Raw genomic sequence first — 57,671 nt, forward strand, 5'->3', positions numbered from 1 at the left:
GATTCTTTCCGGCCAAAGATTCAGAAGTTCCTGGAAAGAGTAGAGCAGTATTTGCCTTTTTTAAAAGATTATAAATTCACTATTCAAACTTCCAATTCCTTCCCGCACAGTAGCGGGATTGCATCTTCGGCCAGCGGTATGAGCGCTCTTGCCCTCTGTTTCATGAGTCTGGAAAAACAGTTGGATCCCGAAATGACGGAGGAATATTTCACCCGAAAAAGCTCATTTTTGGCAAGGTTGGGATCGGGTAGTGCCTGTCGCAGTGTTGAAGGAGAGCTCGTAGTTTGGGGGTTTCAGAGGAACATCTATGGCAGTAGCGATTTATATGGTGTACAATATAGAGATGAGGTGCATGATAATTTCAGGAATTACCGGGACACAATTTTACTTGTAGATAAAGGGGAAAAACAGGTGAGCAGTACGGTTGGTCATGAATTGATGAACGGGCATCCTTATGCCGAAAGACGCTTCAGGCAGGCCCATGATAATCTCGACCGGCTCAAAAAGATCTTCCGCAGCGGGGATCTTTCAGAATTTATTAAGGTAGTGGAGAGTGAAGCCCTCACCCTGCACGCCATGATGATGACCAGCGAACCTTACTTCCTGCTCATGAAGCCGAATACGCTTGCGATCATTAATAAAGTTTTCAGGTTTAGAGAAGAGACCGGGCTGCATCTTTGTTTTACCCTGGATGCCGGTGCGAATGTGCATTTGCTGTTTCCGGAAAAGGAGGAAGAACTAACGCTGGAATTCATAGGAAGTGAGTTGCAGCAACATTGTCAAAACGGGCAGTATATCAACGACAGGGTAGGCAGTGGAGCTCAAAAACTGGCCTGAAAATTGACCTCTATCATATTCTGTAAGAGATTATTTCTCAGTTAAATGTATATCTTTGCAGAGCTAAGGAAGTAAAATGCCAACTGTACATCTTGAAAAAGGCTTCAGGTTCTTTTTTTATTCAAACGAACATTTGCCGAAGCATATTCATGTGGAGGGCAAGGGAGGCGAATTAAAAGTTACTTTGGAATCCTTAACTTTGATGTACAATTATAATATTAAGAAGCAGGATTTAAATGCGATATTGGAAATAGTGAAACAAAATCGCTTTTATTTTCTTCGGAAATGGGATGAATTTCACGGGAATGAAAACAGTTAAGACTGACATAAAAATTAAAGAGGTTCTCTTCAGGGACGAGAAAATTTTCTTTTCTTTAGAAGACGGTCGCGAAATTGGTGCTCCGCTGAAATGGTATCCAAAGCTTTACAATGCTACGGAAGAAGAATTACAGGATTATAAAATTTCCCCCGGTGGTTATGGGGTGCATTGGAACAAGGTGGATGAAGATCTTTCTGCCTACGGGATGTTAACTCTCAACCAGGAAATAAACTCGCAGTTACTATGAAAGGACCTTTATTTTATTCAAAGATCCTCCTTTTTGGAGAGTATGGGATCATCAAGGATTCCAAAGGTTTGTCTATTCCCTATAATTTTTACAACGGGGCGCTAAAGGTGGACGAAAATCCTTCGGAAGCTGCTCAAAAATCCAACAGAAGCCTTAAAAGATTTGCCGATTATCTTGAAAACCTTCAGCAGGAAAAGCCTGAACTTGTTCAGTTCAACCTGAAGGAGCTAAAGGAGGATATTGAAAAAGGCATGTATTTCGATTCCAGCATTCCGCAGGGCTACGGGGTTGGAAGTAGTGGTGCGCTGGTAGCTGCTATTTATGACGAATACGCCGTTGACAAGATCACTGTTCTTGAAAATCTGACCCGCGAAAAGCTTTTAAAATTAAAGAAGATCTTTGGGGAAATGGAATCCTTTTTCCATGGAAAATCCTCGGGTCTTGATCCTTTGAACTCATATTTGAGCATCCCAATCCTTATCAATTCCAAAGATAATATTGAACCTGCAGGCATTCCTTCACAGACAGTGAATGGAAAAGGTGCTGTTTTCCTTTTGGACAGCGGTTCTGTTGGGGAAACTGCTCCCATGGTGAATATCTTCATGGAAAATATGAAGCAGGAACCTTTCAGAAAAATGCTGAAAGATCAATTTGTTAAACATACCGATGCCTGTGTGGATGATTTCCTTAATGGCGATGTGAAATCCCTTTTTGGGAACATCAAAAAATTATCTCACGTGGTGCTGGACAACTTCAAGCCTATGATCCCTGCACAATTCCATAAGTTATGGAAGCATGGAATTGAAACTAACGACTACTACCTGAAGCTTTGTGGCTCGGGTGGTGGTGGATATATTCTAGGGTTCACAGAAGATATTGAAAAGGCAAGAAAAGCGTTGAAGGATTATCGTTTGGAAGTGGTCTACAACTTCTAAAACAGCTCGATGCTTTCCATCTCCAAAAAGCGGCTTCTTCTTAAGATTCTCAGCTTTATATCGGTCGTTAGAGGCTACAATATTCTGGTGCTCGTCATAGCGCAGTACCTCACCGCGATGTTCATACTCGCGCCCGACTTACCTCTTAGAAATGTGCTTTTTGACCCCAATTTGTTTTTCATGGTCCTGGCAACTGCTTCCATTGTGGCAGCAGGGTATATCATCAACAATTTTTACGACAGCGAGAAAGATCTTATAAACCGCCCGCAAAAAACGATGCTCGACCGGTTTGTGAGTCAGCGTACAAAACTTTCGGTTTATTTTCTGCTCAACCTGGCGGGGATCTTCTTTGCCAGTTACATCTCCTTTAGAGCAGTAGTCTTTTTCTCGATCTACACTTTTGCGATCTGGTTCTACTCCCACCGGCTAAAAAAGATCCTCTTTCTAAATAATTTAATAGCTTCGATCATCACTATTACGCCATTCTTCGCGATCTTTTTGTATTACAAGAACTTTGACCTGGTGATCCTGGTTCACGCCGCTTTTTTGTATCTCATCATCTTGATGCGGGAAATGGTGAAGGATCTTGAGAACATGAAAGGAGACCTGGTGCAGGGATACAGGACGATTCCGATTGTGTATGGAGAAAACCTGAGTAAGGTGCTGTTGACAGTTCTTACCTTTTTGACGCTCATACCAATGTATTTCCTTATTTTCAGATTTGAAATAGGGAAAATGGATTACTTCTTTTATGGAGCAGCAGCCTTACTTTTCCTCTTCCTGCTTATCCTTTACTTCAGCAAGGCTAAATGGCAGTATTTGTTGTTGCATAACCTCTTAAAGTTCATCATTGTAGTTGGGGTATTTAGTATTCTCTTGATCGATATTGAGGCACTGTTGAGCAGAGTGTTTTAGATTTAATATTGAATATTTGATATTTATTATTGAAGATATAGATGCCACAGATGCACAGATAATTTTCTAATTACCGGCCTCTATTATTTCCTAATCTCCACAGATCACCAGCCCCAGTTAACTGTTCTCTAATTAACTATTTTGGAACTTGGTGCTTGTTTATTGGTGCTTTATCTCGAATTACTTCTTAAGCCACTAATTTTTCTTCTAAAAAAAGATACTGCTGAAAATCCTCTTTTTGAGACTTCAGGATATTGTTAAACATTCCAGTATCTTTGTTCAAAATTTAATATCATGAGTAGAAATGACAGGCCCACTGGCAGCAGGGGAGATCGCTCTTCGGGTAAATCCAGCAGTGGAAGACAGGGAGGTGCGGGTAGAAGCAAATCCCATTCCCGCGGAAATGCCCCGGTAGGCCGAAATGAGAAGGATCCGAAAAATATGTCCCGCGGCAATGCCCCGGTGAAAAGAAATGAAGGAGGAGCAGGTCTAATGCGTCTCAACAAGTATGTTGCAAATTCAGGCGTTTGTTCCCGAAGGGATGCCGATATATATATTGCCGCAGGAAATGTCACCGTCAATGGCAAGGTAGTGACCGAAATGGGCTACAAGGTCAAAGTCACCGACGAGGTGAAATTCGACGGCCGCCGCATCAATCCCGAAAAACCTGAATACGTTCTTCTAAACAAGCCAAAAGGATTCTACGTTACCGGAAGTTTGGAGAAAAAGAACAGAACTGTTCAGGATCTTATTGCAAATGCATCAAAGTCAAAACTGGACCCCGTTGGAAAACTGGATACCCAGGCCACAGGATTGATCCTGTTCACCAATGATGGTGCGCTTGCCAAAAAACTGGGGAATTCTAAAAATGGAATAAGACAGATATATCACGTGGAGCTCGATCAAGATCTGGCCTATGACGATCTCCAAAAGATCAAAGAAGGAGTTACCCTGGAGGATGGAGTAGCTAATGTTACTGAGATAAGCTATGTGGAGAACAAACCGAAGCGGGAAATTGGGCTGGAGATTAAAAGCACAAAGCCTCACATAGTGCAGCGTATCTTTAAAAGCCAGGGCTACGAAATAGTAAAACTCGACCGGGTAGTATTTGGAGGACTCACGAAAAAAGACCTGGGAAGAGGCCACTGGAGAGTACTTACAAAACAGGAGATCATCAACCTCACCAATAGCTAAAAAATCCCTCAAATCTGGGATCGATTTTGAGTCGGAAAGTTGTAGAAGGAGATTTGTAAAAAAATCCTGCAGCTTTCCAGCTTTTTAATACATTTGCTTTTTATAAGCACAAAAATGAAAGAATTGCCGCGGACCTATTCCGTTTGGTTTTTGTACTCTTCCTCCTTTGGCTGCTACGGCCTTAACAAAGATTTATCACCTTATTTTTTCAGCATTGGCTTATAATTTCTACTTTTTAATTTTAATCCTTATTACGTAAAAATTGAATACGAAGTACAGCGATCTAATCGACCAGACTTACTATTTCCCCCAGGAAGAATTTACAGTAGAAGGTAGTGAACTTCATTTCCATGGAATTGATCTCATGGAACTGGTAAAAGAATATGGAGCTCCGCTCAAGTTCACTTATCTCCCCAAGATCTCAGAAAATATAAATAAAGCCAAGACCTGGTTTGCCGATGCTCTTAAAAAGCACGATTACCCCGGCACCTATAACTATTGTTACTGCACTAAGAGTTCCCATTTTGAGCATGTGCTTAACGAGGCTTTAAAGAACGACATTCATATTGAAACTTCTGCTTCGGTAGACATCAATATTGTCGAGAATCTTAAGAAAAACGGGAAAATCAACAATGACACCTATGTGATCTGTAATGGTTTTAAGAGGAACGGTTACATCAGCAATATTGCGAACCTCATTAACAACGGCCATTATAACTGTATTCCCATCATTGATAATTACGAAGAGATCGATCTGCTTTCAGAAGCAATTGATGGCAAATACAAGATCGGGATAAGAATAGCTTCGGAAGAGGAGCCAAAGTTCGAATTCTATACATCAAGGCTGGGAATTGGATATAAGAACATAGTACCTTTTTACAATAAACAGATCAAAGACAATGAGCAGGTGGAGCTTAAAATGCTGCACTTCTTTATAAATACCGGGATTCGTGATACTGCATATTACTGGAACGAATTGCTGAAATGTCTCAGGGTGTACATTAACCTGAAGCGCATATGTCCAAGTCTGGACAGTCTGAACATTGGGGGAGGATTTCCCGTAAAGAATTCTCTCGCCTTTGATTATGACTATAAGTACATGGTGGAAGAGATCGTTAACCAGATCAAGATAGCCTGTGATGAAGCTGAAGTTGAGGTGCCACACATCTTTACTGAATTTGGTTCTTTTACAGTAGGTGAAAGTGGTGGTGCCATTTATGAGATCCTCTACCAGAAACAGCAGAATGACCGGGAAAAATGGAATATGATCAATTCCTCATTCATCACCACCTTGCCAGATACCTGGGCCATAAGTAAGAAGTTTGTGATGCTCGCAGTCAATCGCTGGAACGATGAATATGAACGGGTGCTGTTAGGTGGCCTTACCTGTGACAGTGATGATTACTACAATTCTGAACAGAATACCAACGCCATTTATCTGCCCAAATACAAGAGGGATAAGCCACTTTACATCGGCTTTTTCAATACAGGTGCTTACCAGGATACTATTGGGGGCTATGGAGGGCTACAGCATTGTTTGATCCCTCAACCTCGTCAATTGCTCATTAACCGGGATAAGAATGGAGAGCTGGAAGTAACTTTGTTCAGGGAACAGCAGGAACCACAAGAATTCCTTAAGATCCTTGGATATGACAAGTAAATTATTTTTCTATTTTTAATTATATAAACCTGAAGCAATTAGAACACAACAATCGCTAATAAAATGAATAAAAAGAATTACGCCGGCATTCCGGACAAGTATGCACGTTTAGATGACGCAAAAGTAGTTTTGATCCCGGTCCCCTATGATGGGACAAGTACCTGGGGTAAGGGTGCCGATAAAGGCCCGGACGCTTTTCTGGAAGCTTCAGAGAATATGGAGCTGTTCGATATCGAAACCCGTACAGAAGTCTATAAAAAAGGAGTGTATCTTGCTCCGCCGGTGACAGAAAATTCTTCTCCCGAAAAAATGGTAGAAGCGGTTCACAAGACCGTTAAGAATTACATCAAACAGGAGAAATTCGTTACCATTTTTGGAGGCGAGCATTCCATTTCTATTGGTACAATCAGAGCTTTTAATGAAAGCTTTGAGGATCTTACTGTAGTGCAGATCGATGCCCATGCCGATCTTCGCCCCGAGTATGAAGGCACAACATGTAATCACGCGTGTGCAGTACATGAAGCAAGTAAGAAAACTAACCTAATCCAGGTAGGGATCCGTTCTATGGATGTTTCCGAGCTTGATCATATGGACGAAAACCAGGTGTATTGGGCGCATGACCTATATGAAGACTGGATGGATGATGCTATTGGGCAAATGACTCCAAATGTTTTCATTACTATTGATCTTGATGCCTTTGATCCTTCTATTCTTCCTTCTACAGGTACCCCAGAACCGGGAGGAATGTTCTGGTATGAAACTCTGGAATTTTTAAAGTTGATGTTCAAGAAGAAAAATGTAGTAGGATTTGACATTGTAGAGCTTAACCCAAATGAAAATGAAAGGTCATCAGACTTTTTAGCGGCGAAGCTTTACTATAAAATGCTGAGCTACAAATTCAAATATCTAAATAACACCGAAGACGAAGACGATGAGTAAAGGAGCAATTACAGAATTCCTCGAAAGACATTTTAAACATTTTAATGCTGCAGCCCTTGTGGATGCCGCAAAAGCATACCGGGAGCAGCTGGACAAGGGTAACAAGATGATGGTTACCATGGCCGGGGCTATGAGTACCGCAGAAATCGGCAAGATCTTCGCCGAGATGATCCGTCAGGATAAAGTGCAATTCATCTCCTGTACCGGTGCCAATCTGGAAGAGGATATCATGAATCTAGTTGCTCACACTCATTACGAACGCGTGCCTCACTACCGGGATCTAACACCTCAGGACGAGTGGGATCTGCTGGAGCGGGGACTTAACAGGGTAACTGATACCTGTATTCCTGAAGAAGAGGCTTTCAGAAGAATTCAGAAGCACATCGTGAAGATCTGGAAAGATGCTGAAGCTGCCGGGGAAAGATATTTTCCGCATGAATATATGTACAAGCTGTTGCTGAGTGGCGTAATGGAAGAATACTATGAAATTGACCTGAAGGATTCCTGGATGTATGCCGCAGCCGAAAAGAACCTTCCAATCGTGGTTCCCGGTTGGGAAGATAGTACCATGGGGAACATCTTTGCCTCCTATGTTATGAAAGGAGAGCTGAAGGCAAGTACCATGAAATCTGGAATTGAATACATGGGCTACCTTGCCGATTGGTACATGAAAAATACTGACAATGGAGTTGGTTTCTTCCAGATTGGAGGAGGTATAGCCGGAGATTTTCCTATTTGTGTGGTTCCCATGCTGTACCAGGATATGGAGATGCATGACATTCCTTTCTGGAGCTATTTCTGCCAGATCTCAGATTCTATGACCAGCTACGGATCTTATTCCGGGGCTGTTCCGAACGAGAAGATCACCTGGGGAAAACTGGATAAGGACACCCCTAAATTCGTTATAGAGAGTGATGCAACTATTGTGGCGCCACTAATTTTTGCCCACATTCTGGATATGTAAGGTTAGTTCTGAAAAGAAATTGAAAATCCCGGAGGCAAAACCTTCGGGATTTTTGCTTTTTTGGATACATAGTGCCTTCAGCTTTTCGACTTATTAATTATTCTTAAATTGTCACTTAAATCATGCAACCGGCTCGCGAAGTCACTATTTGTGCGGAAATGACATCCAGGTGACACGCATATGTCACCCAAAAAACAGCCTTTTTGAGGTAGTTTTGTTCCAAACATTATTCGATATGGACGATAAAAACAAACTTTCAGAGAATCTTGTATACCAGAGGAAGTTAAAAGGACTTACTCAAAAAGAACTGTCAGAAAGAACAAATGTTACCGTAAGGACAATTCAGAGAATCGAGAAAGGAGAAACAGATCCTCACCTTCAAACGGTAAAGCTATTAGCCACCGCTTTGGAAGTGGAAGTGGATGATCTTATTGTGCTTGATGACCCTAAAGAAGAGGATGTACAGAAGAAATGGCTGTTGCTCATGCATGCAACTCCTTTTATAGGCTTTGTAGTTCCGCTTGCAAATATTTTCATTCCGCTGTTCCTGTGGATACACAAGAGAGGTGATAACAGGATCTATGATGAGCACGGGAGAAAGGTGGTCAACTTCCATATTACAATGGCAGGTATTTTTGTAGTGGCTCTATTACTAATGATGATTATCGGCGGGGTTATTATAGGCGGTGGTCCAATTCTCACCATGATCATCCTCATCATCCCGTACGCTGTAGTAGTTATGCTGATCAACATCTTTACAGCGGTGAATAACCAAAAAAGCTATTATCCGCTGTCAATTCCTTTTATCAGAAAGAAAAAGAAGAATAAAACATCGGGTAAAGCGGCGGCTGCCATGGTTGTTTTCTTCTTTTGTTTCTCGGGATCGTGTTTTGCGCAGGAAATTGAACGCCTCGATGGATCGAAGATTTCTGCTGACTCTCTCACTCAGCATGTGAAATACCTAATGAAGGAGGCCAATGTTCCCGGCCTCGGAATAGCTGTTTATAATGAAGATCAACCGGTATATTCTGAAGTTTTTGGCTACGCCAACAACAATGATAAAAGAGAACTTAATAGGAGCAGTAACATGTATGGAGCTTCCCTGAGCAAAGCGGTCTTTACTGTAGTAGTCATGAAGCTGGTTGAGGAGGATGTTATTGATCTGGATACTCCTCTAGAATCCTATTTACCGAAGAAGATATACGAATATGAACCAAAAGCGGACTGGCATGATGATTACAGTGATCTTAAGAATGATTCTCTTTATCACAAGATCACGGCCCGAATGGCCCTGACTCATACTTCAGGTTTTCCCAACTGGAGGTTCTTTGAGCCAGATGAAAAACTACGGGTCAAGCAGGAGCCGGGGAGCGGCTATATGTATTCGGGAGAAGGCATGGTTTATCTTCAGGTGGTGCTGGAAAAGATCACGGGAAAGCCATTTGAGGAACTGGCACAGGAGATCGTCTTCAGGCCTTTAGGAATGGAGAGCTCCAGCTTTGTTTGGCAACCGCAATTTGAAGCAGATTACGCGCACGGACACAATGAAAAAGGACAGGCTTATAAGAAGGATAAGGATAATGAGCCACGGGCGCCCAGTACGCTCGAAACGACCTTCGAGGATTATAACAGGTTCTTATCGGCGGTTCTAAATCGGGAAATCCTAAAAGAGCAGTCCTGGAAGCAAATCTTTTCACCTCAGGTGAGAATCCGCTCATTGCGGCAGTTCGGCCCATTAGCCCTTGAGGAAGGGGATCTGAATGATGATATTGAAATGTCTTATGGACTGGGTTCAGGTGTATTCCAAACCCCGTACGGCCGGGGAGTCTCAAAAGGAGGAAACGGCAGTGGTTTCGAGCACTATTCTGTTCTGTTTCCTGAAGCGGGAAAAGGAATTCTCATTTTGACCAATAGTAAGAATGGGGAAAGCATTTTTAAGGAGTTGCTGGAGGTAGCTATTAAAGATGTTTACACGCCTTGGGAGTGGAAGAATTACATTCCCTATAATCAGGAAAAAGTAGCAGGAAGGGAATAAAATAGCTGAAGGCTTGAGCCACTGATGCACGGATATATCAGTTATGAGTTTAGAGTATTGATTTAAATTCGGTCCAGCTTATTGAAATTTGGTCCTGCCTACATTTTGTGCTGTCCTATGCCCACTGACAACTTTTTCTTAGTGCTCTTCTTTTGCCTTATTTTGCTTCGTGTGAAATCTTCAGATCCTCATTTGTGTCCTCTGCGGAAAACCTTTGCGGTCTTTGCGAGAAAATTTCGAAGTACATTACTCCGAACGCAATAACATACTCTACGGCAATGAGCCACAAATTCTCCTCATAATCTGGTTGAGAATAAGCAAAATAGCTCAGCACTACCATTAAACTCCAAACCTGTACAAATTTAAACCTCATAAACACCGAGAGTAGCAGTGGCGTTGCCAAATACCATGGATGCACAGTGGTTGCCAGGAACAGGTAGATCGCCGAAGCAAACATCATGCTGGTCATTAATCCTGGGAATCGGGAATTTTGCTTTAGAGCTGAGAGCATCAAAATTGAAAAGAAAACAAGAAGAGCCATGACCGGACCGGCATACGCAATGATGTTGTAGCCTTCTACCTGAAATCCTATCCACCTTACGAGATAGTAAAGACTGGCATTAAATTCGAATTTTTGAAACCACAGATTGATACTGCCGAAGAAGTTTTCCACAAATGCTCCTGAGAGAAATGGCAGGAAAAAGAGTATTAGAAAAGCTCCAGTAACGCAGTAGTAAGCTATGGCTTTTTTCCATCCCCATGTTCTAATGAGTAGCGGCAGGAACATCAACGGAATTAGCTTTACCGCAACAGAACAGGAAAACAAGAGGGCGCTAAAAAGCCATTTTTGACACTGCAGTAAATAGAGTCCTGCCAGGAGAAAGAATAGCATTACCCCTTCAAAATGCAGATTTCCGGTTAGTTCTATAATGATGAGCGGATTGAGTAGGTACAGGAAAATATTACTCTCCGGGAGCTTGAGATTCCTTAGTAATTTTCTTCCGAAGTAAAAGATCCCGATATCTGCAGCAATTATGAAAATCCGAAGCCAAACTATTGTGGCAAAAATGCTTTTGCCGCCCAGAAGTGCTGCAAGTGCAAAGAAGAGCTGGTTAAGTGGTGGGTAATTAGTGGGATTTCCTGCGCTTAGAGCACCCATCCCGTCAAATAACTCCTTTGCCCCTGCGACCGGAGGATCTCCCGAGGAGAAGTATTGCAGCGGAGTCTTTAAGTAAGGGTTTATGCCTTCTAACATCAATCTCCCGTCCCATATAAACCGGAAAAAATCCTGGGACAGGTTAGGGGTGGCGAACATAAAAAGTATACGAAATATGAGTGCGGCTGCAAGGAGTACTTTCAGGTTGGAGCGCTGCATTTGGAAGAACTTCCAGCTCAGGAAGAATAGCGCGACCCAGAGGGTCAACAGTTTGAAAAAATCGGTTCTTTCCAGGTCGTAAGCAAAGGATAGGTACAATGCGCAACAACTAAGGAAGAGAAGAAGGGGTATCTTATGAAGGCTCAGAGACTGTTTCATGCTTACTTTCTTCACAAGACCTCATAGTTTTTTTAAACCTTTGGGGTCTGCTTTTCTACCTGCTAAAATTTCAATATTTAAAGAAGCTAAAACAACATATGAAAACCCAAAAAACATCATAAGGTGAAACGGCAACAGACTATAGGTGCCGATCCTGAATGCAGAAAAAATGCCGAAGGCGAATAGCAGCATCAAGAGAAATTCCATGATCAGTTGAAAATTGATCTTAACTGGTGATCTAAAGGCTGCACTTGGCTTGCTGCTGAGGTTGAACTTTGGGGTTCTTATAAATTCACTTCTTTTCCCAAAATGTCCTTCCAGGATCGCAATGCTGTTATGCAGGGAAAGCCCCATGGCAATTGAAAAGAAAGTAATGAAGAGTCCGGTGAATTTAAAAATTGATAGTCGCTCTTTTTTGTGTTGTTCCTTATATGCAGTGTAGTACGTAACAAAAAAGATCACCGGACCTAAAAGAAAGATCAATGCTCCTGTAAAGAAACCGGAGTACACGGGATCATCCATTAAAAAAAGCACCGGAATACTAACTACTCCCATCAGGAGTACGACGAAAAAAAAGCTGCTGTTCAAAAGATGAAAAAAGCTGTGTACCCTGGTGCCAAAAGTGAGGTTTTTACCAAAGAGCACTTTTCTATAATTCTTCTGAAAATTCTCTGCTGCCCCTTTATTCCATCTGAACTGCTGGGAACGCGCAGCTGCGATGGTAACTGGAAGTTCTGCCGGAGTTTCAACTTCCTTAAGATATTTGAACTCCCAGCCCTTAAGCTGCGCCCGGTAACTCAGGTCGAGATCTTCAGTAAGTGTGTCTCCTTCCCAGTTACCGGCGTCTAGAATGCAAGATTTCCGCCAGACTCCCGCAGTGCCGTTGAAGTTGATAAAGTGTTTCCCGAAGTTTCTGCCGGTCTGCTCGAGGACAAAATGGTAGTCGAGCAAAAAAGCCTGCAGCTTCGTGAGCAGGGAAAAGTCTGCGTTTAAATGCCCCCAGCGGGTCTGCACCACGCCCAGTTTCTCATTTTTAAAGTAGGGGATCGTTTTCTTGAGCCAATCCCGCTTCGGAAGAAAATCGGAGTCAAAAATGGCAATAAATTCGCCTTTTGCAGTTTCCAGTCCGGCTTTAAGAGCTCCGGCTTTAAAACCTTCACGATGAGGACGGGTGATGTGTTGAATGGGAAAACCTTCAGCCTTCAGTTCCGCAATAATTTCAGAAGTCAGCGCTACAGAGTCATCAGTAGAGTCATCCAAAACCTGGACTTCAAGTTTGTTGTGAGGGTAATCGATTCTGGCGATATTCCGAAGCAGGCGCTCCACTACCGGCTTATCATTGTAAAGCGGCAGTTGAATAGTAACAAAAGGAATTTTAGAAGGCTCTGAAAAATGCCATTTTTGAGAGGTATCTTTTTTATTCCGGCTTTTACGGAAATTGAGTAGCAGGTGCAGGAGGGACAGACTGTACAGGAAAACAGCGAGCATCAAGAGAAAAAATATGATCACAACTGCTAATTCCATTATTTGAAACTGTATTTAAAGATCCAGGTTAAAATTTTTACGCCCGCCATGAAAGCCCCCTTTACGGTACCCGAAACTTTTGAAACTCCAATCCGGTTGCGGTAATGCACAGGCACTTCTTCATAGCTGTAGTTCTTTTTTAAGGCCTTAAGTTGCATTTCTACCGTCCAGCCGTAGGTCTTGTCTTCCATTTCAAGAGCCAGTAATTTCCCGTATTTAATTGCTCTAAAAGGGCCTAAATCTGTGAACCTGGCATTAAAGAACAATTTCATGAGACTTGTTGCCAGCCAGTTGCCAAAGATCTGCGGAAAAGTCATTGCTCCTTTCTCCCGCCAGCGTTTAACTCTTGCACCAATTACCATGTCCACATCCCGCTGCAGAATGGGCGCCACGACCTTTTCCAGTTCCTGCGGAAAGTCGCTATAGTCTCCATCTAAAAATACGATTATTTCAGGCTTTTCCGGAAGGTTGGCGATGTAATCCATACCCCTTAAGCAGGCATAGCCATATCCTTTTCTTGTTTCCCGCAGTACAGTAGCTCCGGCCTTTGCAGCATTTCCCTCTGTGGCATCTGTGGAATTGTTGCTCACTACGATCACCTCATCTACAAATTGAGGAATGTCCCGAATAACAAGACCAATAGAATCTGCCTCATTGTAAGCAGGAATAATGACTTTTATAAGGGATTCTTCAGAATAATTCTTCAAGAAAATCTACTTTTTGAATGGTGAGGAATGAGGATCGCGGGTAGCTGCCTTTTGTTCTCTTATGAGGTCAAGGAGATCAACATCGTTTCCAAGCAGCACAGCATCACTGTTGATCCTGCCGTCAAGGGAGCCGTTTTCCAGCTTTAATACTCCGCGGGGACAAACGGCACTGCAAATTCCGCAGCCAACACAGCTGGAACGAACAATATTTTCCCCTTTTTGAGCATAGGCGCGTACGTCAATTCCCATTTCGCAATAAGTGGAGCAATTGCCGCAGGAGATGCACTGCCCGCCATTGGTGGTGATCCTGAATTTCGAAAACAATCGCTGCTGCATACCCAGCACTGCCGCCATAGGGCACCCAAATCTGCACCAGACACGGTTTCCAAAAATAGGATAAAAGCCCACCCCTATAACTCCTGAAAACGCTGCCCCAATAAGGAAGCCATACCACTGTCTTAGCAGGTAGCCGTAGGTCATTCCGCTAAAGTAGAAGATTCCGATGATCACCAGAACGATACTCAGGGAAATCACAGCTCCTTTTTTAGCATCACGTGCCAGCCGGTGTCTCTTAAAGAACCAGATAAGGCCGAACAACAGTATCAAGAAAACTGCCGTGCCAAGAAGGAAGACGTTCTTGTCCAGCCAGAATTGATCCGGATTTTCATTGAGAAAAGAATAAACTACGGCAATGGTCATGACCACCACCAGCACGAGGACAGTATGAATAATAATTCTCTCAAATTTCCAGGCTGCCCTGCTTTTATCCGAAAGCTGACGATAGGGGTCACCCGCAGTTTCGGCAAGTCCGCCGCAACCACATACCCAGGAGCAGTACCATCTTTTTCCGTAGAAATAGGTGAGGATGGGAGTAATGACAAAGATGGAGGCGATCCCAAAAAAGAGCATCATTAGCCCCACGTTGCCTGCGGAAAAGAATTCAGACAGCTTATAGCCTGCAAAAAGGTCATAGTTGAGCGGCCATATATTCACCGGATTAAAGTAGGGCTGGTTGAGCCGCATTAGAAGTTCCGGAATGAGAAAGGCAAATCCCAGCTGAAAAAACATCACCGAAAAAGTGCGCAGTACCTCGTATTTGTTGTGTCTGTACTTGAGTAGAAATTTATATCCAAAAGCCAGGATCGCAAGGGTGTACAGAGTTCCATAAACAAACCACTGACTCGCAGGATGGCCGCTAATCAATTGACTCAGGGGATCGAATAAAGCTACGAGTCCGCTGTTGGGTCCATCGGGATTATAGCCCAGGTACTGCGGAAACCAGTAAAGGACAATATAGAACAGGGTAAGTAGAATTCCGGTACCCCAGGCGAGGCTTCCACGGGCGGTCATGGACCTGAACCAAACCCCGTCGTTCTTTACACCTGCAGATTTTCCCAGGTACTGGTCATTGGCGAAGATGATCACTCCCAATGCAATAAGCGTAAGTGCCGACCATAAAAAGGGAGAGGGTAACTCCTGATTTAATAGCGCCAGGATAAAAATAAAAATTCCTGTCCAGCCAATTCCTGTCGCGACCTTTTGAGTAGTGGAGAGTTTTACGGGTGGTTCTCCGGTAAGAGACATGTTATGTTGGGGTGTGGACATATTTCTAATGTAGACCTCACAGGTCTTAAAGACCTGTGAGGTCTTTATGGGTTAACAATCTTCAATTGTGGAATCTAATCCTAAACCTATTCTTCTTTTGCTCTGGTGGACAGCTACGAAATTTTCTAAAGATTGGAACAAAGTAAGGACAATTTCCTTTTCTAAAAAATCAGGTTTTTTGTTGATATAATTCGGGTAAGAAGAATAAGAATAATTTTTGAAATCATCGGTCATTTTATGGTTTTCCGGATTTAGATGAAGATAGATAATCAGGTTTTTCAAGTAATCTTCATCAGTTATAATTATTCTCTTGAAGCGATTTTCAAAAAGACTGCCTGTTCTGTTATGAGCTTTGTTTATTGCCTTAGCGTAGGCGTTAAACAGATTAGAAAAAGCATTAGATATATTTTTTTCAGTTTGTTTTTCCTTTGTTTTAACCACAAGATGAAAATGATTTTTCAACATGCAATAAGCCAAGACATTACAAACGGGAAGAAGATGCTTACTGATTAGAAGAAGGAAGTATTGATAATTCCTTTCCTCAATAAATATATTTTCCCCGTTATTTCCCCTGTTATAAATGTGAAAATATTGATCTGGAAGTAAGGGTTGATATTGCATGATCTACCTTTTTTGCAGACCTCAGAGGTTTTAAAAACCTCTGAGGTCTAACTGCTTGAGTCGTACCCCGACCGCTCGTTAAAACTACTAAAAATCTCTTTCTCGTGATGGGCGTAGAATTCAGGGTCAAAATTGGCATTTCGCAGGTGTTTCAAAACATATTCGAGATCCCTTTCTTCTGTAAGCCAACGGTCCAGAACTTCGTGTCTCATCCTGATGCCAAAGCTGTTTATTCCCAAAAATTTAAAGCTCCCGGGATCATAGGCCACTGTTACGGCCTTTGTGCCATCGGGATGCTCCCAATGCAATTGCTGCTCCTGCTCACCGGGATTGGCACTCACCACTCCATACGTTTGATATTCTATCTCAAAAAATTTCGCGCTGTTGAACCAGTGGCCGGGTTGGTATCTGAATGCATTTCCACAAATGGTCTGTGCCACGGTCTCTCCCATCATGCGGGCAGTGTACCAAATGGCCTCAATGTCCTTGCGCCCTTTCAAAGGTTCCCGGTGCTGGGCGCAATCGCCAATGGCATATACGTTAGGCACGTTAGTACGCAGATACTCATCCACTAAAATTCCGCGGTCGATCTCTATATCTGAATCTTCTAAAAAGCCAATATTCGGTTTTACCCCTACAGCTATTCCCAGAAGATCACATCCAATCTCTTCTCCTGTATTGGTAAGGATTGAGTTCACGCTGCCGTTTCTCCCATTGATCTTTTTCAGTTCAGTTTCGTGCTTTAGGACAATTCCGTGACTTTCAATATGGCGTGAAATGAATTGGGCATCCTCGAGAGGGAGAACATTCTGCCAAAATGCTTTTTCCCTGATGAGCATGGTCACCGGAATATTGCGGGTGTGCAGCATTTCGGCCAGCTCCACGCCTATGAGTCCGCCACCAACGATTACCGCAGCCTTAGAGTGAGCCGTATTCTCCTCCAGCAACTCCAGGTCTTGTTTTGAAACCAGTCCCTGAACTCCCTGCAGATCTTCCCCTTCCAATCCTAAAAACCTGGGGGCAGATCCTGTAGCAAGAATAAGCTGATCATAATTCAGCGTTTCCTCACCTTCCAAAAAAAGCATTTTTGAAGAGGTTTCTATTTTCTTCACATAAGCCTTCTTCAGCTCAATTCGGTTCTCCTTCCAAAACCAATCTTCATAAGGCTTCAGGTGTTCCCATTTCATGTGGCCCATATAAACATACATAAGGGCAGTGCGGGAAAAAAAGTAGTCACTTTCCGCAGAGATCACAGTGATCCTTTTGTCTGAAATGCGGCGGATGTGTCTTGCGGCTGTGATTCCTGCCACGCCGTTGCCAATGATCACCACATGTTCGGGAGAAGGCATTATTCGGCAGGCTTAAGTTCTATGCGTTTGATCAACTCCCGGAACAGAATGATCATTTGCGGTTCGGCTTTACCTGCGGTTTCTATGATCTCCTGAATGTTCACCGGCTGCAGGTTATCTGGATCACCTTCATCTGTAAGTACCGAGACTGCTGCTATAGGAATTTGTAAATGGTTGGCAACAATCACTTCGGGCACTGTACTCATGCCTACTGCATCTGCACCTATAGTGCGTAAAAAGCGATATTCGGCCCGGGTTTCCAGTTGTGGTCCCACCACTGCCGCATAAACTCCTTTGTGCAGCGGGAACCCATGTTCCTTTGCGATCTCCTGCATAATTCGGCCGCTCTGTTGATCATAGGGGGCACTCATATCTGTAAATCGCGTGCCCAACTGCTCAACACCTCTAAAGGCTAATGGTGAGCCTCCCTGCAAATTGATGTGGTCATCGATAAGCATGATCTCTCCTTTTTTGAATTCAGGATTAAGGGAGCCGGCAGCGTTGGAAATGAGCAGTTTCTTTATCCCCAGGCGTTTCATGACCCGCACCGGGAAAGTCACATCCCAAAGGGAGTAGCCTTCATAAATGTGGAAACGCCCCTGCATCACCACAACCTTTTTGTCGTCCAGTTTTCCAAAAATGAGTTTTCCCTTATGGAATTCCACAGTTGCCGTTGGAAAGCCCGGAATGTGATTATAACTTACTTCTGAAATAACTTCTATTTCATCTATTAATTGTCCAAGGCCGGTGCCCAGAATTATTCCAATTTCGGGGTCTTCAAAACCTCTTGCCTGTAGAAATTCTGTAGTATCTTGTAATGACTTCAGCATTAATTTACTTTTTTAAATATCCATTTGTTTAAAATCGAGCGCCAGGGAATTCAAGCAGTGCCTTTCTTCAGTGGGCACACCTTCATACGGAAAGATATGGCCCAGGTGGGAATCGCATTGGGCACAAAGTACTTCGACCCGTTCCATGCCGTAGCGTCGATCCATTTTTCTTTTGACCAGTTTGGGATCTATAGGCGCATAAAAGCTGGGCCAGCCGGTGCCTGAGTCAAATTTTGTATTGGAACTATACAGCGGCAATCCGCAGCCACCGCAGAAGTAAATTCCCTCCTTTTTGTTGTCGTAGTATTCATTCTGAAAAGCAGGTTCCGTCCCTGCCTCTCTCAAAATGTGGTATTCTTTGGGTCCCAGTTTCTGTTTCCATTGGGCTGTTGTCATGGAAACGCTGTTTACCTCAATGGTGTCAGCTTTAACGGGATCATAACTCCGGGTCTGTACCGGCACTTCTTCCGCCTCGGTCATCACCGTGTTGCCGTTCATCTGGTCCTTCTCTTCTTTACAGCCAAAAGTCACAGCTATAAAGGTCGTTGCCATCAATAAAATTATCTTCTTCATATTTCCCCGTCTTTTTCAATTAGTTCCATTAAATCCATATATGACCGCATATCTTCAAAAGTATCAATATCGTTGCGCACCGGCAATATTTTTAGCTTTTCCTGCTTCAGGTCCTGCCGCGTCTGTTGGAAAACACTGGCGCTACTCCAGGTTTTATTGCGAAACAGCTGCGGAGTAGGTTTGGTCATTCCCAGCAAATAATAGCCTCCATCCTGCGCCGGTCCCAGCACATAATTATGATCATCGAGTGCCAAAAATGCCATTTTCAGATCCTCTTCCTGCAGGTCGTACAAATCGCTTCCAATGATCACCACCTTCTGAAATCCCTCGCTGAATGCTTCTGAAAAAGCCTGCTGCATTCGCTCTCCAAGGTCACGGCCCTGCTGAAGTTTCTTGTTGAAATTTTCTTTACTCCATATATCTTTCTTCGGAATTTCTTCCGAATAAAAAACCCATTTCTTTACCGAGAGATCCTGTGTTACTTCCAAAGTATGCTGAAGTAGCATTTCGTAGACCTTCAACGCGGCCTCATCCCCGATACTTGCGGCCAACCTTCTTTTTACCTTTCCCAACTCCGGATTCCGGGTAAAGATGAGCAGCAATTCCCTGTCAAAAATGTTATTTTTCATCCTTTTTTTCAGGTTACGCTGCCCTGGCAACTGCTGCCCGCCCCGGCAGTACAGCCGTAGCAGTGTTGGGAGATACAGATCTCTCTGTCCTGAAGCAGTTGAGGTTGAAAATCTCTTAAATGCTGCACCTGCGAGTTTACTTTCATTCCCAGCATCTGGTTAAAGTCACAGTCATACAGCCAGCCGTCCCAGCCTACCGAGAGCGTATTTTTACACATCACATTTTCCACGGCAGCGGGATTATATGCATCCACCAGGGCGGTCATGTAATCTTCGTAATTTTCGGAAGCAATGAGGTATTCCAAGAAGCGGCTAATGGGCAGGTTCGTAATGCAAAAGAGTTCATTAAACTCAATATCGAAATCTGCTTTTAATGCCTTTTTAAAATCCTGCTCCAGCGCCTGCTGGTTTGTGGGTAAAAATGCTCCTGCAGGATTGTATACCAGGTCCAGTTTTAAACCTGTGCCTTCGCGGCCATAACCTGCAGCATTGAGCATCTTGAGCGCTTCAATGGACTTGTCAAATACTCCGCTGCCGCGCTGCCTGTCGGTCTTCTCCCTTTTGTAAAAGGGCAGGGAAGAGACCACATGAATGTTGTGTTTTTTGAAGAACTGTGGCAGGTCATGGTATTTCTTGTTGGCAACAATGATCGTAAGATTCGATCTCACAATAAAATCCCTGATCCCTGCTTTAGCTGCTTCTTCGACGAACCAGCGAAAATTCGGGTTCATTTCGGGAGCTCCTCCCGTGAGATCCAGGGTGTGTGCACCCGAATCTTTTATAACCTGCAGGCAAAATTCCATGGTCTCACGGGTCATGATCTCCTTACGATCAGGTCCCGCATCCACGTGGCAATGTGCACACACCTGGTTGCACATGTAGCCCAGGTTGAGCTGCAGGATCTCCAGCTTTTTAGGCTTTAGAGGATGCTCTGCAGTCTGCGCCACCTTTTCCCGAAACAGCGGTAGTTCTCCCTCTCCAAAGATTCCGTTGCTAAGGAACTTTAGCTGTTCCTGAGGGTCGGAGAGCGTATTTTTTCTGGCTTGTAGGGATTTTGTGGGCATGGATTATACTTAATGGGTTGTGTAGGCTGTGGAGCCTATCGGTCTATAGGTCTTTCTGAGCAGTTGCGTGCATCGGCTTTACGATGGTAGATCCAGCTTTGCAGCAGGATGAGCGACTTCTACGTCAGCTGTTCCGGCTTCCCTGGATCTGAGATCCCTCATTTTCAATTCGGGATAAGCGACTCCTACGTCAGGACTCCGTCCTTCCTTGGATCTGAGATCCCTCATTTTCAATTCGGGATAAGCGACTCCTACGTCAGCTGTTCTGGCTTCCCTGGATCTGAGATCCCTCATTTTCAATTCGGGATAAGCGACTCCTACGTCAGGACTCCGTCCTTCCTTGGATCTGCTTACATTGCCAACTTATTATACTTGTTCATCATCTGGACTCCGTGTACCAGGGTGGCGCCGCCTTTTATGGCTGCACCAACATGCACGGCTTCCATCATTTCTTCTTTTTCTATTCCCCGTTCCAGGCCATCTTTCGTATAGGCATCAATACAGTAAGGGCATTGTACCACATGGGAAACAGCCAGGGCAATAAGAGATTTTTCGCGGGCGGTCAAGGCACCTTCTTCAAACACCTTGTTGTAATATTCAAAGAATTTGGTTCCCAACTCCTCATCCCATTCCGAGATGTTTCCAAACTTCTTGAGATCGGCGGGGTCGTAATATGTTTTGGACATAAATTTATTTTTGGAGCCCTAAGATAAGAAGTGCCTCAGAAACAAAGGAGGATTAAAAAATAAAAGCTCTCAAAAATGACATTTTTAGAGGCTGTTACGCAAAGATGTCCGAAAAGAACAGCAAGCCAAACACTACAATGGCAATGATCACAATTATTGCGATCAAGCCAAGGTTGCCGCCGGTTTTTTCCTCGGTGGACTGGTTGACGTGATATTTTTTATCGGTCTTCTTGTTCTCTACAGGTGTAGATTTCTTGTTCTCGGTTCTGTCGTTCATTTCCATGATAAAGACTTTAGAATTATAATTTACAAAAATGCCCTTAGAAACTACCTTTTTGGATCTGCATTGGCTTCAGAATTATGAAAAGTTTAAAGAATCGTTTTCAGTAAAGCTGTTGCCAATTGATCTTCTCGAGAATTTGTTGTAGCTCCTGCTTCGGAATATCTCCGGGAATTGCAGGAAGCTTGTTTCCTTCTCCCGGGGTGAGCGGGTAACCAAAAATTCGCAATAAAGCCCCTGCTTTAATTGAAGCTTTTTCAATTTGATCTATTGAAAGTTGATCTACCCATTTCCTGCTTTTGCCTTTATTTAAGTGCCGCGGACTTTCCTCCTTCATGCTGGAGAAGCTTACTTGTTCTTCTATTTGCTTTTGTTCCTCTTCCGGCATTTCCAGGTCCAGGTATTGTAGAAGTGACCTATATTCCTTTGGAAAGGATTCCAGTAGATTTTCATAGAAGACAAAATGCAGATCCAGGTCGGCCGAATGTAACAGGTAATTTCCGTAGAACCAAACCCATTGGTCAAGAAGCCGCTCATATTCCCCTGTCAGAAATTCCTCTACCGAGCTATAGGCCAGGGGATAGTGTTCCTTCATATAAGGAGTAAAGGCAAATTTTGCTGCCGAAAGCGCCACGTCCCGCGGGTCGCGAACTATACATACCTTCTTGTCAAAAAGGGCAAAAACTTCGGCTGTTCTGGTGCACCAGGTGGAATGGGTCCAGGCCAGAGTAGCATTTTTAGAATACTCCCGAAGGTCGGGCACCGGTTCTTTCAGCAGGGAACTCACTCTGTAGAACACCCCTTCCTCCTCAATGTCCATCATATCGGTGCCGGCCTGGGCTTTAAAGCTTAGCTTTTGTTCTTTCAGGTTTTTGTATTCCGGTCGTTGCCTTATAAAATAGCTGATCTTTCGGCCCTTCTGCTGAAGTGTCTTTTTTAAGATCGTATTGAGCCAGAAGCTGCCCGATTTTGGAGCACTTATTTGAAGAATATTCATTTTTTGCTGTTTTCCGGAGAAATTAAGGATTTCTGTCAAAAGAGGAAGGGCCCCTAATGTTAGCAGCATCCTAAAGTTTGTTGCGGCTGCATAAAGTAAAGTTAAATACTTTGGTCAAAGTGCTGCTTTATCTAACTTTAATCAGCAGCAAATCAGGTAAATATGACTATTTCCCAAGCTGCACACGCTATTTAAAAAGAAAAACTTACCAGTATGTTAGCAATGAATTACCGCGGTCCTTTCAGGATCCGTGCAGACCGTGACCGTCCTTTCCCGGAAATTGAACATCCCGAAGATGCTATTGTAAAGGTTATAAGATCCTGTATTTGCGGATCGGACCTTCACCTGTACCATGGCCTGGTGCCCGATACCAGGGTTGGTTCCACCTTTGGCCATGAGTTCATAGGAGAAATTGTGGATGTAGGATCACAGGTGACCGAAGTAAAAGTAGGAGATAAGGTCATGGTGCCATTTAATATTGCCTGCGGAAAATGTGCTTTTTGCAAGCAGGAAATGTATGGCATGTGCCACGAGGCCAATCCACAATCCACGGCCGCAGGAGGTATTTTTGGATACTCCCATACTACGGGAGGCTACCACGGCGGGCAGGCCGAATATGTGAGGGTTCCCTACGCCAATGTTGGACCAACGGTAATCCCCGACTGGATGGATCCCGATGATGCCGTCTTGCTTACAGATGTAGTACCAACCGGCTACCAGGCTGCCGAAATGGGTGGAATACAGGAGGGAGACACGGTAGTTGTGTTTGGAGCCGGACCAATAGGAATAATGGCTGCAAAAAGCGCCTGGCTCTTTGGGGCGGGCAGAGTAATTGTGATCGACAAGCTGGATTACCGCCTGGAATTCGTCAAGAACTTTGCTCAATGTGAAGTCTACAACTTTACAGCTCTTGAAGATCCGGTTGTCTTTATCAAGAAGATCACCGATTCCCTTGGAGCCGATGTGTGTATAGACGCGGTTGGGGCCGAGGCAGCGGGAGACACCATGAACACCATGCTGGGAAGAAAATTACTTATGCAGGGTGGTTCAACTACTGCATTGCACTGGGCAATAAATTCGGTTAAAAAAGGCGGAATAGTTTCCATAGTGGGAGTCTACGGACCTATTGATGCCCTGGTGCCGATAGGAAACGTGGTGAATAAAGGTATTACGATCAGGGCAGGTCAATGTTCAGTAAAGAGATTGCTGCCCAAGATGATAGAGCATGTAAAGTCGGGTAACATCAAGCCGAAGGAAATGATCACACATAGGATCCCGCTGGAAGAGGTGGCTGAGGGATATCACATCTTCAGCAAGAAACTGGACAATTGTATAAAAACAGTTCTTATTCCGCCAACGGCTTAAATGAATTATAAAATTAAAGAAAGAAGATTATGATCGGAGATCAAACCAAACCCGAGGATTTCAGGAATGAAAGAGGAGGTGACCATAACCATATAAAAGGATGGGGAGTAGACCGTGACCCGGAGAACGATCCTACTTATCCAATGAAAAAACGCACAGATGAAGAGATCAAAGGCTACAGCTGGGAGCGCCCTGAACAGCAGCCGGTAAATGTTGAGGTACTTCGTTCGGTAGAGCGGCCGAATATTCCGGCGGTTTTTGGGAACACCCTGCCGCCAAAAGGTTTGAGCGGTGCCTTGCGCAGGTTCGCCTTCAAGTATAGTGAATCGAGCTATGGGCGATGGCTCCCACTGGTGATGGCAGATAGAGTAGGAGAAATAGAAGGAATCCTGGAGGACCTCAAAAAGGGACATGTTCCCAATCTCTTTGCCGAGCACGGACTAAATTCTGAGTGGAAATACAACCGGAAAAAGTTCGTGTTGAAATCGGCCGTCACTGCAGCTGCCCTGGCAGGAGTAGTACTTTTCCTTACCCGGGATAAGGATGAATAGAATTATTTGCTTACGGGAAGCAAAGGGAGTTGCACGAGCAGTCCATTCTCCCTTTGTTCAACTTTAATTTTTCTTTCTGTAAACACCCGGTAAGTTTCTGTAAGGTGATTTACAAGCAAGGAGACTTTTTCAGGATAAGGGGCAGGGCCGGAAATGTTTATAAAATCCGAACCAGTCGATATTTTGATCTTAGGAGGTACTTGGGTTCCACCTTTGGCGGAGTCGACAAAACATTCTGTCAGTTTGTATAATGAACCTGGGGGAAGCTGATAATTCCCGTAGGACTCTACAATGTCATATTCGAAAGAAATTTCTTTTCCCGGCCTCACCTGTAGCAGTTCGTCATAAGCCTTTACCAGGTCGAGTTCGGTTTGCAGTGGCACGAGCTGTTCCTTATGGTCCAGCAGCATTCTGTAGAGGGTGGATAAACGGCTCACCAGTTCTACTGATCTTTCTTCATCTTGGTACATTAGGTCATCAAGAGCATCAAGGCTTTTAAACAGGAATTTTGGATTTACCTGATTCTTAAGCGTTCGAAGCTGCCATTCCATATATTCTTCCTGAATTCTGGCATTATTGAGATGTTGTGCTACCAAATTCTTTTTTATTCTTTCCCGCTCAACAAAATAATAGATGAAAAGAGCGAGGATGGCGTGTAATATGATATTCTGCCGTACAGAATTCCAGTCAAAAGCCAGGTTGACCTTTTCGGTGCGGGCATTTATCATGATGATAATGATCCATAGTGGAAGTAACTTCATTACAATGGTCAATAAAGTAGTCCCCACGACTACCACCGTTCCTTCAATAAGATTTACATACAAGGATTTTAAGTTACCGAAGAGTGGGGAATGAAAGACACGGGAAATTTTAGGGTAGATCCAAAAGAGGGAGAGAAAGTAGAAAAAAGTAAAAAACAGCTCCAGACCTAACGTAAAGTCATAACTCCTCAAAAGCTCTCCGTATTTTACATATACAAACAAGGCTTCTGACGCAATAGTGATAAGAAAAGACACCAGGATCCTGTTCTTCCAGATTTCTCCTTTAGGGTTTTTTAGTTTTGTCTCTACTGCTTCCATTAGGAGTGTTTAACCATTTTTAAAGATCCAGCCATTGTTTAAAAGCCGAAGCTTTACTGCTGCTAATTATTTGTTCCGCCACCAAAGGTGGATCTAAGGTGAGGTGCAGTCTGCCCTTAAAATAAGGGCTTACTTCGCTCACTGCTTTTATATTTGTGATCAACTGCCGGTTTACCCTGAAAAATTTCTTTGCCTCCAGTTGATCATCTAATTGATCCAGGGTATAGTTGACAACATATCTCTTTCCCTCAAAGGTGTACAACAAGACCACACCTTCTTCGGCTAAAAAATAGGCGACTTCATTGCTGGGAATTGTTTTTATGGTTTGACCAGATTTTACCATAAAGCGCGATTTCACTTCCTCTTCTTTGGAGGAAGTCTGGAGTAGATTGCGCAGGTTTTCTACACCCAGGGAGATCTCATCCTTTTGAAGTTCCTCATACTTCTTTATAGCCTTGGCGATTTCCTCTTTCTTCAAAGGCTTTAGGAGGTAGTCTATGCTGTTTACTTTAATGGCTTCAATAGCATATTCATTGTATGCGGTAGTGAAGATGACGGGAGTCTTGATCTCGATTTGTTTAAAGATCTCGAAACTGCTTCCATCAGAAAGATGTATGTCGCAAAAGATAAGATCTGGCTGTGAATGCAGATTGAAATATTCTACCGCCTCTTCAATAGATTCCAGTCGGTCCATGACCTGCGTTTCTGGCCTGAGATCAAGCACTATCTTTTCCAGGGCATCGGCTGCAAAGGCTTCGTCTTCAATGATTACTACTTTCATGAGTCTTCAATAATGGCAATTTAACTATGAATTTTTCTTTGGTCTTGTCGATTTTCACCTCTTCGCTGCTTAAGTAACGATACCTGCTACTTATATTCTTTAGTCCGGTCTTTGTAGAATAGATGTGCTCCTTTCTGGGCTGCAGGTTGTTTTGCACCACGAGATAGTTTTCTTCGGTAAAGATCTTCACAAACAGAGGCTTCTTTTTGGTAGAACCATTGTGCTTGATCGCATTTTCCAACAGCATTTGCAGAGCTCCCGGGGGAACCAGAAGTCCCGGAGGTTGAGGTGATATTTCCTCCTCGAAAACAATAGAGTTTCCAAAACGCGTTTTGAGCAGATAAATATACGACCTGGCAGTTTCGAGTTCTTGGTCCAGTGGGATGAGCTGCTGTTCACCATGTTTTAATAAGGACCTGTAAAGATCGGCCAGCTTGTTCTTGAAGGTTAACGCCTTTTTCTTGTCCTGCTGAATGAGAGAACCCAGAACATTGAGACTGTTAAACAGGAAATGGGGATTTATCTGGCTTTTCAGCCCTTCTAACTGGGCTTCAAAATTCTCTTTTTGAAGTCTTGCAGAATTCAGCATTTCCTGCTGAAGTTCTTTTTTTGTCCGTTCCCGTTCTACGAAATAATAAAAGAAAAGGGAAACCACCACGCTCACCATAACTGCCGTTCTTACCCGTACGGGAACGAAAATTTCCTCACCAAGGACGAACAGGAGTGGAAGGAAATTCAGCAAAAAGGTTAAAAATATCGTTACAACAATTACAATAAATACCTCCAGAATGGCCTTTTTTGGAGCACCAGTTCTTTCGAATTTCGGAGAAGCAAAAAGCCGGGAGATCTTTTCATGAGAAATGAAAAGAAAGAACAGGAAAAAAAAGACCAGCGGAATCTCGATGAGCATCTCCCCCTGGGGAAGTTTAATAGTTCCAAAGTTGAGGTATACCACCAGAGTATATAATATAATAGTGGTAATTGCTGCTATTCCCAGCTTTTCAAGAATTACTTGTACCTGGGAGCGGGATCTTTTTGTGGCCTTGCTTTTTTTGATGCGATCGACTTTGGCATAAAAGTAAAAAATTAAAACATTTTCCCTGTTCTTCTTCATAGGTCGGCTTCTTTAGATTCTGATCGGGTGGGATTCTCGTACTTCTTCTACCCGGCTTTCACCAAAATTCCGCATTTAGAGGAAAACCTGTTTCCATTTCATTTAGTCTATATTCCATTTCACCTTTAAAATATCCCGCTTCAGCTTTTTTCAATTTCTGTAATGCGGTTATGAACGCACATTTGTGGTGTTAGCTAGCAAAAATGTCTAACCAAAAACACAATATGATGAAGTTGTATAAAGCATTAACAATCGCAATTTTTAGCCTTTTTGGGAGTCTTGGGGCTCATGCCCAGGAAGAGGGTCTTCTTACCGGAAGCCTTAATGATCAAAAAGAAGAGACCATTCCATTTGCCACTGTGGCAATGATGAAGTTACCCGATTCTACTATAGTAACTGGAACCACTACAGACATGGATGGGCGCTTTGAACTTAATTCCCCTCAGCAGGGCCGTTACCTGCTCAAATTTAGCGCTATTGGGTTCAAATCTACTTTTACAGATGCCTTCCAGGTTTCCTCTCCCGGGTACGAGAGAAATTTCGGAAATGTCGTTCTTCCTGCCGAAGTTACAATGCTCAATGAAGTAATGGTGCAAGCCTGGCGACCGCGAATTGTAATGGAGTCCGATAAGATGGTCGTGAAGATAGAAGGGACTGCAATGGCCGCGGGTAGTTCGGCTTTTGAGATCATTTCCAAATCCCCGGGAATTTCTGCCGACCAGAATGGAAACCTGAGCCTGAATGGAAGAAGTGGAGTAAAGATCATGATCAATGGTCGCTTCACCTATCTTTCAGCAGAGCAATTGAGGGCCATGTTAGAGTCCATGCCTGCGGAAAATATCAAAAACATCGAGTTGATCCACAACCCTCCTGCCAAATATGATGCTGAAGGTACTGCCGGAATTATAAATATCGAGCTCAGAAAAAATGTTGCTCTGGGCTTTAATGGCAGTGTATATGGCGGGGCAGAGTTGAACAAAGAGAACTGGTATAACATGGGAACCACTCTTAATTATAATGTAGGGAGATGGAACACCTTTTTTAGTGCCGATCTTTCCAAAAGAGGTCTTGTAAGAACACAGGAGATCGGTAGAGATTATACTTATGATTTTGAGTATGACTACTTCCGCCAGGAGGGAGAACAGATTGAAACTAAATGGATCCCTTCGTTCCAGGCCGGAGCAGATTACCGCCTTAACGAAAATCACAGCATTGGCTTTATTGGAAACTATACCTTTTATGAAGAGACCGGGAACTGGAATACAGAAACGGCACTTGGAGATTTTGGAACGGGAGATCTACAAACAATTTCGGCAAGGAACAGGATGATCGAAGACTATAGCAATGGCAGGATAAATTTGCATTATGAGGGAAAGCTGGACACAACGGGCACAACGCTCTCTGCCAACCTGGATTACATTCAGCTTTCTAAAGATCTCAATTCCAACTTTACCAATAACTATTTTTTTGTTCCTGAAGGAGAATCTGAGGTTGAGCAGCTTTTCAATAAAAGTATTTCAGATTATGAGATTTTTGCGGCCCAGGCAGATCTAAGTCTGCCGCTTAACAACAGGTCCAAGTTCAGCATAGGAGTGAAAGGGAGTAAAGTGATCTCAGAAAGCGACCTGAAGTTCTATCTTGGGCAGAACTCCAGGGGGGAACTTGATACCGGCCGAAGCAACAGCTTTATTTACGAAGAAGAGATCTACGCCGCTTATGCGGCGTATAGCAACAAATTTAGCGACACATGGAATCTACAACTGGGACTAAGAGCAGAACAAACTGTAGGTAAGGGTATTTCTCCAACAATGAACGAAGTCAATGAAAGGGATTATCTGAATCTTTTTCCAAATGTACAGTTGAGTCAGACTGTTAGTGAAAATTATCAAATACACTATTCCTACAGTAAGAGGATCAACAGGCCTAGATACAGTACCCTAAACCCTTTCCTGTTCTACCTTGATCCATATACATACATAGTTGGAAATCCAGACCTTGAACCGGAGATCACCTCATCTTATGGCATTAACCAAACCCTCTTCGGAAGATATATGCTTATGCTCAATTACAGCAGAACTGAAGGAGCGACGGCCGAATATCCCAGAACTAATATGGAAACCGGGCAGGCTGTATTGACCACGGCAAATACAGATCATATGGAATCTTATTCTGCTAGCCTGGTTGTGCCTTTAGAACTTGCCTCCTTCTGGAATGTTGAAAACACTGTGATCTTGAATCAAACCAATTACGAAATCCCCTATGAGGAAGGGGTAGTTGAAAATGACAATTTGTTCTACTCTTTTCAGTCCAATCACAGGATCCAAATGCCCTGGGAGATGGACCTGGAGCTCAATGGAAATTACATGGGGCCTTCTGCCTACGGGGTAGCAACCATAGGTGATCGCTGGTTCATAGATGCAGGCTTAAAAAAGTCATTTCTGGATGAGCGTCTTGACGTCACTTTAAGAGCAACAGATATTTTTAGAGGAATGGAGATCGATGTGGAATCTGAATATCCGGGAAGTACCTTTAGGCTTAATCAGTACTTCTACAATAGAGGCTTCAGCATCAATCTCAGGTATAACTTTAAAAATGGAAAGTCGCAAAAGCAAGCCCGCCAAAACAAACTGGAAGAATTGAGCAGGGCGGGAGGCTAACATTGTTCATTCTTCTGCAACTTCATCATGGATCCCAGAGGTAACTTTGGGATCTTTTGTTTTTAGCAGTCCCTAATTTTTCCACTTAGATGATTTGCTGGACCCGGATTCAAAAGTGTCAATTTTGCAGCAAATTTTTCATTGTAAGAATATCCCGATTCATCCGGGAAATATCCTGCTTCATCTTTTTTGGGTTTAATTACCTCCTTAACACCCTCATATTTGTCCTGTTAGCGCGCCAAAAATTACTAACCACAAAATTTAAAATGATGAAGTCGTATAAAATATTAATAACAACCTTTTTAAGTTTACTGATAACCTGTTCAATTCAAGCCCAGAGTGGAGCATTGAGCGGAAGTCTAATGGATCAAAATGATGAATCCATTCCTTTTGCCACTGTAGCGGTTATGAAGCTGCCCGATTCCACAGTAGTGACAGGATCCACAACCGATATGGATGGGACCTTTAACCTGAAATCCCCTGAAAGCGGAAAATATGTACTAAGATTCAGTGCCATTGGCTTTGAATCTACATTCACACCATTATTTGAAATAGCCACTTCAGATTTTCGGAAGGATTTCGGGTTGGTCACCATGCGGGAGGAATTGACAATGCTCAATGAAGTAATGATCCAGACCTGGAGACCACGGGTAAAAGTGGAGAACGGTAAAATGGTAATGAAAGTACAGGGAACGGCAGTTGCTGCCGGTAGAACTGCCTTTGAAATGCTTTCCCGCGCCCCCGGGGTATCGGTAGATCAAAATGGTGAATTCATGATCAATGGGAAAAGCGGCGTAAACGTAATGCTCGATGGACGCATGAGCTATCTTACAGCCAAAGAACTTCAAACCTTACTGGAAAGTATGCCTGCAGAAAATATAGAAGAGATTGAAGTGATTCATAATCCTTCAGCTAAATATGATGCCGAAGGTACTGCCGGAATTCTCAACATTACGCTCACGAAAAATGCGGAAACGGGATTTTCGGGGAGTGTTTATGGAGGCTATCGCGTAAATCACCAGAATCTTTTTAATTCCGGCATTAACCTTAACTTTAATAAAGGCAAATGGAACTCTTTTGCCGGTCTGGATATTTCTGAAAGGGGAAGGTACAGGCCGCAGCAGGTGGTAAGAACCTTTCCGGGAAATGAAGATTACAACATTTACGAACAAGACGGGCTTGATGTAAATAAGGAACTGGTTCCCTCCCTAAGAGTTGGAACAGATTATGACTTAGATAAGAATCACAGCCTGGGAGTGATGACTAATCTTATCTACAGAGATCTTCACGCTAATTGGAATACCTTTAGTACTCTATCACATTCACAAAAAGGAGAATATCTTAAGGTAGATGCACTTAATGAAAGGGACGAGCAATTCTATAATGGCCAATTCAACATGCATTATACCGGGAAACTGGATAGTTTGGGAACAATCTTGTCTGCCGATCTGGATTATGTGCGGCTGGAAAATGAGGAAAACTTTAATTTCACTAACACCTATAAATATGCAGATGACGGATCTGAAGAACTGGAACTTCTAGATAATATAAGCCTTTCCGATTACAGCATTTACTCGGCAAAAATGGATTTTTCGACACCTCTTTCGGCCACATCTACTTTAGGTCTGGGACTAAAGGCCAGTAAGGTAGTTTCTGATAGTGATCTTAAAAATTATATTATGGAAAATGATCAGCGACGTTTTGATCCAACAAGAAGTGACAGGTTTAGATACGAGGAAGAGATTTACGCCGCCTATGCGAACTATAGCAACAGGTTGAGTGAATCCTGGAATCTACAGGCGGGCCTGAGAGCTGAACAAACTTTTGGGGAAGGTAGATCCTTCACCATGAACGTAAGCAGTAAAAGAGATTATTTTGAGCTCTTTCCAAACCTGATGGTCGAGCAAAAGGTAAGTGAAAATTACCAGATGAACTATTCCTACAGCCGCAGGATTGAAAGGCCCGATTACAGTACATTTAATCCTACTATCTTTTATCTCGACCCATTTTCTTATACCGAAGGAAATCCCGACCTACAGCCGCGAATAACCAATACATTCAATTGGACGCATACCCTCTTCAAAAAGTACAGTCTAATCTTGAGTTATGATAGCTCTAATAATCACTTTCTGGAACTACCTGCGGCCAACCCTGAAACCGGATTGACCTCTTACACTTCGCGAAATGTCGACAACTTTAGGAGTTATGGTGCAACCGTTGTGGCCCCCGTGGAACTGGCAAACTTCTGGAATGTGAACAACACAATTGTAGTAAACCAACAGGAATTTGACTTTACCATGGACGCTTCTTCTTTAGAAAATGACAACCTGTTCTATATGGTGCAATCAAACCACCAAATAAATTTGCCATGGGATGTAAAGTTTGAGGTCAACGCTTCCTATAGAGGACCGGTAGCCCATGGAGTTTATAATATAGACAGGCAATGGTGGATAGATGCCGGAATCAAAAAGTCTTTTTTGAACGATAGGCTTGGTGTCACTCTAAATGCGACCGATATTTTTAGAGGGAAAGAAATGAAAGTTGACGCAGACTTTTTGGGCAACACCATATATATAGAACAATATTTTGACGACAGGGCTGTAAGTTTAAACCTGCGGTACACTTTCAATCCCGGACAAGATAAAAAGCCAACCCGCCAATCCGGCCTGGAAGAATTGAACAGGGCGGGAGGTTAACTCTTTTATCCATTATCAACGTCATCTGAAGATCCTGATAAAACCTTGATTTACTTCCGTTTTTGACAATCTGAGGAAGATGGCAGGAAAAGGATTGTTAAACTAGTATTAATGAAGGTTTTGATTATGCTAATTAGTAAAGCCTTAACGGGGATTCCGTATTGAACTGGGTACTTTGGGGTCAAACAAAAAAAACAGCTATTATGAAATTAAAGAAGTTTTACCTTTTAATGCTACCAATGATCCTTAGCTTAGGGTTGGTGGCTTGTAGTGATGATGACGATGATGTAATTGACCCGGGAATTCCTCCTACAGGAAGTATTGTGGTTGATGACGAGGTAATGGTGGAAAATGGTACAATAACTATTAACTCTGTAAGTATGAGCAACCCGGGATGGGTAGTTCTGCACAGGGATAATAATGGTTCTCCCATGGTTCCCGAAATAATTTCTGTGCCCGAGAGAGTAGAATCCGGACCCACGCAAAATGTTACTATTGAACTTGCCGATGGAGAGGAAGTAACCGACGGAGAAACGCTGTGGGTAATGCTTCACACAGACGGAGGCATATTGGGAACATACGAATTTGAAACAGTGAATGACGTAGATGCTCCTATAACAGATGCACAAGGAAATGTTGTGGCAGAATCCTTCATGGTTTCTGTGGAAGGTGAGGCTGTGAGTTCTTTTACTGCCAATGATCAGGATCTTGTCAATGGAGTAGTTTATGTAGAATCTATCACCATGGAACAAGATGGATATGTGGTAATTCATGCATCCAATGAAGCTGGTGACGGACCAATGGTACCGGAAATCATTTCTGAACCTGTGTACCTCGAAGCCGGAACTTATTCTAATGTTGGTGTTCCGCTAACAGATGAGGCTAATGTAGAAGCCGGAGATACCCTCTGGATTATGCTTCACGAGGATACCGGGGAAGAAGGAGTATACGAATTTGATGGAGAGAATGGATTAGATCTTCCAATTATGGATGGTGATAATGTGGTTGTATCTCCAATAACAATAAATAATGTAACAACTGCAGACATGAGTGGATCTATTACAGTTAGTGATCAGGCTCTTGTAGACAACACTATTACTATTGATAACATTCAACTTGACATGGATGGATGGGTTGTAGTTCATGCTTCGAATGAAGCTGGTGACGGGCCTATGGTTCCTGAAATTATTTCTGAACCAGTTTATTTAGAGGAAATGGACAACAACGATGTTGTAATAACTTTCAATGAAGATGCAAACCTTGCTGCAGGAGATACAGTATGGGTAATGTTGCATGATGATACGGGAGTTGAAGGAGTCTACGAATTTGACGGTATGAACGGACTTGATATGCCAATTACCGATGATGATGGCGTAGTAGTCGTGCCGGTGACTTTACAATAATAACTGAATAAGCTTTAACTTTAAAGGCTGCCTAAGAAAGGCAGCCTTTTTTTATTCTAATCAGAAGCAGAAAATCTTCATACTTTACAGTTATTTTGCACGATATGCTACACATCACCAGACCAAAACTTCTACTTGACCAGCAACAATGCAGGGCCAACATTCAGAAAATGCAGGAAAAGGCAAAAATCCAGCAGCTGCAATTAATACCTCATTTTAAGACCCACCAATCGGCGCAGGTAGGAGAATGGTTCAGAAAAGCAGGAGTAAAGGCGATCACGGTCACTTCTGTAAAAATGGCTAAATATTTTGCGCAGCACGGTTGGGAGGACATAACCATTGCGTTTCCGGTAAACGTGCTGGAAATAGATGATCTTAATTCCCTCGCTAATAGTGTTAATCTTAAGATCTTTGTGAACAGCATTCGAACAGTTGCCCTGGTAAAGGACCAATTGAAAACACCAGTTAAATTCTATATAGAAGTGGATACGGGTGATGGTCGATCGGGTGTTGATGCTGGAAATTTTTCAGAAGTATCTAAAATCCTCGGGGAGGCAAAGAATACCTCCTTGGAATTTTGTGGTTTTTATACCCATCCCGGGCATACTTATACTGCATCATCTATAGAAGAGGTAAAAGGAATTTCAGCAGGAGTTGTTCAAAACCTTAGAAATTTAAAAGATCATTTTAAAGATGAATATTCCAGGATTGCACTTGCTCTGGGGGATACCCCTTCCTGTAGTATTGTAGAAGATCTTGAAGGTGTAAACAGTATCCATCCCGGAAATTTCGTGTATTACGATCTTGTACAGACTAGTATTGGGTCCAATACAGTAGGGGAAATTGCCATTTGTCTGGCTGTTCCGGTAGTGGAAATACATCCGGAAAAAGGTCAGGTGATTGTACATAGTGGATGGGTGCATCAGGGTAAAGATTCTTTAGTGGATTCAGACGGGAATACTCATTTCGGTTTGATGGTCAAAATAGAAGAAGGTAAATGGAGCAGCCCAATACCAAAGGGAAAGGTGTTAAAGTTGTCGCAGGAGCATGGAGTAGTAAACCTTCCGAAGGAAACTTTCGAACAGTTAAAGGTGGGTGATGTGCTGGGAATACTCCCGGTCCATGCCTGTGCTACTGCTGTAATGATGGGAGAGGTGTGGACCACCGATGGAGAAAAGATTGAAATGATGCCGAGGTAATAGATGCGAATAGCCTAAGGCTTCTTTATTTGTTGCTCTTCTTGATTGAGGAAAAATCAAAATACGTAAGGCTTTTCCACACCCATTCGACGGGCCCCTGCTGAAACCTGCTCAGCCACCACTGCGCAAATTTTAACTGTATTAGGAATACGACTACACCCATGAAGACATTGATGGATGGGGAAGTCTGGTCAAAAAGACCAAATCCAAAGTTATAGAACAAAAGCAGTCCGAAAAGAGTCTGCATTATATAAATTGTCAGGGCCATTCTGCCGAGGGCTGTTAGTGGTCGGAGTATCTTCTGGAAGGATCCTTTCCTGTATAAGAGTGTAATTCCTGTAATGTAGAAAATGCTAAGGCAGGCATTATAGATGCTGAACAGAAAGCTGGCAATCCATTGTAATTCGGGCACTACTTTTATTCCCGGGATGGTGACCAGGTTGAAGAGGTACATGAGCAGAGCAAGGAAAAGCAGAATAAGAACTACATTTTTTGAAGCCCTATTCCAGCTTATAAATGTTTTCAGGTTGTTTTCAGGATCGCTGAAAAGTTTTGTACGTCCCGCGTATAAACCCAGGAGAAAGTATCCAAAGGTCATAAAAAGTCTTCCACTTTGGAGTTGATATTCAATTTTTGCAGGCCACGATCTCCAGTTGTCCTCTAAAACCTCAAAAAAGCCTGAGTTTTTTACCAAAGAGTAATAACTTTCTGCTTCTTCTGCCATGGGAAGTGCTACGCTGGATCTTATCACTTCAGTTTGAAAAAAATCGTAGAGGTGAGTAGGTATATTGGTGATCAATAAAAGAGCAATCGTCAATATAATCTTTGGAGAAAGTTTTCCGAAAAAGAGCAGGATTATCCCCAACACGGCATAAATGGTAAGGATATCTCCCCGCCATAAAATGTGGTGAAGTAACCCGATAAAAAAGAGCAGAAAAAGGCGCCAGATGTAGATCTTGAGATATTCCGGCTTTGACCTTTTATTCCTGAAATGCAGATAAAAACCCAGGCCGAACAGAAAGGAGAAAACAGAAAAAAATTTTCCGAAGACAAGAGCTCCAAATATTCCGAGCGCAATTCCGTCGGCTGTACTGTCGTATTTCGTGTAGACATCTGGGGGCAACGCCGCACCGGTGTACCATATTACCATATGAGCATAAAGGATGCCTGCTAAAGCAAAACCCCTTAGAACATCTAAGGTTTCAATTCTGTTTTTGGATGTTGTGATTTTGCTCTCTGCCATATCCCACAGCTCTGAAGATAAAAACTTTGATCCTGCCGAATAGCTCCTTTCACATAGATTTAGGGAGAGGGATTGAAAAAAGTGCTTTCAAGAATAACTTTTTGAGAAGGGAGTATAACAGATTATGTGGAGCTAATCATTAGAGCCTGCAAAACATTCTCAGGTTAATATTGAGGAGTGAAAAATATCGAATTCTTCCTGTTCAGATTAACAACAATTTTTGCCTAATCCCCAAGTTTTGGTCATGATCCTCCAAAATGTATAAGTGAAAAATAAAAAAACCCCCAAATTTTCATTTGAGGGTTCTTGCTTTGCTTGTGGTGCCTCCAGGAATCGAACCAGGGACACAAGGATTTTCAGTCCTTTGCTCTACCAACTGAGCTAAGGCACCAGTGCTTAAAGCGGCTTACCTTGTAGTAAGCGGGTGCAAATATAGATTCAAATTTATTATCTCCCAAAGGAAAATGAAAAAAAATGCTTTTGTATTTTAGCCTTTCCAACCACCTGCTCATGAATCTCATTATTGATATTGGTAATAGTATTGCAAAACTTGCTGTTTTTCAACAGGATGAGCTTAGGTATAGAACAGTTGTTGAAAAAGCTGAGGTTTCAAAAGTAACCTCAGATTTTTTTAAACAGTATCCTGAGATCCAAAAGGTGGTGGTTTCAAATGTTTCTTCGGCCGGACTGGAGTTGCCTCCGGCGTATTCAGAAAAGGTGAAATTTCTCGAGCTAACTCCTTCTACACCTTTACCGTTTAAAAATTTATATGCTACCCCTCACAGCCTCGGGAATGACCGTAAGGCACTGGCGGCTGCAGCTGTGAAGCAATATCCTTCAAAAAATGTACTGGTCATTGATGCCGGTACTTGTATTACTTATGATTTTAAAAATGCTTCAGAAGAATATTTGGGAGGTGGTATTTCTCCCGGTTTAAAAATGCGTTTTTTGGCCTTAAATACCTTCACTGCAAATTTGCCGTTAATAGAGGCAGGAGAAGAGCATCGGCTCATTGGAAATTCAACGGCTACTTCAATTACTTCAGGTGTCGTAAATGGTATGCTTATGGAAATTGAAGGGATAATTAATAGCTATAAAGAAAAATTTTCAGATTTACACTGTATTATTACAGGTGGAGACGCAACTTTCTTGTCTGGAAACTTAAAAAATGGCATATTTGCGAACTCCAATTTCTTGTTGGAGGGCTTAAACTTTATTCTCGAATCTAATATCGATCAATGACAAAACGATTTTTTATAATCGTATTCATTCTATTTTCAGTGATTACGACCGCTCAAGAGCGAACCTCTTCCCCTTATTCCTTCTACGGGATAGGCTTGAATACCTTTAGAGGGACCGTTGAAAATAAGTCAATGGGTGGTCTCGGAATATTTTCAGACAGTATTCACGTGAATCTGCAGAATCCTGCTGCTTTGGGAAGGCTTAGGCTTACCACCTATACTGTAGGGGTGAGTAATTCAACTGTCAACATGAAATCTGACACTGAAAGTTCTACTGTAAGTACTGCTTCCCTTGACTATCTTGCAGTGGGAATTCCTACCGGAAAACTTGGATTTGCTTTTGGTCTTGTGCCATATTCCTCTGTAGGATATAATATTACAGATATTGATGAAGATGCCGGAGTAGGAAGCCGGTTCTCAGGAAAAGGTGGTCTCAATAGCGTATTTCTTTCTGCAGGATATGCCTTGACACCTAATTTAAGTCTTGGAGCTGAGGCTAGCTACAACTTCGGAAATATTCAAAACAAGAGCATCTTCCTTCAGGACGATGTACAGTTTGGGTCAAGGGAGATCAATCGCAGTGACCTCAGTGGATTCACCTATAAGATTGGGCTGGACTATGAAAGAATGTTGGGTGAGGATTTGCAGTTCAAGCTGGGAACTCACTACACCCCCGGAACTGATCTTAAAGCCGAAAACCAAATGGAGCTGGCAACACTTCTGTTAGGCGCCGAAGGTCAGGAGATAACAGTTGATACCCGCGATGTTACCGTGCCCGATTCAGATTTTTCGCTTCCTTCCAGCCTTAGTGTGGGAGCAGGAATTGGAAAGCCTAAAAAGTGGTTTTTAGGAGCGGAATTTGTAACTTCAGAAGCAGGGGACTACAGTAATAGAGCTTTTGCCATTGAAGGTGCATCTTTTGAGCAGGCTTCGAAGTACAGAATTGGAGGTTATTACATCCCTGAATATAATTCACTAACAAGCTATTTTAATCGTATCGTCTACCGCGGTGGATTGCGTATGGAAGAAACCGGACTCCACTTGAATGGAGAATCAATTAATGAGTTTGGCATAGCTTTTGGGTTAGGACTACCAGCAGGAAGGATGTTGACCAATATTAACCTGGGGTTTGAGTATGGACAGCGCGGTACGACAAGTTCAGGACTAATTCAGGAAAACTTTTTTAATGCTATGATAAGCCTCTCTTTAAATGACAGATGGTTTATTAAAAGAAGATTTGAATAATCACAAACTATTAATCAGGAATAAAACTTATACTATGAAAACCAAGGTAATACTTTTTCTTTCGGGGGTTCTCCTGGGTACAGGAGCCTTGCAGGCACAAGCAAATCAAGAGTGTGCTACCACTGCAGCCCTGGCTTACAGTGATGCAAAAGCCAAGAACTATGATGCTGCTTGGACAAGGATTCAGACCCTAAGAAAAGATTGTCCCTCATATCATATAGCTACTTATCAATATGGAGAAAGGATCTTAAAAGATCGTCTCGAAAAGGCACCAGAGGGTGAAAAAGCAACAGTAGCAAAAGAATTGATCTCTCTATATAAAGAGCGTTTACAGCATTTCCCGTCCAAGACTGATGCAGGAGATGTGAATGCAGACATCGCGCAGCTAATGTATGATGTTAAAATGGGAACTACAGGGGAGCAGTATGAGGCTTTTGATAAAGCTTTCAAACAAGATCCTAATAGCCTAAATGCAAAATCTCTTTATACTTACTTCTACTTATTAGTAGAACTGCAGGATGCCGGTAAAAAAGATCTTCAGGAAGTATTCGACATGTACGATGTCGTTATTGCTAAGCTTGAAGAGCAGGAAAACGAGACTGCAGAATCTTTGGCAAAGCTAATTGAGAAGCAGGAAGCCGGTGAAGAACTTTCAAGTAAAGAAAAGACCAGGCTAAATGCTTACGAAAAGAACCTTGTGGCCTACAGTGCTGTAAAGGGAAGTATTAATGCTAAGTTAGGTCAGCGTGCAGACTGTGATAACCTTATCCCGCTCTATAGCAAAGACTTTGAAGCTAAGAAATCTGATACTGAGTGGTTAAAGCGTGTGAACAGCAGGTTATCTGCAAAAGATTGTACAGAAGATCCACTTTTTGTAAAAGTATCTGAAGCATTGCACAAGCTGGAACCATCTGCAAGTTCTGCATACTCTTTAGGTCAGTTGGCCGAAGCCAACGGCAACATGTCTAAGGCTATGGAGTACTACAACCAGGCGGCCGAGCTGCAGAAAGATCCTTCAGTAAGAGCGAATATCTACTATAGAATCGCTAATAACATGAAAGAGAAAGGGCAGTTTGGACAGGCAAGGAATATGTACAGAAAAGCTATTAGTTCAAAACCTTCTTTAGGTAGAGCTTACCTTCAGATCGCTAACATGATCGCTCAGAGTGCGAACAACTGTGGTGAGACCGCTTTTGATAAGAGAGCTGTTTACTGGAAAGCTGCCGAGTATGCTGAGAGAGCTGCAAGAGTAGATCCTTCAATTAGCAGTACTGCTAATGAAACTGCAGCTGCATATAGAGGACGTGCTCCACAGAGAAGTGATATCTTCCAGAACGACATGCAGGGTAAAACCATCAACATTGGATGTTGGATAGGAGAAAGCGTACGCGTACCTAATTTGTAATATGAATTCCACATACAGGAAATTTTTTAAAGGCATTGTCACAACCCTCGTTGTGACAATGCTTTTTTCATGTGAGGGTAATTTGAAGGGCGTGCAGCAAATGGATATTCCCGAAGATGCCCCGCAGTCTATTGGGACTGGTATAAATTTAAAGTACATAGATTCGGGCCTGGTGGTGGCTACCTTAAAGAGTGAAACCATGAGAGACTTTTCCAACAAGGAATTTCCCTACCGGGAATTCCCCGACGGACTTATGGTCGAGTTCTTTGATGAGGAGCGAAAAAAGAATACTGTCACTGCCGAATACGGCGTGGTCTACAATGAAACGGGCCTAATAGATCTTCAGGGAAATGTAGTGGTAGTTACCAGTGACAGTACAAAATTAATGGCAGATCAACTTTACTGGGATCAAAGCAGGAACTGGGTCTTTACAGACCGTCCTAATACCATCCGGTTTAAAAATGGAGCGCTAAACGAAGGACAGGGTTTTGATAGTAATCAGGAATTCAGTAATTTCCGCTCAAGGTCTAACATTGGTGTTCAAATTTTAGAAGAAGACAAACAATGATGAAATTTTCCAAATTCTTTGAATTTGCCTATTTGGCAGCAGCTGCTTTTTTTCTTTATGAGGCAATTGCTATTTGGGATGAACAGCGTAACCAGGCCTACCTTTTTCTTTTCTTTGTAGTGATTGGCGTTTTTATGTTCTTCTTTAGGAGGCATTTCAGGCATAAATATGGAAACCGTAAGAAATAGGTTCTATGGCCTTTGAAATCATAATTATTCTTTGTTCCCTTATCCTTTCTGCATTTTTTTCGGGGATGGAAATTGCATACGTATCTGCTAACAAGATACATGTAGAGATCGAGAAGAAACAAAATGATTTTCTTGCCAGGATCTTAACCCGCTTAACGCGAAAGCCATCCAAGTTCATAGCCACTATGCTCGTGGGTAATAATATTGCCCTGGTCATCTATGGATTCTTTATGGGCGACCTTTTAATGGAGCTGCTTGCACCCGAAAATTTCACTAATGAGATCGTCTTGTACTTGCTAACCGATCTTAGTCTTCTCACCCAGACTATTATTTCCACACTTATCATTCTATTGACTGCAGAGTTTCTTCCCAAGGTCTTCTTCCAGATCTACGCAAATTTCCTGCTTAAGTTCTTCGCTGTTCCTGCTTATCTTTTTTACTTGCTTTTTAGCTTTATTTCGTCATTCGTCATCTGGATTTCCGATCTGGTCTTGAAGCGCTTCTTTAAAACTCAGGGGGATGAAGTACAGTTGGCTTTTACCAAAGTTGAATTGGGAAATTATATATCGGAACAAATGGAAAAGGTGGAGCACGACCAGGAGGTAGATTCCGAGATCCAGATCTTTCAGAATGCTTTGGAATTTTCAGAAGTAAAGTCCCGAGAGGTTATGATCCCCCGTACAGAAATTGTGGCTGTTGATATCACCACAGATCCCCGCGAGCTGGTGGAGACATTTACCGCTACAGGGCTCTCCAAAATACTTGTTTACAAGGAAAATATTGACGACATCATCGGCTATATTCACTCTTTTGAACTATTTAAAAAGCCGTCGACCATTAAGTCTATTCTGTTGCCGGTAGTTTTTGTTCCTGAAACCATGCTGGTGAAGGATGTGCTTAATATTCTTATTAAGAAGAGAAAAAGTATAGCAGTGGTGATCGATGAGTACGGTGGTACGAGTGGGATGATGACGGTAGAGGATATTGTCGAAGAGTTGTTTGGGGAAATTGAGGATGAGCATGATCCCGTTATCCTGATCGAAGAAAAACTGGAGGAAAATAGATTTTTATTCGCCGCAAGGCTGGAGGTTGATTATCTCAACGAGGTCTATAAACTGGATATTCCCATTGGAGAAAATTATGAGACCTTAGGAGGCTACATCCTTGATCATACCGAAGAAATTCCACCTAAGGACGGCGTGGTTCAGATCGACAACTTTATCTTTCATATTAAAGAGGTTTCCAACACCAGGATTGAGCTTGTAGAGGTCATTGTGAATCCTCAGGATTAATTTCCATCATTTCCCTACATTTTGAAGATTTATAGTTTTTTTAATAAAGCTAAAAACGTTATTTTCGCCCCCTATATTTTAGAATTAACAACTTAGATAATGGCAGTATTAAATTCAATAAGGCAACGTTCGGTCTTCCTGATCGTGATCATTGCTTTGGCACTTTTCTCTTTCGTTTTGGCCGATGTAATTAGGAACGGAGGGATGGTTTCCCAAAAATCACAAAATACAATTGCTACCATCAATGGCGAAGATATCGAGAGAGAGCAGTTTGCCAGGCAGGTAGAAGCTTTTCAGCGCAATATGGGGCCAAATGCGTCTACTGCTCAAGCAGTGAACCGGGTTTGGGAAATGAACGTAAGACAGGCATTGCTCAAGGAGCAGTTTGAAGAGCTTGGGATACGGGTTGAAGAAGCGCAGGTGAAGGAAATGATTAGAAAGGAACTTGGTGGTAACCCAGATTTCACTAACGAAGCCGGAGTGTTTGATGAAGCAAGACTTAGGGAATATGTTGCGACTTTAAAATCCACTTCCCCACAAGCTTATCAGCAGTGGCTTGACTACGAAACAAGTCTTGCTGAAGCAGCCAGAGAGCAAATATATCTTAATCTCGTTAGAGCAGGGGTAGGGGCTACACTTTTAGAAGGAGAGCAGGCTTACAAGTTTGCTAATGAAAGCGTAGATATGGAGTTTGTACAGATCCCTTACACTTCTGTAGATGATGCTGAGGTTGAAGTGTCAAAATCTGAGATAAGAAATTATGTAAAAGCGCATCCAGGTAAGTTCAAAACTGAAGCTACCAGAGATATCCAATATGTTCTTTACGAAGAATCGGCATCTCCCGAGGATGAAGCTGAAGTTAAAACCGAGCTACTCGGTCTTCTAAACGACAGAGTGGAATTCAACGCCGCTACAAATACAAATGATACGGTAGAAGGTTTTGCAACTACCCGTGAGTGGGAAAATCTTGTAAATGAAAGATCGGACGACAAATTTCAGGACAGATTTGTTTTCAAGAACCAGTTACCGGCTGAACATGCCGATTCTCTTTTTAACCTGAATGAAGGGGAAGTTTATGGTCCATTCAAGTTCAACGGTTCATGGAGAATTTCAAGAGTAGTTGAAACTGCTCAAATTCCCGATTCGGCAAAGGCAAGGCATATTCTTGTGGCATGGCAGGGTTCTCCGGTAGGAGGGCAGGTTACCAGGAGTAAGCAAGAGGCACAGCAGTTAGCCGATAGTCTTGCTACAGTGGTAAGAAACAACAACGATAAATTTGCCGAAATGGCTTCACAATTTTCAGCTGATGCTTCCAACAAGGAGGATGCGGGCGAGTTAGGATGGTTCACACCTGGAGCAATGGTTCCTGCATTTAACGATTTTGTCTTTACCAACAATGAAGGTACTATCGGTGTAGTTGAAACGCAATTCGGATATCACGTAATACATATCCAGGAGCAAACTGAGAGAGAAAGAGCAGTTAAACTTGCTACTATTTCGCGGGCTATTGAACCTTCAGAAAAGACTTCCAATGAACTTTTTGCTGAAGTTACAAGGTTTGAACTGGCAGCAAAAGATGCTAACTTCAGCGATCTCGCTAAAGAAGGAGGAAAAGAAGTAAGACCTGTAAAAGAGATCCAGCAACTGGAAGAGAATATTCCCGGAATCGGAGCTCAGAGAAGAATTGTTCAATGGGCATTTGAAGAAGACGTCGAGGTTGGGGACATTAGAAGATTTGAAGTGCCTTCAGGTTATGTGGTGGCTCAGGTTACGGCAGTAAATGAAGCAGGTCTTAAATCTGCAGAAGCCGCTTCTGCAACGGTAATTCCTATTCTTCAGAAACAAAAGAAAGCTGAAATTATTAAAGGGCGTATCAATGGCAGCACACTCGAAGCTATTGCTCAAAACCAGAATGTGCAGGTGAATACTGCAAATGCTGTCAACCGTAACAGCCCAACCCTTCCGGGCGTGGGTAGCGAGCCAAAAGTAGTAGGTTATGCCTTTGGTCTCGAAACGGGAAAAGTAAGCAGTCCTGTTGCAGGTGAAAAAGGTGTATTTGTGATCAAAGTGCTTCAAAAGAACGATGCACCTCAAATGGAATCTTACAGACCATATGCGGCAAGAGAAGCTACTGCGCGTAGAACAACTGTAAATACCGAAGTCTTTGAAGCTCTTGAAGAAGCTGCAGAGATCGAAGACAATCGCGCAAGGTTCTACTAGAAGAAAAATTTAAATCAAAAAAAATGCCCTCAAAAATCTTTTGAGGGCATTTTTTTTGAAATAGATTTCAATCAATTCAAGATCATTTCATCATATGGCAGAATGGTTTCGTAACCTTTTTTCCTGAAGTAATCCATTTCTTGAGAGGCGCCGGTAGCCAGGATGAAATCTCCACCCCAGCCGCCAAGGCTTTTAACTGCCCCGGGATAATCCCGAAAGAGACGGGATTTGACTTTTTGAGCTCCGAGAAGCTTTGAAATGAGATTTTCATGTACTTCAACAAGAAGTTCGAATTCCATAAGGTCGGTGCAGGTGATAAAACTATGAGTTAGTGCAGAGATCTTTTCTATTGTAGTTTTTAGAGAGGCTTTGTCCTGCTTGCGATAATGTTCAATAGCTTTCCTGCTATCCTGTTTTCGGTTAAGGTGAATAAAGAAGAGGCGATCTTTAAAAGGAGGATCAAAAGAGGTTCTTAAAATGCTATTTTCGGAACCCTGTTTTTCAAAGGTTACAGGTGTGCCATACATTCCAACCGCCACGTCGTAACCACTGCCTCCAAAAGTGCTTTCAAGCAACTTGTAAGGATCGACCTGTAGCCACTTTGCCAGGTTGGCAATAAGCGTGGAGGAGGTTCCAAGCCCCCAGTTTCTGGGGAAATCAACTTCTGAAATCACTTCATACCCACTGCCCCTCTTTAATGCGTCTGAATTCAACACTGTTGCCGAATGGAGTGCCAAAAACAGCATTTTTGACACCTCATTATTTTCCTTTTCTGTGGGGAATTTATGGCTGATTACATCGGCGATAGGGAACTCATCTTCAAACCAAAGTTTTCCTTTTCCCTCAAAACTTTTCCACTTTATGACCGGCTTTTCAATCTCCTTTACTTCCAGACTCTGGCCAAATCGCGTCGGTAGGGCGAGAGCTGTTGCTCCATCCAGGACCACATATTCTCCGCTGATCAATAACTTGCCATAACTATGAAACTTCTGCATTAGTTCCTCAGTTTTTCGAGTTGTTCTTCCACGGCGCTATGAGAGACGTTGTGCGTCTTGAAATGTTTCACCAAAACCTCTTTTTCGGCGGGGGTAGCTTCAAGTTGATTCAAAATATTCATGAGGTGCATCTTCATATGTCCTTGCTGAATTCCTGTGGTAATAAGAGATTTTACAGCAGCAAAATTTTGAGCCAGTCCGGTAACAGCCACGATCTTCATTAGATCTTCGGCTGAAGGTTTTTGAAGGATCTCCAAAGCTATCTTTGAAAGCGGATGCAACCCGGTTAATCCTCCTACTGTTCCCAGGGCCAAAGGTATTTCCATCCAAAACCTGAACATTCCATTCCGCACATCGGCGTGAGAAAGACTGGTGTATTTTCCTTCTTTTGAAGCGTAAGCATGAATCCCTGCTTCCACTGCTCTAAAGTCGTTTCCCGTAGCCAGAACAACGGCATCAATGCCATTCATGATCCCTTTATTGTGCGTCACGGCGCGATAGGGTTCCGTTTTAGCTATTTTTAGAGCACGCACAAATTTTGAAGCGAAGTCTTCACCGGTCATACCGTGATCTTCCAGTTGATCGACAGGACAGGAAACTTCAGCTCGTACTATACAGTCAGGCACATAGTTAGAGAGAATACTCATCACGATCTCAATATCTTTTTCTGAAGCATCAAAAGCTTTATAGGCTTTAGCTTCGGCTTGAAAAGTTTCAGCAAAGCGTTCCAGGCAGGAGTTGATAAAGTTCGCACCCATAGAATCCCTGGTTTCAAAAGTGCAGTGCAGTTGATAATAGCCGCTCAATAGCTCAGTTTTATCCCTTAGCTCAATATTTACCACTCCGCCGCCTCTTTTTTCCATATTCCTGGTTAGTGGAGCAACGGCTTCCAGGAGCTTTGGTTTTGTGATATTGAAGAACTCCTGAAGTTTATGATCCTTTCCTGTATAGATGAAATGGACCTGCCCTATTTTTTGAGTACCCAGGACTTCAGCTTTAAATCCGCCACGCTTGCCCCAGAATTTTGCGGCTTTACTGGCTGCTGCAATGACCGAACTCTCTTCTATTGCCATTGGTATGGCGTATAGGCGATCGTTTATGAGGAAGTTAGGGGCCAGCCCAAAAGGGAGGTAATAATTGGATAGCGTGTTTTCGGTAAATTCCTCGTGAAGTTTTTGGAGACTCGAATCGGGATTCCAGTACTGCCTCAATATCTTTTTTGCTTCTTTATTTCCGGCGAGGTAGGTCTTGCTAAGCCATTCAATTTTTTCCTCTTTTGAAAGCCTGGAAAAGCCGGTAATTGGGTCAACCATTGTATAGAATTTGAAGGGCTAAAGATACAACTACTGAAGAAAATGAGGCAAGGAAGAGGAATTTGAAAGGAGAGTTGAGAAATTTTCTACAGGATGAGACTTTTGGACTACTTTTCTTTAACATCTCATTATGATTTAACAGCAGAAAACCTGTTTTTTACCTGAATTTTTATTAAACTTGGCATGCTAAATTTTTAAACTTAAATATGAAGTTGACCACCGGGCTTTTAGCCTTATTTCTTTCAGCTGCTTCGGTACTCACCGCACAAAAGAAAGAGATCACACTTGAAGATATATGGGGAGGTACTTTTCGCCAGGAAAGAATGGAATCCCTTCAGTCACTCAACAACGGAAAAGAATACGTAGTCCTTAATTTTGACCGCAACAGCGGTACTTCGAGCATAGAGGCCTTCTCTTATAAAACAGGGGAAAAGACCCGCACGATCTTAAATAGTGGGGACATTCAGGATATCAGGTACTTTTCTGACTACGAATTTAGTGACAATGAGGAGAAATTAATACTGGCTACAGAGATCGAGCCTATTTACCGCCACTCTACCCGCGGAATTTTCTACGTGTATGATCTTAACAGCAAAGAACTCACGAAAATTTCAGAAGAGAAGATAAAGGAGCCTACGCTTTCTCCTAACGGCAAGAAGGTCGCCTATGTTTACGAGAATAACATATATGTGAAGGACCTGGCTACCGGAAAAGTTACGCAGGTAACTACAGACGGGGAATGGAATAAAATTATCAATGGAGTAGCCGATTGGGTTTACGAGGAGGAATTTTCCTTTGTGCGGGCTTTCCAGTGGAATAAAACCGGAGATAAAATTGCTTTTTTGAAGTTCGATGAAACTGAAGTTCCGGAATTTTCAATGGATGTTTATGGACAGGATCTTTATCCCTCCAAATCCACTTTTAAGTACCCAAAGGCCGGGGAAAAGAATTCTGAAATGAGTCTGCACATTTACGACCTCCAAAAGAATCAAATATCTGATGTTGAACTGGGCGATTATGAGGATTTTTACATTCCCAGGATCAAGTGGACCAATGATGCCAATGTACTTAGCGCACAGGTTCTAAATCGCCACCAGAATGTTCTCGACCTTATCTTCGTTGATGCTGAAAACAATCAGGCGAAAATTGTGCTAACAGAAACCGATGAGGCTTATGTGGATGTGACCGATAATTTGACCTTTTTGGATGATAACAGCTTCATCTGGACAAGTGAAAAGGACGGCTGGAATCATATTTACCTTTACGACAAGACAGGAAAGCTAAAGAATCAAGTGACCAGGGGGAACTGGGAAGTTACCAACTATTACGGCCTTGATCCAAAGACAAAGACAATTTTCTATCAGAGTACCGAGAACGGAAGCATCAATCGGGATGTATTCTCTGTTAAAACAACCGGAAAGAACAAGAAACAACTTACAGAGAAGGTAGGACAGAATAGTGCAGATTTTAGTGCAGATTACACCTACTTTATCAATAGTTACAACAGCGCAACTACACCTTACGAGTTCACTCTGCACCTTGCAAAGAATGGAAAGCTGGTAAGAGAGATCGTCAATAATGAAGAGCTTTTAAAGAAAATGGCCGAATATCAGATCGTGCCAAAGGAATTCTCCACCCTTGAAGTGAACGGCGAAGAATTGAATATGTGGATGATGAAACCGCCACAGTTTGATGAGAACAAAAAATATCCGCTTTTTGTTGCCCAATATTCAGGACCTGGTTCCCAGGAAGTCGGTAATCGCTTCAACAGCACCAATGACTACTGGTATCAAATGCTGGCCGGCAAAGGTTATATCGTAGTGGGAATCGATCCCCGCGGGACAGGATATAAAGGTGCGGCTTTTAAGAAGATCACCCAAAAAGAGCTTGGGAAATACGAAGTTGAAGACATTATCGAAGCAGCCAGGATCCTTGGCACTAGAAATTATATTGACGAAGAGAATATGGGAATTTGGGGCTGGAGCTATGGGGGCTTTATGTCTTCAAACGCCATTCTTAAGGGAAATGATGTTTACAAGATGGCCATCGCAGTGGCACCTGTGACCAGCTGGAGATTCTATGACACAATTTATACTGAGAGGTATATGACAACTCCGCAGGAGAATCCATCAGGGTATGATGAGAACTCTCCCATAAATCATGTGGAAAAATTAAAAGGAGATTATTTGCTTATTCATGGAAGTGGAGACGACAACGTGCACGTTCAGAATACCATGAGAATGATAGAGGCTCTTGTGCAGGCGAATAAACAGTTTGACTGGGCGATCTATCCCGACAGGAATCATGGTATCTATGGCGGTAATACCCGTTTGCATTTGTACACGCTCATGACAAATTTTATTGAAGAAAATTTAAAAGTTAACCCTAATATTAAATCATCCCTATAATGGCACAGGTAACAACATCACCGCAGGATCGTGAATTATTCGGTCACCCGGTAGGTCTTTATGTTTTATTTTTTACTGAAATGTGGGAGCGTTTTTCCTACTATGGAATGCGCGCCATTCTGGTACTTTATCTTGTAAGTGCAACACAGGGCGGTAATGCCGGACTAGGCTGGACAAATGCCGAAGCTTTAGCTCTCTACGGCTGGTACACGATGTTGGTTTATGTCGCTTCCATTCCTGGAGGAATTATAGCCGATAAGCTTCTGGGTCAGAAAAAAGCTGTTCTCTGGGGTGGTATCATACTGGTCGCCGGACACGGCATCCTGGCAGTAGAGGAAATGTGGGCTTTTTACACCGGTCTTGGATTAATCATTGCCGGAGTTGGAATGCTAAAGCCAAACATCTCTACCATGGTGGGAGGCCTTTATAAAGAAGGTGACATTCGCCGTGATAAAGGATTTACAATTTTTTACATTGGGATCAACCTTGGAGCTTTCCTTTCGAGTTTAATTGTAGGATACGTAGGAGAAAATATTGGATGGCACTGGGGCTTCGGTCTTGCAGGAATTGCCATGGCATTTGGCCTTCTGGTTTACCTGTGGGGTCAAAAATATCTTAGAGAAGTAGGAAATCTTCTTTCAAAAGCTGAAAGAGATACAGGAGCATCTTTTGGAGGAATGTTCAAAGGGTTGTTTAAGTCTCCATTGCAATTAGCTATCTCTGGTCTGCTTATGGCTTTTTCCATCTATTGGTTGCTAGTAGAAGATGTAGCTTATGGATTTTTGTTCGTATTCCTCACGCTGGTCACTGCTATGATGCTCATGGTATATAAGGATCTAACCACCCAGGTCATGAAGGATCGTTACGTGGTTATGTTACTTTCCTTTATTCTTGTCATCGTGTTCTGGGGAGCGTTTGAACAAGCGGGAGGATTGATGAACATCTATGCTCTTGAAAAAACCGACCGGTCTTTACCATTTAGTCTGCCGTTGATCGGTAGCGAAGTCCCTGCTTCATGGTTCCAGTCGTTAAATGCCCTGTTCATTATTATTTTTGGTGTTATTGTGGCGAATTTCTGGGCTAAGCGCAAGCTTAAGAGCAAGGAAGCCTCTTCAATCTTTAAGATGGCAATTGGGGTAATTATCATGGGATTAGGCTTTGTCTTTATGGTCTTCGCTTCAATGGAATTCCAGAATGACGGAGCTTCAGCTATGTACTGGCTGGTGCTTGCATATCTTTTCCACACTATTGGGGAATTGAGTTCCTCACCGGTAGCCCTTTCATTCATTACAAAGCTGGCGCCTGTAAAATATGCTTCTTTAATGATGGGTGTCTATTTTGCAGCGACAGGACTTGGAAATAAAGTAGCCGGAATTGTGGGAGAATTTTCTTCGGAAGCAGGAGATGGTACCATCTTCCTTGGGATCACCATTTTCACTGTGGCTTTCGCAGTACTCGTTTTACTCATGCTTAAACCATTGAAACGTCTTACTCACGGAGTTGAAGATGAAGAAAGAGAACTTCCTCAACAGGAAAAATGGGAGCTTGGGGATGAAGACCTGGTAGAAAAAGAAGAAAATAAAAGAAGAAAATAATGGCAGCAACCGTTCCTGCGGCAGAGAATGATTTCTTTAAATCAAAAGTCCTGGGCCATCCCGCGGGCCTCTTTGTTCTTTTCTTTACCGAAATGTGGGAGCGCTTCTCGTTCTACGGAATGAGGGTACTCCTTATCAACTTCCTCACAATGGCTGTTATAGGAGTAGACAATCCCGGTTGGGGTTGGAGTGCAGAGAACGCAGGAGCATTGTTTGGAACTTATGCGGGATTACTATATTTAACACCTATTGCCGGGGGTATCATTGCCGATAAGATCACCGGCTACCGTTGGGCAGTGGTAATTGGTGCGGCGATCATGACCCTGGGGCACGCTTCCATGGCATTGGAAACAGAGTTTTCCCTTTATTTCGGACTTGCCCTACTGGTTATAGGTACAGGTTTCTTTAAACCTAATATTACCTCTATTATTTCTGAAATGTATGACGGCAAACCCGACAAGAAGGATGGTGCTTACACCATTTTCTACATGGGTGTAAATGCCGGAGCTTTCTTTGGAATGATGCTCTGTGGCTACCTTGCCGAAAGAGTAGGATGGAGCTGGGGCTTCGGTCTTGCGGGAATCTTTATGTTGCTGGGAACTTTACAGTTCTGGTTGGCTAAACCCCTTTTTGGAAATATAGGCGGAGTGCCCGATAGGGCTAAACTTGCCGAAGAAAAAGCAAAGGAAGAAGCGACGGGAGTCAAAGATCACTCTCATAACCCGTTTACACTTTTCGATAAGATCCTGGTTGTCGCAACTTCGGTTATAGGACTATTGTATTTGATCAATGATCCTGTTTCCAGAATTGCCAATCTCAACCTGCTTCCGGCAGTCATGCCATTTGATTTTCAGGGAGAACCTTTCTCAGGACCTTTAGCTTTAGCTCTTATTGGTTTGGTGTTATTCCTGGTTCTCGTGATCAGCAGGATTTCCAGGTATACTAAAATAGTTCGTGACAGGTTGATCGCTGTGATCATTTTTGCCTTTTTCACGGTTTTCTTCTGGATGTCTTTTGAACAGGGCGCAACATCTTTGATCATATTTGCCCGTGATTCTGTAGACAGGGTGCTTGTTGGAACGGGGGCAACTGTGTTCAACGTATTCAATACGCTGCTAACGGTGGTGCCGCTTATGATCATCACCTGGGTGCTTTACCTCTTATGGAAGCAGACCTATAAAAGGGTTCTTGGTTCGAATATAGTTCTGGTGGTTTGCTTCGGTATCATCTGGGCAATTGTGATCTGGATGCTCGTTAGAGAATTCCAGGGAGACGCTACCGAGATCACAGTTTCATGGTTTAGTATCCTTAACTCCTTCTTTATAATTGTATTTGCCTCCTTCTTTTCCAAATGGTGGGAGAGCAAGTATAATCCTTCCGCAGCATGGAAATACAGCTTTGGGTTGATCTTGCTTGGAATCGGCTTTGGCTTATTGGCTTTTGGATCCAGTGGAATCGCCGAGGGTGCAAAAGTAAGTATGGTCTGGCTCATTCTTGCCTATCTTTTCCATACCCTTGGAGAATTATGTCTGTCCCCTCTCGGGCTGTCTTACGTTAGTAAGTTGGTTCCTGCAAGGATGATCGCCTTCATGTTTGGAATGTGGTATCTCGCTATAGCAATAGGAAACAAGCTGGCAGGTTCTTTTGGAGGAATGATAGATGAGATCACCGAGCAGTACAGCCTTTCAACTTTTTTCCTGATTTTCACGTTAATACCTGTAGGTGCAGGAATATTGGTAGCACTGTTAAACCCGCTGCTTAAGAAATTGATGCATGGTGTAAAATAGTTAGCTTTCAAAAATGTAATTTTACGCCCTCTTTTGAGGGCGTAATTTTTTTATATTAGGAACGACTATTGCGAAGGAGAAAAGAAAAAATATGAAGAAACTCGTACTAAGCTTAATAATCCTGTTTTTTGTGACTCCCAATGTCGTGTCTCAGGAAATTAAATGGATGAGCATGAATGAAGCATTGAAGGCTCAAAAAGTGAAGCCGAAAAAGATCTTTTTGGATGCTTACACTACCTGGTGTGGCCCGTGCAAACTACTTGATAAGAACACCTTTTCAAATGAGGATGTAATAAAATACATCAACAAAAATTATTATCCGGTCAAGTTCAATGCCGAAGGCACCGAAGAAATTTCTTATCGCGGAATGACCTTCAAAAATCCCAATTATGACCCTAACCGAAGAGGCCGTAACAGTCAGCATGATTTTGCTCGGGCTATGAAGATCACGGGATATCCGAGCCTGGTGTTTTTCGATGAGAAAGGAAATCTCATTGGTCCCATCCCGGGTTACAGAACTCCTCATCAACTTGAATTATTTCTGAAGATGTTCGTTGGAGAGGATTATAAGGATATTAATTCGCCTGAAGCCTTTAAGGCTTATTCCGAAACCTTCAAGAATGAATTCGCAGTTTCAAACTGAACTTTCCCATTGTCAGCTTAAGAATAATGCTCAGTTTCGACCCGATCTGTAGAGCCTTGCTTATTTTATAAGAAAGGCTCCATCCTCTGCAGTATAGTGGAAGGGTATTTCATTTTCTACAACCGTCTTTCGCCATTTATTGACAATAGAAGGATAATTACTCCCATCGGCAATTACTGCTGAAGGTTTTGTCTTCTGGAGAAGGCGCTCCAGGTTTAGCCGCGGTGAGCCGGTAAGGAGCAATTTTGAACCTTCCGGTAACTCCGGAGGTATCATACCGGTGCTATCAATGAGTATCAAAAAATGACCTTTTTGAGAGTAAATGTTTTTTACCTGCTCCTCTTTGACCTGCGCAATGTTTCCCCCCACTTTATAGTTCCGAATCATTGCCAATTCTTCTGCCGGTGAAGAGAGATCGTGATATAGCTGAAGTCTTTTTCCTTGTTGATCTCCTATAACACTGTTCCGGCTTTTGTGAAACACAATTAACTGCTTTTCATAATCTGAACCTTCAAAAATGTAAACCAGTTGTAAAATTATTACTGAGAAAAGAACAGCTATAAACCTTTGATACCTGAAATTTCTTGACAGGAGGAAGAGGAAGAATAGTAATATGTACCACGCCCAAACTTCAGATATAGAAAAAGATATGTCCCGAAAGATAAACTGCTCTCTTTCTGCAATGAATTTTACCGTTCCATTTAGTAATTCAATTGCGTACTCGTAAGCCCTGGCTAAGAAAGATGGTAGTAGTTCCAAAATGGCCAAAAAGATCAACAGAACCCCTCCAATCAAGATAATGCCGAGAAACGGAAGGATGAGCAGGTTCGTAAGGAAGAACAAACCGGGAAATTGATGAAAGTAATATAAACTTAGGGGTAGGATTCCCGCCTGGGCGGCAATGGTGACGGTGAGCAGATCCCATAGGTATTTGAGGATCCTGTTTGGGGGAAAGTAAAGGTTTGACAGGAGTGGCTGAAGAAGAACGATTGACAGCACAGCAAGATAGCTCAACTGGAATCCTACCTCAAAGATCCATTGCGGCTTAATGAGCAGCAGGAGAAGGAGAGAAAGAAATATTGAATTAAGGGTGCTAGTGCGTCTATTGATTTCCAAGCTAATTGCTATAAAGCTAAACATGGTCACTGCCCGCACTACAGAGGGAGAGAGGCCGGCAAGTACTGCAAAACTCCAAAGGCCGGTCAAGATTAGAAAGGTCTTGAGGATCTTACCTTTTTTGAACCTCCTTAGTGGCTTGAGAAGCCAGTGAAGAAAAAGTAAAATTACGCCGACATGTAGTCCTGAAACCGCAAGAATATGTATAGCACCTGCCGCCGAAAAGTTGTTGTAGGTTTCGGTAGAAATATCCTGTTTTTGACCCAGTAATAAAGCCTGAACCACTGCCAGCTCATCTTTTTCAAATCCATTCCTTCTCAAAGATGTGGTGATTTTTCTTCTGAAGTCGGCGACATTGGTCCGAATTTTATTTTCTTCAAGAGATAACCGAAGGAAGTTTGTATTTCTCAGGTCCACCTGCCGCACGATCCCTTTGCCGGCCATAAACTTCTTGTAGTTAAACTGGTGAGGGTTCAGCGGACCGTGAAGTGGGAGAGGCTGCCCCACTATGATCAATTGCTCTCCTTCCAAAAAGGGCATTTTCAGACTGTCTTTAAGGCTCAACAGCAGTAGCTTTCCATGAGAAGATTTGCCGTTGACAGAATTGACTTCAGCAATATATTTGTGGCTGTAAAGATCGGGTTTCAGATTTTCTTTGATGCTAAGCTTCAGTACCGGAATTTCTTCAGCAGAAATTTTGTTGATGTAATGCTGCGGCTGATTTTGAGGGAGGTGGAGACTGGAGACAAAAATTCCGAGGCTCAAAAAAAGGAGAAGGACACTGCTTCCAAAGACTTCGTCGGGGAAGAGCAGTCTTCTTGCACGAAAGTAGGACAGGGCAAAAATGAGCAGAACCGGAAGGAGGACGAAAAATGACATTTTTGGCGACCATTCCAGAAAGAATCCGCTGCAAACACCCAGCAGTAGCACAAGTGTAAGTCTAAAGATCGCTGTATTCAAACCACTTATTCTTCAGGAGTTTACCCGAAGATAGGGATTTATAGGATGCGCCGGGCCATCACAAAATGGTCGCGCCAGTAATTTTCATTGAGCGCCGAAATAATTACTCCGCGGGATGTACTGGAGTGAATGAAATAGATGTTATCTGCATCAAGTTCTACCACCAGGCCCACATGGTTGATATTCTTCTTGCGCCTGTCGGTAATAAAGAACAGCAGATCTCCTGTTCTCACGTTTCCCAGCTCAAGTTGTTCCCCTAATTGCGCCATTTCTTTTGAGGAGCGTGGCAGGGAGATATCGTTCTGTAGAAAGCAGGTATATACAAGACCCGAGCAGTCCATACCGTCGGGTGTCGTGCCGCCGTATTTATATTTAGTGCCGAGAAACTGAAGGGCGTGATCTATGATGTTGAAGGTTTCCGTTTCAAGATCTTCAATAACTTCGTCTGTGAGGTCTATAAAATCAGGTAAGTCCGCATAACCGGCCGATTTTTCCTGTGCTTTTTGTGTAGCTGATGGCACTCCTTTCCGGGCGCCGCAGGAAGTAAGGGAGATCGTTACGAGGAGGAGAGCAAAGTAGCGGACCTTCATGAAGCTGAAATCTTTTGATAGATTAGCTGCGCTGTTTTTTCACTCGCGCCTTTGCCACCTAATTTTTTCTCTAACTCGTAATAATCTGAAAAAATCTTCTTCCGGTTTTCCTGGTCAAGGATCTTTAAAAGTTCTTTTTTGAGATTCTGGCGGTCAAAATCACTTTGGATGAGCTCTTTTACCACCTCCCGTTGCATTATAAGATTTACCAGAGAAATATATTCAAGGTTAATGACCCGTTTTGCAATTTGATAGGAAATGAAATTGCCCTTATAGCAAACTACTTCAGGCACTTTTAATAAAGCAGTTTCCAAGGTTGCAGTTCCGGAGGTAACAAGGGCTGCTGTTGATATTTCCAGGAGATCATAGGTGCGATTCATTACAAGATGCACGTTACTTTTCTTGATAAAGCGGCGATAAAATGCCTCTTCCTGACTTGGTGCCCCTGCGATCACAAATTGATAATCCTTAAAATCCTGAGTCACACTGAGCATGATCTCCAGCATTTTGGAGATTTCCTGTTTCCGGCTGCCGGGCAGAAGAGCGATCACGGGACGGTTGTCAAGATCGCATTCTACCTTAACTTTATTTACATCAGCAGGTGGTCTTTCTGCAATTTCGTCTATAAGCGGATGCCCTACGAAATTGACCTTGAAATTATGCTTTTGCTCATAAAAGTCCTTTTCAAATGGTAGGATCACATACATCTCGTCGATATCCCTTTGAATATCTTTGATTCGATTCTCTTTCCAGGCCCAAATTTGAGGAGAGATATAAAAATGGGTTTTATATCCTTCTTTGCGGGCCCACTTTGCAATTCGCAGGTTGAAACCCGGGTAATCTACAAAAATGATCACGTGAGGATCCCACTTTTTAATATCCTCTTTGCAGAAAGAAATATTCTTCAAAATGGTACCGAGGTTCATGATCACTTCAGCAAAGCCCATAAAGGCCAGATCGCGATAGTGCTTTACCGGTGTACCGCCTTCCCGCTCCATGAGATCTCCTCCCCAAAACCTGAATTCGGCCTGTGGATCGGTCTTTTTTAAAGCTTTCATGAGGTTCGCCGCGTGAAGGTCACCCGAAGCCTCTCCGGCAATAATGTAGTACTTCATATCAGCTAAGCTTTATGATGGCAATTACCAGAGCGGCAAGTATAGATGCCAGTAAAACACCCCGGGCCCTATAGGTTTTTTCTTTTTTCAAAAAATAGAAGAAAGGAATAAAATTCAGGATGGCCCCCGCAGTAATAAGAGTTCCTATGAAACCTCCACGCATGGATTCTTTGAGGGTTTCAAGTATCGACAGCTCAGAAAATATCAGAATATAAATGAGCATTCCAAGGAGATTGGCTGCTATCCCTGTCAAAAAGCCGATAAATATCTCCTTTTTAATCATTTAGATCCCATGTGTTTAAATCTCTAAGGAATTGATGGGCGGTGAGGTCAAACTGCACAGGTACGACAGAAACATACCCCTGAGAAAGGGCAAATTCATCGCTGTCTTCCCCTTCGTCTTCATTTATAAATTTTCCCGAAAGCCAGTAATAATCCCGGCCCTGAGGATTTGTTCT

52 protein-coding genes and 1 tRNA gene (2 of these 53 cut by a window edge) are annotated in these 57,671 nt (G+C 42.8%); 27 read left to right on the top strand and 26 right to left on the bottom strand.

Features of this window, described 5'->3' with window-relative positions:
* From VR862_RS10200 to VR862_RS10240, 10 genes are all read left to right on the top strand, one after another.
* A protein-coding gene (locus tag VR862_RS10200) for a diphosphomevalonate decarboxylase (RefSeq protein WP_324720865.1) crosses the window boundary here: on the top strand, window positions 1–837 show its 3' portion. Its footprint begins 249 nt before the window's first position; 837 of the gene's 1,086 nt are visible here — the last part of the coding sequence; its start codon lies beyond the left edge, outside the window; it ends in the stop codon at window positions 835–837.
* Window positions 838–913: 76 nt separating this feature from the next.
* Entirely contained in the window at window positions 914–1,156 is a 243-nt protein-coding gene (locus VR862_RS15610; protein ID WP_416384495.1) for a DUF4160 domain-containing protein, read from the top strand.
* Window positions 1,143–1,403 carry a DUF2442 domain-containing protein gene (locus VR862_RS10205; RefSeq protein WP_324720866.1) on the top strand — a complete coding sequence of 87 codons (261 nt, stop codon included), beginning with the start codon at window positions 1,143–1,145 and terminating at the stop codon, window positions 1,401–1,403. The genes VR862_RS15610 and VR862_RS10205 overlap by 14 nt, the downstream gene beginning before the upstream one ends.
* Window positions 1,400–2,338, top strand: a complete 939-nt coding sequence (locus tag VR862_RS10210; protein ID WP_324720867.1) for a mevalonate kinase family protein — start codon at window positions 1,400–1,402, stop codon at window positions 2,336–2,338. Before VR862_RS10205 ends, VR862_RS10210 begins: the two co-directional genes overlap by 4 nt.
* A gap of 9 nt (window positions 2,339–2,347) precedes the next feature.
* On the top strand, window positions 2,348–3,253 hold the full coding sequence (locus tag VR862_RS10215) for a geranylgeranylglycerol-phosphate geranylgeranyltransferase (protein ID WP_324720868.1): 906 nt from the start codon (window positions 2,348–2,350) through the stop codon (window positions 3,251–3,253).
* Between the two features lie 294 nt (window positions 3,254–3,547).
* A complete protein-coding gene (locus VR862_RS10220) occupies window positions 3,548–4,447 on the top strand; it encodes a pseudouridine synthase (RefSeq protein ID WP_324720869.1) in 900 nt (299 codons plus the stop codon).
* A 262-nt stretch (window positions 4,448–4,709) separates the two neighbouring features.
* Window positions 4,710–6,107: a type III PLP-dependent enzyme domain-containing protein gene (locus VR862_RS10225; RefSeq protein WP_324720870.1), complete on the top strand. Its 1,398-nt coding sequence runs from the start codon at window positions 4,710–4,712 to the stop codon at window positions 6,105–6,107.
* Between the two features lie 63 nt (window positions 6,108–6,170).
* Window positions 6,171–7,046, top strand: a complete 876-nt coding sequence (gene speB, locus VR862_RS10230) for an agmatinase (protein WP_324720871.1) — start codon at window positions 6,171–6,173, stop codon at window positions 7,044–7,046.
* The gene (locus VR862_RS10235) at window positions 7,039–8,010 is read left to right on the top strand and encodes a deoxyhypusine synthase family protein (RefSeq protein ID WP_324720872.1); all 972 of its coding nucleotides are present in this window, start codon (window positions 7,039–7,041) and stop codon (window positions 8,008–8,010) included. Before speB ends, VR862_RS10235 begins: the two co-directional genes overlap by 8 nt.
* Before the next feature lie 235 nt (window positions 8,011–8,245).
* Window positions 8,246–10,045: a serine hydrolase gene (locus VR862_RS10240; RefSeq protein ID WP_324720873.1), complete on the top strand. Its 1,800-nt coding sequence runs from the start codon at window positions 8,246–8,248 to the stop codon at window positions 10,043–10,045.
* Between the two features lie 157 nt (window positions 10,046–10,202).
* Here VR862_RS10240 and mptB read toward each other — a convergent pair whose 3' ends face one another.
* From mptB to VR862_RS10310, 14 genes are all read right to left on the bottom strand, one after another.
* Entirely contained in the window at window positions 10,203–11,579 is a 1,377-nt protein-coding gene (gene mptB / locus VR862_RS10245) for a polyprenol phosphomannose-dependent alpha 1,6 mannosyltransferase MptB (RefSeq protein ID WP_324720874.1), read from the bottom strand.
* A 21-nt stretch (window positions 11,580–11,600) separates the two neighbouring features.
* Entirely contained in the window at window positions 11,601–13,103 is a 1,503-nt protein-coding gene (locus VR862_RS10250; protein WP_324720875.1) for a cellulose synthase family protein, read from the bottom strand.
* A complete protein-coding gene (locus tag VR862_RS10255; RefSeq protein ID WP_324720876.1) occupies window positions 13,103–13,810 on the bottom strand; it encodes a glycosyltransferase family 2 protein in 708 nt (235 codons plus the stop codon). The genes VR862_RS10250 and VR862_RS10255 overlap by 1 nt, the downstream gene beginning before the upstream one ends.
* Before the next feature lie 6 nt (window positions 13,811–13,816).
* The gene (locus VR862_RS10260) at window positions 13,817–15,415 is read right to left on the bottom strand and encodes a 4Fe-4S binding protein (RefSeq protein ID WP_324720877.1); all 1,599 of its coding nucleotides are present in this window, start codon (window positions 15,413–15,415) and stop codon (window positions 13,817–13,819) included.
* A 51-nt stretch (window positions 15,416–15,466) separates the two neighbouring features.
* A complete protein-coding gene (locus tag VR862_RS10265; protein WP_324720878.1) occupies window positions 15,467–16,036 on the bottom strand; it encodes a transposase in 570 nt (189 codons plus the stop codon).
* A 47-nt stretch (window positions 16,037–16,083) separates the two neighbouring features.
* Complete coding sequence (locus VR862_RS10270; RefSeq protein WP_324720879.1) at window positions 16,084–17,385, bottom strand: NAD(P)/FAD-dependent oxidoreductase; 1,302 nt, start codon at window positions 17,383–17,385, stop codon at window positions 16,084–16,086.
* Entirely contained in the window at window positions 17,385–18,215 is an 831-nt protein-coding gene (locus tag VR862_RS10275) for a purine-nucleoside phosphorylase (RefSeq protein WP_324720880.1), read from the bottom strand. The genes VR862_RS10270 and VR862_RS10275 overlap by 1 nt, the downstream gene beginning before the upstream one ends.
* 12 nt (window positions 18,216–18,227) lie before the next feature.
* Window positions 18,228–18,788: a peptide-methionine (R)-S-oxide reductase MsrB gene (gene msrB, locus VR862_RS10280; protein WP_324720881.1), complete on the bottom strand. Its 561-nt coding sequence runs from the start codon at window positions 18,786–18,788 to the stop codon at window positions 18,228–18,230.
* Window positions 18,785–19,417, bottom strand: a complete 633-nt coding sequence (locus tag VR862_RS10285; RefSeq protein ID WP_324720882.1) for a TIGR04282 family arsenosugar biosynthesis glycosyltransferase — start codon at window positions 19,415–19,417, stop codon at window positions 18,785–18,787. Before VR862_RS10285 ends, msrB begins: the two co-directional genes overlap by 4 nt.
* An 8-nt stretch (window positions 19,418–19,425) precedes the next feature.
* Window positions 19,426–20,481, bottom strand: coding sequence for an arsenosugar biosynthesis radical SAM (seleno)protein ArsS (gene arsS, locus VR862_RS10290; RefSeq protein ID WP_324720883.1), 1,056 nt, complete (start codon window positions 20,479–20,481; stop codon window positions 19,426–19,428).
* A gap of 78 nt (window positions 20,482–20,559) precedes the next feature.
* Window positions 20,560–20,775 (bottom strand): hypothetical protein, encoded by a 216-nt coding sequence (locus VR862_RS10295; protein WP_324720884.1) that lies wholly within the window; start codon window positions 20,773–20,775, stop codon window positions 20,560–20,562.
* Window positions 20,776–20,831: 56 nt separating this feature from the next.
* Window positions 20,832–21,167, bottom strand: a complete 336-nt coding sequence (locus tag VR862_RS10300) for an arsenosugar biosynthesis-associated peroxidase-like protein (protein ID WP_324720885.1) — start codon at window positions 21,165–21,167, stop codon at window positions 20,832–20,834.
* 94 nt (window positions 21,168–21,261) lie between these two features.
* The gene (locus VR862_RS10305; RefSeq protein WP_324720886.1) at window positions 21,262–21,450 is read right to left on the bottom strand and encodes a hypothetical protein; all 189 of its coding nucleotides are present in this window, start codon (window positions 21,448–21,450) and stop codon (window positions 21,262–21,264) included.
* A 100-nt stretch (window positions 21,451–21,550) separates the two neighbouring features.
* Window positions 21,551–22,444, bottom strand: a complete 894-nt coding sequence (locus tag VR862_RS10310) for a sulfotransferase domain-containing protein (RefSeq protein ID WP_324720887.1) — start codon at window positions 22,442–22,444, stop codon at window positions 21,551–21,553.
* 213 nt (window positions 22,445–22,657) lie between these two features.
* Here VR862_RS10310 and VR862_RS10315 point away from each other — a divergent pair, with 213 nt between their 5' ends.
* Both VR862_RS10315 and VR862_RS10320 read left to right on the top strand, forming a co-directional pair.
* Window positions 22,658–23,809 carry a zinc-dependent alcohol dehydrogenase gene (locus VR862_RS10315; RefSeq protein WP_324720888.1) on the top strand — a complete coding sequence of 384 codons (1,152 nt, stop codon included), beginning with the start codon at window positions 22,658–22,660 and terminating at the stop codon, window positions 23,807–23,809.
* Window positions 23,810–23,838: 29 nt separating this feature from the next.
* Window positions 23,839–24,360 carry a hypothetical protein gene (locus VR862_RS10320; protein WP_324720889.1) on the top strand — a complete coding sequence of 174 codons (522 nt, stop codon included), beginning with the start codon at window positions 23,839–23,841 and terminating at the stop codon, window positions 24,358–24,360.
* 2 nt (window positions 24,361–24,362) lie between these two features.
* On the opposite strand, the gene VR862_RS10325 is transcribed toward VR862_RS10320, so the two are convergent.
* The 3 genes from VR862_RS10325 to VR862_RS10335 are packed head-to-tail and all read right to left on the bottom strand — an operon-like array spanning window position 24,363 to window position 27,334.
* On the bottom strand, window positions 24,363–25,439 hold the full coding sequence (locus VR862_RS10325; protein ID WP_324720890.1) for a histidine kinase: 1,077 nt from the start codon (window positions 25,437–25,439) through the stop codon (window positions 24,363–24,365).
* A gap of 19 nt (window positions 25,440–25,458) precedes the next feature.
* On the bottom strand, window positions 25,459–26,220 hold the full coding sequence (locus tag VR862_RS10330) for a LytR/AlgR family response regulator transcription factor (RefSeq protein ID WP_324720891.1): 762 nt from the start codon (window positions 26,218–26,220) through the stop codon (window positions 25,459–25,461).
* Entirely contained in the window at window positions 26,201–27,334 is a 1,134-nt protein-coding gene (locus tag VR862_RS10335; protein ID WP_324720892.1) for a sensor histidine kinase, read from the bottom strand. Before VR862_RS10335 ends, VR862_RS10330 begins: the two co-directional genes overlap by 20 nt.
* Before the next feature lie 203 nt (window positions 27,335–27,537).
* Between VR862_RS10335 and VR862_RS10340 the strand changes: the two genes are divergently transcribed.
* From VR862_RS10340 to VR862_RS10355, 4 genes are all read left to right on the top strand, one after another.
* Entirely contained in the window at window positions 27,538–29,991 is a 2,454-nt protein-coding gene (locus VR862_RS10340; RefSeq protein ID WP_324720893.1) for a TonB-dependent receptor, read from the top strand.
* Window positions 29,992–30,257: 266 nt separating this feature from the next.
* The gene (locus tag VR862_RS10345) at window positions 30,258–32,687 is read left to right on the top strand and encodes a TonB-dependent receptor (RefSeq protein WP_324720894.1); all 2,430 of its coding nucleotides are present in this window, start codon (window positions 30,258–30,260) and stop codon (window positions 32,685–32,687) included.
* Between the two features lie 203 nt (window positions 32,688–32,890).
* Window positions 32,891–34,090: a DUF7282 domain-containing protein gene (locus VR862_RS10350; RefSeq protein WP_324720895.1), complete on the top strand. Its 1,200-nt coding sequence runs from the start codon at window positions 32,891–32,893 to the stop codon at window positions 34,088–34,090.
* A 104-nt stretch (window positions 34,091–34,194) separates the two neighbouring features.
* Window positions 34,195–35,289: an alanine racemase gene (locus VR862_RS10355; protein ID WP_324720896.1), complete on the top strand. Its 1,095-nt coding sequence runs from the start codon at window positions 34,195–34,197 to the stop codon at window positions 35,287–35,289.
* A 25-nt stretch (window positions 35,290–35,314) separates the two neighbouring features.
* Here the strand turns inward: VR862_RS10355 and VR862_RS10360 are convergent, their stop codons facing one another.
* Complete coding sequence (locus VR862_RS10360; protein WP_324720897.1) at window positions 35,315–36,532, bottom strand: DUF418 domain-containing protein; 1,218 nt, start codon at window positions 36,530–36,532, stop codon at window positions 35,315–35,317.
* 318 nt (window positions 36,533–36,850) lie between these two features.
* A tRNA-Phe gene (locus tag VR862_RS10365) sits at window positions 36,851–36,923 on the bottom strand.
* An 83-nt stretch (window positions 36,924–37,006) separates the two neighbouring features.
* Here VR862_RS10365 and VR862_RS10370 point away from each other — a divergent pair.
* The 7 genes from VR862_RS10370 to VR862_RS10400 all read left to right on the top strand — a co-directional run bounded on the left by VR862_RS10370 (window position 37,007) and on the right by VR862_RS10400 (window position 44,691).
* Window positions 37,007–37,774, top strand: coding sequence for a type III pantothenate kinase (locus VR862_RS10370; RefSeq protein ID WP_324720898.1), 768 nt, complete (start codon window positions 37,007–37,009; stop codon window positions 37,772–37,774).
* Window positions 37,771–39,018, top strand: coding sequence for a BamG family beta-barrel-assembly machinery protein (gene bamG / locus VR862_RS10375; RefSeq protein ID WP_324720899.1), 1,248 nt, complete (start codon window positions 37,771–37,773; stop codon window positions 39,016–39,018). The genes VR862_RS10370 and bamG overlap by 4 nt, the downstream gene beginning before the upstream one ends.
* A gap of 34 nt (window positions 39,019–39,052) precedes the next feature.
* On the top strand, window positions 39,053–40,423 hold the full coding sequence (locus VR862_RS10380; RefSeq protein WP_324720900.1) for a hypothetical protein: 1,371 nt from the start codon (window positions 39,053–39,055) through the stop codon (window positions 40,421–40,423).
* Between the two features lies 1 nt (window position 40,424).
* Window positions 40,425–40,991: an LPS export ABC transporter periplasmic protein LptC gene (gene lptC / locus VR862_RS10385; protein WP_324720901.1), complete on the top strand. Its 567-nt coding sequence runs from the start codon at window positions 40,425–40,427 to the stop codon at window positions 40,989–40,991.
* Complete coding sequence (locus VR862_RS10390) at window positions 40,988–41,179, top strand: hypothetical protein (protein WP_324720902.1); 192 nt, start codon at window positions 40,988–40,990, stop codon at window positions 41,177–41,179. Before lptC ends, VR862_RS10390 begins: the two co-directional genes overlap by 4 nt.
* A gap of 5 nt (window positions 41,180–41,184) precedes the next feature.
* Complete coding sequence (locus tag VR862_RS10395; RefSeq protein ID WP_324720903.1) at window positions 41,185–42,471, top strand: hemolysin family protein; 1,287 nt, start codon at window positions 41,185–41,187, stop codon at window positions 42,469–42,471.
* Between the two features lie 99 nt (window positions 42,472–42,570).
* Window positions 42,571–44,691 carry a peptidylprolyl isomerase gene (locus VR862_RS10400; RefSeq protein ID WP_324720904.1) on the top strand — a complete coding sequence of 707 codons (2,121 nt, stop codon included), beginning with the start codon at window positions 42,571–42,573 and terminating at the stop codon, window positions 44,689–44,691.
* Window positions 44,692–44,762: 71 nt separating this feature from the next.
* Here VR862_RS10400 and VR862_RS10405 read toward each other — a convergent pair whose 3' ends face one another.
* Window positions 44,763–45,686, bottom strand: coding sequence for a GYDIA family GHMP kinase (locus tag VR862_RS10405; protein WP_324720905.1), 924 nt, complete (start codon window positions 45,684–45,686; stop codon window positions 44,763–44,765).
* Window positions 45,686–46,999, bottom strand: a complete 1,314-nt coding sequence (locus tag VR862_RS10410; RefSeq protein ID WP_324720906.1) for a hydroxymethylglutaryl-CoA reductase, degradative — start codon at window positions 46,997–46,999, stop codon at window positions 45,686–45,688. Before VR862_RS10410 ends, VR862_RS10405 begins: the two co-directional genes overlap by 1 nt.
* 206 nt (window positions 47,000–47,205) lie before the next feature.
* Between VR862_RS10410 and VR862_RS10415 the strand changes: the two genes are divergently transcribed.
* From VR862_RS10415 to VR862_RS10430, 4 genes are all read left to right on the top strand, one after another.
* Entirely contained in the window at window positions 47,206–49,407 is a 2,202-nt protein-coding gene (locus VR862_RS10415) for a S9 family peptidase (RefSeq protein WP_324720907.1), read from the top strand.
* Window positions 49,407–51,002: a peptide MFS transporter gene (locus VR862_RS10420; protein ID WP_324720908.1), complete on the top strand. Its 1,596-nt coding sequence runs from the start codon at window positions 49,407–49,409 to the stop codon at window positions 51,000–51,002. Before VR862_RS10415 ends, VR862_RS10420 begins: the two co-directional genes overlap by 1 nt.
* Window positions 51,002–52,789 carry a peptide MFS transporter gene (locus tag VR862_RS10425; protein WP_324720909.1) on the top strand — a complete coding sequence of 596 codons (1,788 nt, stop codon included), beginning with the start codon at window positions 51,002–51,004 and terminating at the stop codon, window positions 52,787–52,789. The genes VR862_RS10420 and VR862_RS10425 overlap by 1 nt, the downstream gene beginning before the upstream one ends.
* A gap of 91 nt (window positions 52,790–52,880) precedes the next feature.
* Entirely contained in the window at window positions 52,881–53,432 is a 552-nt protein-coding gene (locus tag VR862_RS10430) for a thioredoxin family protein (RefSeq protein ID WP_324720910.1), read from the top strand.
* A gap of 60 nt (window positions 53,433–53,492) precedes the next feature.
* Here the strand turns inward: VR862_RS10430 and VR862_RS10435 are convergent, their stop codons facing one another.
* From VR862_RS10435 to surE, 5 genes are all read right to left on the bottom strand, one after another.
* Complete coding sequence (locus VR862_RS10435) at window positions 53,493–55,427, bottom strand: ComEC/Rec2 family competence protein (protein WP_324720911.1); 1,935 nt, start codon at window positions 55,425–55,427, stop codon at window positions 53,493–53,495.
* Between the two features lie 119 nt (window positions 55,428–55,546).
* Complete coding sequence (locus VR862_RS10440; RefSeq protein WP_324720912.1) at window positions 55,547–56,098, bottom strand: C40 family peptidase; 552 nt, start codon at window positions 56,096–56,098, stop codon at window positions 55,547–55,549.
* Window positions 56,095–57,213, bottom strand: a complete 1,119-nt coding sequence (gene lpxB / locus VR862_RS10445; RefSeq protein WP_324720913.1) for a lipid-A-disaccharide synthase — start codon at window positions 57,211–57,213, stop codon at window positions 56,095–56,097. Before lpxB ends, VR862_RS10440 begins: the two co-directional genes overlap by 4 nt.
* Window position 57,214: 1 nt before the next feature.
* Window positions 57,215–57,496 carry a hypothetical protein gene (locus VR862_RS10450; protein WP_324720914.1) on the bottom strand — a complete coding sequence of 94 codons (282 nt, stop codon included), beginning with the start codon at window positions 57,494–57,496 and terminating at the stop codon, window positions 57,215–57,217.
* Window positions 57,489–57,671 carry the end of a 5'/3'-nucleotidase SurE gene (gene surE / locus VR862_RS10455; RefSeq protein WP_324720915.1) on the bottom strand. It continues 600 nt past the right edge of the window, so only the last 183 of its 783 coding nucleotides appear in the window; its start codon lies beyond the right edge, outside the window — the gene reads right to left on this strand; the stop codon is at window positions 57,489–57,491. Before surE ends, VR862_RS10450 begins: the two co-directional genes overlap by 8 nt.

The sequence above is a fragment of the Salinimicrobium aquimaris genome (assembly GCF_035607535.1).
Taxonomy (GTDB): Bacteria; Bacteroidota; Bacteroidia; order Flavobacteriales; family Flavobacteriaceae; genus Salinimicrobium.

Excerpts from the sequence above, each read along its gene's own strand:
- VR862_RS15610 (WP_416384495.1), top strand. The coding sequence starts at position 914 with ATGCCAACTGTACATCTTGAAAAAGGCTTCAGGTTCTTTTTTTATTCA.
- VR862_RS10205 (WP_324720866.1), top strand. The coding sequence starts at position 1,143 with ATGAAAACAGTTAAGACTGACATAAAAATTAAAGAGGTTCTCTTCAGG.
- VR862_RS10210 (WP_324720867.1), top strand. The coding sequence starts at position 1,400 with ATGAAAGGACCTTTATTTTATTCAAAGATCCTCCTTTTTGGAGAGTAT.
- VR862_RS10215 (WP_324720868.1), top strand. The coding sequence starts at position 2,348 with ATGCTTTCCATCTCCAAAAAGCGGCTTCTTCTTAAGATTCTCAGCTTT.
- VR862_RS10220 (WP_324720869.1), top strand. The coding sequence starts at position 3,548 with ATGAGTAGAAATGACAGGCCCACTGGCAGCAGGGGAGATCGCTCTTCG.
- speB (WP_324720871.1), top strand. The coding sequence starts at position 6,171 with ATGAATAAAAAGAATTACGCCGGCATTCCGGACAAGTATGCACGTTTA.
- VR862_RS10235 (WP_324720872.1), top strand. The coding sequence starts at position 7,039 with ATGAGTAAAGGAGCAATTACAGAATTCCTCGAAAGACATTTTAAACAT.
- VR862_RS10240 (WP_324720873.1), top strand. The coding sequence starts at position 8,246 with ATGGACGATAAAAACAAACTTTCAGAGAATCTTGTATACCAGAGGAAG.
- mptB (WP_324720874.1), bottom strand. The coding sequence starts at position 11,579 with ATGAAACAGTCTCTGAGCCTTCATAAGATACCCCTTCTTCTCTTCCTT.
- VR862_RS10250 (WP_324720875.1), bottom strand. The coding sequence starts at position 13,103 with ATGGAATTAGCAGTTGTGATCATATTTTTTCTCTTGATGCTCGCTGTT.
- VR862_RS10260 (WP_324720877.1), bottom strand. The coding sequence starts at position 15,415 with ATGTCCACACCCCAACATAACATGTCTCTTACCGGAGAACCACCCGTA.
- VR862_RS10265 (WP_324720878.1), bottom strand. The coding sequence starts at position 16,036 with ATGCAATATCAACCCTTACTTCCAGATCAATATTTTCACATTTATAAC.
- VR862_RS10270 (WP_324720879.1), bottom strand. The coding sequence starts at position 17,385 with ATGCCTTCTCCCGAACATGTGGTGATCATTGGCAACGGCGTGGCAGGA.
- VR862_RS10275 (WP_324720880.1), bottom strand. The coding sequence starts at position 18,215 with ATGCTGAAGTCATTACAAGATACTACAGAATTTCTACAGGCAAGAGGT.
- msrB (WP_324720881.1), bottom strand. The coding sequence starts at position 18,788 with ATGAAGAAGATAATTTTATTGATGGCAACGACCTTTATAGCTGTGACT.
- VR862_RS10285 (WP_324720882.1), bottom strand. The coding sequence starts at position 19,417 with ATGAAAAATAACATTTTTGACAGGGAATTGCTGCTCATCTTTACCCGG.
- arsS (WP_324720883.1), bottom strand. The coding sequence starts at position 20,481 with ATGCCCACAAAATCCCTACAAGCCAGAAAAAATACGCTCTCCGACCCT.
- VR862_RS10295 (WP_324720884.1), bottom strand. The coding sequence starts at position 20,775 with ATGAGGGATCTCAGATCCAGGGAAGCCAGAACAGCTGACGTAGGAGTC.
- VR862_RS10300 (WP_324720885.1), bottom strand. The coding sequence starts at position 21,167 with ATGTCCAAAACATATTACGACCCCGCCGATCTCAAGAAGTTTGGAAAC.
- VR862_RS10305 (WP_324720886.1), bottom strand. The coding sequence starts at position 21,450 with ATGGAAATGAACGACAGAACCGAGAACAAGAAATCTACACCTGTAGAG.
- VR862_RS10310 (WP_324720887.1), bottom strand. The coding sequence starts at position 22,444 with ATGAATATTCTTCAAATAAGTGCTCCAAAATCGGGCAGCTTCTGGCTC.
- VR862_RS10315 (WP_324720888.1), top strand. The coding sequence starts at position 22,658 with ATGTTAGCAATGAATTACCGCGGTCCTTTCAGGATCCGTGCAGACCGT.
- VR862_RS10320 (WP_324720889.1), top strand. The coding sequence starts at position 23,839 with ATGATCGGAGATCAAACCAAACCCGAGGATTTCAGGAATGAAAGAGGA.
- VR862_RS10325 (WP_324720890.1), bottom strand. The coding sequence starts at position 25,439 with ATGGAAGCAGTAGAGACAAAACTAAAAAACCCTAAAGGAGAAATCTGG.
- VR862_RS10330 (WP_324720891.1), bottom strand. The coding sequence starts at position 26,220 with ATGAAAGTAGTAATCATTGAAGACGAAGCCTTTGCAGCCGATGCCCTG.
- VR862_RS10335 (WP_324720892.1), bottom strand. The coding sequence starts at position 27,334 with ATGAAGAAGAACAGGGAAAATGTTTTAATTTTTTACTTTTATGCCAAA.
- VR862_RS10340 (WP_324720893.1), top strand. The coding sequence starts at position 27,538 with ATGTCTAACCAAAAACACAATATGATGAAGTTGTATAAAGCATTAACA.
- VR862_RS10345 (WP_324720894.1), top strand. The coding sequence starts at position 30,258 with ATGATGAAGTCGTATAAAATATTAATAACAACCTTTTTAAGTTTACTG.
- VR862_RS10350 (WP_324720895.1), top strand. The coding sequence starts at position 32,891 with ATGAAATTAAAGAAGTTTTACCTTTTAATGCTACCAATGATCCTTAGC.
- VR862_RS10355 (WP_324720896.1), top strand. The coding sequence starts at position 34,195 with ATGCTACACATCACCAGACCAAAACTTCTACTTGACCAGCAACAATGC.
- VR862_RS10360 (WP_324720897.1), bottom strand. The coding sequence starts at position 36,532 with ATGGCAGAGAGCAAAATCACAACATCCAAAAACAGAATTGAAACCTTA.
- VR862_RS10370 (WP_324720898.1), top strand. The coding sequence starts at position 37,007 with ATGCTTTTGTATTTTAGCCTTTCCAACCACCTGCTCATGAATCTCATT.
- bamG (WP_324720899.1), top strand. The coding sequence starts at position 37,771 with ATGACAAAACGATTTTTTATAATCGTATTCATTCTATTTTCAGTGATT.
- VR862_RS10380 (WP_324720900.1), top strand. The coding sequence starts at position 39,053 with ATGAAAACCAAGGTAATACTTTTTCTTTCGGGGGTTCTCCTGGGTACA.
- lptC (WP_324720901.1), top strand. The coding sequence starts at position 40,425 with ATGAATTCCACATACAGGAAATTTTTTAAAGGCATTGTCACAACCCTC.
- VR862_RS10390 (WP_324720902.1), top strand. The coding sequence starts at position 40,988 with ATGATGAAATTTTCCAAATTCTTTGAATTTGCCTATTTGGCAGCAGCT.
- VR862_RS10395 (WP_324720903.1), top strand. The coding sequence starts at position 41,185 with ATGGCCTTTGAAATCATAATTATTCTTTGTTCCCTTATCCTTTCTGCA.
- VR862_RS10400 (WP_324720904.1), top strand. The coding sequence starts at position 42,571 with ATGGCAGTATTAAATTCAATAAGGCAACGTTCGGTCTTCCTGATCGTG.
- VR862_RS10405 (WP_324720905.1), bottom strand. The coding sequence starts at position 45,686 with ATGCAGAAGTTTCATAGTTATGGCAAGTTATTGATCAGCGGAGAATAT.
- VR862_RS10410 (WP_324720906.1), bottom strand. The coding sequence starts at position 46,999 with ATGGTTGACCCAATTACCGGCTTTTCCAGGCTTTCAAAAGAGGAAAAA.
- VR862_RS10415 (WP_324720907.1), top strand. The coding sequence starts at position 47,206 with ATGAAGTTGACCACCGGGCTTTTAGCCTTATTTCTTTCAGCTGCTTCG.
- VR862_RS10420 (WP_324720908.1), top strand. The coding sequence starts at position 49,407 with ATGGCACAGGTAACAACATCACCGCAGGATCGTGAATTATTCGGTCAC.
- VR862_RS10425 (WP_324720909.1), top strand. The coding sequence starts at position 51,002 with ATGGCAGCAACCGTTCCTGCGGCAGAGAATGATTTCTTTAAATCAAAA.
- VR862_RS10430 (WP_324720910.1), top strand. The coding sequence starts at position 52,881 with ATGAAGAAACTCGTACTAAGCTTAATAATCCTGTTTTTTGTGACTCCC.
- VR862_RS10435 (WP_324720911.1), bottom strand. The coding sequence starts at position 55,427 with ATGTCATTTTTCGTCCTCCTTCCGGTTCTGCTCATTTTTGCCCTGTCC.
- VR862_RS10440 (WP_324720912.1), bottom strand. The coding sequence starts at position 56,098 with ATGAAGGTCCGCTACTTTGCTCTCCTCCTCGTAACGATCTCCCTTACT.
- lpxB (WP_324720913.1), bottom strand. The coding sequence starts at position 57,213 with ATGAAGTACTACATTATTGCCGGAGAGGCTTCGGGTGACCTTCACGCG.
- VR862_RS10450 (WP_324720914.1), bottom strand. The coding sequence starts at position 57,496 with ATGATTAAAAAGGAGATATTTATCGGCTTTTTGACAGGGATAGCAGCC.